The sequence below is a fragment of the Streptomyces sp. LHD-70 genome, assembly GCF_031157275.1.
Lineage (GTDB): Bacteria > Actinomycetota > Actinomycetes > Streptomycetales > Streptomycetaceae > Streptomyces.
Genome location: NZ_JAVIFW010000026.1, coordinates 1 through 56,369, shown reverse-complemented (window position 1 = coordinate 56,369; position 56,369 = coordinate 1). Strand labels below are relative to the sequence as shown.

Genomic DNA, 56,369 nt, shown 5'->3' with positions numbered 1-56,369 from the left:
ACCGCGACAGCCCGAGAGGAATCGACGGCTGGTAGCGCGAGCGGAATCCGCTGGCCGCCGGTGCCAGGCAACTGCGACAGCCAGCTCCCCCGCGCGAAGACAAGCGTCAGAACTTTGCACACATCACTTATTGATTGCGTGGCGGCACATCGGAGCGAAATCGCATCAACCCCGCCAGATGCACGAGAAAGCCCATTTGAGGAGGGATCGCATGCGCGGCAGTGAACCGGCTCCAGCCGTCCCCACCGTCATGCCGACCGACTACGACGAGTACGAGCAGATCCGCCGCGACAACCCGCGGCCCGGCATCTGCTGCGAGACCGCCGGCCCCGTCGACCACTGGCCCATGTGGCACCACTGCGGCGGCGGCAACGCCCCCGGCCGACCGATCAGGGCCCACTGCACCTGCAGTAGCTGCTTCTGACCTGCCCGTCCGAGTCGCCCTCGAACCCGCGCCCGGCATAGACACCGCACCCGCACCACAGCGGAAGCGCACCAGGCACCCCGGGACGAGGACGGCCCGGCCAGACCGGCCAACGCAAAGCCCCCGCCGGTGCGGACACACCGACGGGGGCAGCGCGACCACCAGCTAGCACCTGGAGGAACGCATGCAGCACCGTATCGCGATCACCCCGCCCTCGATCACCGAGGACGTATTGCGCCGCATCGAGCGCATCAAGGAGGCCGGGCGCGGCTTCGAGGACGCCCGGCGCCAGCGCGAGCAGCAGGGAGGCCGCTGACCATGGGCCTCTTCAGCCGCAAGAGCAGCTCGGACAGCAGCTCGGCCTCCCGGCCGCGCGGGTTCACCGCCGAGCAGAAGGCCGGCCAGGCCGCGCTGAACGCGAAGGTCGTCGCCAACCGGCACGCACCGGTCGGGGGCAACGAGGCCCCCAAGAAGGCCCGCCGCAAGGGCTGGACCAACTGATGAGGGGCGAGCAACTCGCCCTCCCCGGCATCGAGGCGTACGAGAAGGCGCTCACCGCTGCCCGCGCCCGGTACACGGCCGGGTGACCTCCACCGCGTACGGCCCGAACCACGGGCGGTGCAGCCCGAGTTCGGGCCGTACGCGGACCAGGCCACCCGGCCGACCCGCCACCCAGCGGGCAACCCCAAATACGAAGGAAGCGCTCGTGAACAAGCGCGTATCCGCCGCGATCACGGCAATCACCGCCACCGCGGCCCTCGCCACCCTCACCACCACCACCACCGAGGCGGCCGCCGCCGAGCAGACTTGCGGCAGCCTCATTCCGGACGGCTGGGAGACCTGCGAGCAGGAGCTCCGCGCCGACGAGAACGGTCAGCTCGTCCCCGTCTACAAGGCGACCTGGGCGAACGGCGACGTGATGGTCCGTCCCGCCAACGCCGAGCCCCGCACGATCACCGGCGAGAGCTACGAGGTCCGGCAGGGCCAGCGAGTCAAGGTCACGGACTACTCGGACGGAAGCCAGAAGGTCCGCCCCGCCTCGCTCCCGGTCAAGCCCGAGGCAAAGCCGGAGTCGCAGGCGCAGCCCGCTGTCCCGGCGCCGAGCACGGGCGAGGGCGGCATGCGCCCCGTCACCGGCGGCCAGGGCCTCTCCCTCCGCGATGCCAACGGCACCCGCACGGGGTCGGGCCTCAGCGACAACGACCGCGCCGAGTTCATCGCCTGCGGCCCCGGCGGTCTCGTCCAGATCCGGCAGACCACCAGCGGCCGCGGAGGCTGGGGCACCCTCCGCGAGGGCTACGCCACCGGCACCGCCATCACCGGCCACAACTGCGGAGGTGCCCGCTGATGGCGATCTTCGGACGCAGCAAGAAGAGCAGTGAGGGTGACGGCCTCCCGCGCGGTGACGGTCCCGGCTGGCACCGCAGCACGGAGGAGGACGGCCCCCGTCGGCCCGAGCCCCAGGCTCCCACCAAGGAACGGCGCCGCCGGGTCACCCCTGACCCGTACAAGGCCGCCGACGCCGCCAAGTACACGCGCAAGAACTGGGGTCGTACCGACAGCTAGCCCCTCGCCGCCCCGGCACTCAGCCGGGGCGGCGCATCCCCTCGCGCCTGCCCGCACAGTCCCCGACCGGAACCAGGAGCCCGCCCTTGCACAGCCCACCGGAGGCACCCACCAACGCCTCGCAGCTCCCCAAACTCACCCGCCCGCTCCGCTGGCTCGTCGGCACCATCTGCGCCGGCGGAATCGTCATCGCCGGTATCGGTTTCGCCGGTTCCTACACAGCCGTGCAGAAACTCGCCGAGAAGAAGGACTTCGGGAACTTCTCCCACGTTCTGCCGGTCGGGATCGACGCCGGGATCGTCGTACTCCTCGCCCTGGACCTCCTCCTGACGTGGATTCGGATCCCGTTCCCGCTCCTTCGGCAGACCGCATGGCTACTCACCGCGGCCACGATCGCGTTCAACGGAGCGTCAGCCTGGCCGGACCCCTTGGGGGTCGGCATGCACGCAGTGATCCCCCTCCTGTTCGTCGTCGCCGTAGAGGCCGCGCGGCACGCCATCGGCCGGATGGCCGACATCACCGCCGACAAACACATGGAAGGAGTCCGCTTCACACGGTGGCTGCTCTCCCCAGGGCCGACATTCCTCCTGTGGCGGCGCATGAAGCTGTGGGAACTGCGCTCCTACGAGCAAGTCATCAGCCTCGAGCAGCAGCGCTTGATGTACCGCGCTCTCCTCCGCAGTCGCTACGGTCGCTGGTGGAGGCGCAAAGCCCCGACCGAGGCCCTGATGCCGCTGCGGCTCGCCAAGTACGGCGTACGACTCGCCGAGACCGCCCCCGCCGGCCTCGCCGCCGCAGGCATCGACACCGCCGCGTGGACGCCCGTCAACGGTGCCCTCGCCGAGACCGCCGAAGCACCAGCGAACGCCCAACAGATCGACCTCGACCAGCACGCCGCCACTGCGATCGACATAGCGTCCACGCCGCCCCCGGCAGCCCTCACCACAGCCGCAGAACACCCTGCGCAGCACACCGCATCCCGCCCCGCGAACCTTCCGCGGCCCGAACTGCGCACCTCCGACGAGCGCGCAACTACGCACCTGGCTACGCAGATCCACACTGCGCAGCAGGGTACGCACGAGGGTGCGCAGGACGACGCGCAGCAGGGCGACCCACACTCTGCGCAATACGCACAGCGCGAGCAGCCAGGCGGCCAGGACACTACGCAGCAGAGTGTGCAGGACGACGCCAATGACGTACCGGAAGCCGCCGCCGACACGTCATCAATGGAGCAGGACAGCCCGCGTATGCCCTCGGCCTCGCGTAAGCAGTCGCGCCCTCCGCAGTCCCGTGGAGCGCGTAGCGCAGCCCGCGAAACTGCGCAGCGCGCAGCGCGTAAGACGCCCGAAGAACAAGCCGCTTGGGATGCGCAGGTCTACGCACTGCGCAACCCCGAAGACGGCGGTGACGAGCCGTCGAACCGCGAGCTCGCTACGCAACTCGGCTGCTCCGAGGGGACCGTGCGCAACGCGCTCCAGCGGCATGCGCAGCGACTCGCAGACGAGCGCCGATCATCCCTCCACTCCGTAGGCGTCTGACGGCGTCCGCCGTCGTCCAGGAGCAGGAACCGCACCTGGAGGCACGGCGGACGTCCGTACCCCCAGGCGTCCGGTCACCCAGCCAGCAACCAACCGATGAGGGAGGCACCCATGACGTACTTCTTCGCGACCGCCGCTCTGCTCGGGCTCGGCGGCCTGATCAACCTCAACCGGCTGTTGCGCGAGAAGCGCCGCGACCTGCAGGGAGTCGACCCGTACGGGATCGACAAGCCCCGCCCATGACTGCGGGGCCCGGCCCGACTTTCCAGGGACCGGCCGGGCCCCGCTACTCCCGACCACCACGTGAGCAGCGAAGGAGCACTAGCAGCATGCCCCAAAGTCAATCGAAAGTCCGCTCCCTTCAGGCGAGGGAAGTGCCCACGGTCAGGCTCCGTGCGCCCGCGAGCGCACCCCTTGGGGACGCCGATCCGACGCCGGGCGTGGTAGTCCGTCCCCGGCGGCCCGAGAACATCCTGCGGACCCACTGTCAGGGCAGCGAGACCGCAGCAGTGCTCACCTCGGCGTGCCTCGCCTACCGCCTTGGCCACACCGCCGCACAGCCGGTAGACGGCACCCGGAAGACGGTAGAAGAGCAGGTCAACGCCTATGTGGCAGCCGCCCTCTCCTCGGGGGAGGGGACCAGCTGATGAGCCTCAACCTCGACTGGTGGCGAGCCAAAGGCACTCAAGACGACCCCCAGCCGGAGCCGGATCACGACCGGCCCGACATGACTCCGGACCCGAACGACCCCGCCGGCGAATGGTGGGCGGATCTGTACGGCTCCGAGCAACGGGACACGTTCAACGAGCCCACCGTGATCGTCGTCGAGAAGAACGACGACCAGGGCCAACTTGAGGAGGAGGAAGAGCCGCCCACACTGCGTGAACGGCTCAACTCCCGGGCCTGGCGCATCTTCTTCTTCAACGGCAGCGCGGCCGCACTCGGCATCGGCCTCGGACTCGGCACCTACCTCGGCGAGTTCCCCGAGCATGCCGTACAGGCCGCTCCCGGACTTCTCGGTACCGCCGGAGCCCTCGGGTGCGGATACGCGGGCTGGAAAGCAGCACGCTCCAAGACCCTCGCCGACGTCCTCCCCGCGAGCTGCCTCGGGGGACTCATCCGGCTCGGCCTGGTCTTCGGCCTCGCAGAACTCGGCCGCCGCGGCGGCGTGAACGCCCTGCCCGCCATCTCCGCGTACATCGCCCAGTACAGCCCGCTCACCGCGCACGACATCGCACTCCTGACCGTCGGTGCAGCGATGTGCGGAGGAACCGGATACCTCGCGTGGCGCTACCGCCACACCCCACTCCACAAGCGATGGCTCGCCCGGATCCCCCTCGCGACCTCCGTCCTCACCCTCACTCTCCACGGCTCCGACCTGCTCATCTGAAAGGAACCCCTGTGAACACCCATCTCCTCGCCGCGCCTGCGGCAGCCGGAGCCAACGGCGCCCAGTTCTTCGGCACGGTCGGCCTGTCCGCGATCGCCCTCTCCCTGGGCGCCGTCGTCATCATGGCCATCCGCGGACGGTCCGGCCCCGTGAAGAGGGTCATCAGCGACAACCGGCGACTGGCCGCTCTCGCCGCCGTGTTCGGCATCGCGTGCATCATCGCCGGCGGAACATGGCAGGTCATCGCCACCGGCGTACACGGCCTGTCCGCCTCCACCCTGGCGGAACCCGAGGTCACGGGAGGCATCCCCCCGGCTGGGGTGGCCCTGGTCCTGACCGTCCTGACCTGGCTCCCTGAGTGGCAGAAGAGGATCCCGCCGACGTTCCTCGGGATCGGTGCGGGCGTCTCCTGGGGCATCGCGGGCGCCTACTGGGGCATCGTCTACAAGCTGATCGCCGCGATGCTGGAGAAACTCGCATGAGGGCCGTACTCCACCACCTCGGCATCCCGTTCCGCGGCACCCGGTTCTTCCGCGACTTCTTCGCCGGGTCCGTCGTGATGCTCCGCTACGTACTGCGCGGACTCCGCAAGGTCACAGCCCTCGGATGGACCGCGATACAAGAGGACGCCGCGAGCAGCCCGGAGAAGAAGCAAGAGGGCGACGGGAAGAAGGAAGAGAGAGCAAAGCAGAAGGGCGCGAAGAAGAGCAAGACCGAAGACGCGCTGGAGTCCTGCGGAGTCGCCCTGATCGCCCTCCTCGTCGGCATCGGAGGAATCAGCCTGCTCGCCTCCATGCTGTGGTACCTCGCCGCCCCGTACCTGAAGGCTGCCGCCCCCGTGATCGCCGGAGTCGTGGGAGCTGGCTGGGTCCTGACGGCCTTGCTCATAGCTCCCCCCGAGAAGAAGACCACCACCCAAAACGATCATAAAAAAGGTGCAGGGGAGGAGGACCAGGAAAGCGCCACCACACACACCACCGACCCCGTCGAAACCGCACGCCGCGCCCTCCTGCGCTTCATCCTCGAAGCCCTCGACGACGCCGCCACCAAGAAGATCCAAGGCGTCCACATCGGCACCCTCCTAGAACGCCTCCGCGAGGAAGCCACCGGCTTCGACACCTGGACCGTGACCCACCTCCGCGAGTGGTGCGAAGCAGCCCAACTCCCCGTCACCAAGACCAAAGTCGGCGCAAAGTCCCCCACCTGGGGAATCCGCGTCGACAAGTTCGCTGAGGCCTTCGGACGGACCCCTGGAGAAGCCCTCACCGACCTCTTCTCCACACCGCCGGAAGGGCCCTCCCAGGCCGAGCAGGAGACCCCCACCTCGCCACCCACAGAGGTCCCCCGTCCAGCCAGCCCCGGGCCCCTCCTAGAAGCCGCCGAGCAGGCCGACGGCGAGCCGCGCCTCAGGCTCGTCCCAGTCCCCTCCCCCGAGAGCGCCGCATGACCCCGACCGGGGCGGTAGATCAGGCGTCTACCAGGCCCTCTACCTGGGCTTCTACGCCCTGGCTACCTGCCAGCTACCACCCCGGTCTACCCGCGATCTACCCGCAACTCGCCCCGCCCGGCAGGGCCAGCAGGAGACCGAAACCGACACCGGACAGCACGGCCGCCGCCTAGAGTCCAGGGATCAACTCCCCTACGGGCCACAGGAAATGAGAGGCCGTGCTCACCCGATACCGCTATCGCTGCTCCCGCTGCGGCACCAGCTCCGCCACCACCCGCAGCCGACAAGAGGCGAAGGACGAGGGGCACAGGCACCGCAAGCGGATGCACGGAGGACACCACCCGGACGGCGAGCTCATCCAGGAAGTTCCCTGGACACCACCGGACCGCGGTTCTGTGATCGCCGCCGTCGTCATCGCCGTCCTGATCGTCTTCGCCATCCTGCGCAACATCCCCTGACCGGCGCGCGGTGAGGTTCGGCGGTCTTATCCGTCAACCCTTGGAGAACCGCATGCCCACGCTCGCCCTCTCCACCGGATCCCAGCGCTTCCTTCATCGCCTCCGTCGCGGCGACCGCCGCCAGGCCGTCCGCGTGCGCGCTACTCTCGAACGACTCCGCGCCGGAGATCAGATCACCGGTACCCGCCGCCTCACCGGCAACCGACGCGGCCAGTACCGCGCCTGCGTCGGAAAGCTCCGCATCCTCTACGAACCCGCCGGCGACACTGTCCACGTCATCACCATCGACTACCGCCGCAGCGCATACGGAGGCGGCGCCGGACACGCCAACTAGCCCACCACACACAGAGGCGGGCCGCCGTACGGAGACCCACATGTCCGTTCGCCGGCCGCCCCGGTCGTCTGTGACGAGCGGTTGCAGATCCGCAGCCAGAGCTCCGCCGACCCGGCCCATGACAACTCTGAGCCCCCGTGGTGACCCGCCGCCGTCACCACGCTCGCTTTCGACCAGCCTCGTAAGTTGCTCACGGGCCTTGCAGCGTCGGGCAGCAACCGCGTCAGCTAACTCGTCGGGTACCTCGAGGGCCTGCTCCTCCGGACCGCGTTCCGGAGGAGCAGGCCCCTTTTGTGTTTCCCGCTGCCAAAGCGCGCGGGCCAACGAACCATCCCCAAGCGCGGGGAGACCCCTTGGGAGAACTGGGCTATCGCCTCGACTCCCCAATTGGGGAGTCCGGCTGTGCCGTTCCTCGTCGTGCCAGCCACGGTGCTAGTCGGCGTCCTATATGGCGTGCCCAAAGTCGGGCATCGGGCTGCCTGCAGCGGTCCGGCGTTCCACAGGAGACCGACTGCTCCAACAGGGCGACTGCGGAGCACGCATCCGCGCGCCACCCGTGTCACGCATCTGATCATTCTTAATGTCTGGCTTCACGAGATGCCTTCAACATGGCGGGAAGTGATGTCCGTGCGTCTGGACGTGAGCCAGCTCAACCTCGTCGACCTAGACGCGGTGAAGGGCGCGCTTCTCCGCCGTCTGAGCCTCGTCCAGGACAACGCGATCGACCGCAAGGTCATCGTCGTCATCAACGGCAAGGGCGGCGTTGGAAAGTCGAGCCTCGCAGCGGCTCTCGCAGCTGCCCTCGCCCAGATCGGGCTGAAGGTCTTGCTGGGCGAGTTGGACGAGCAGGGGAACAACGCTGAGGACCTCGGTCTGTCCGCGCTCGGACTCGCCGACAACGGCGAAGCCCAGGCCGCCGCGATCCTCGACGGGAAGCTGCTCACCCCGACCGGGGAAGCACGCCCGAACCTGCACGTCCTGCCGGGAGGGTTGGCCCTCGAAGAGGTCGTCGAGGAGTTGTACTGCCAGCGCCGCGTCGCCCGACGCTTCGAAGGTCCTTTCGATCGCCAGGTCTGGATGGGGCTCTACGCCGCCGCCATCGAACGCGTCCGGCACCTGTACGACGTCATCATCCTCGACGTCGCCCCCGGCAACGCGCCGCTTCAACTCCAGGCTCTCACCGGCGGCGAACTCGTCCTCATCCCAACGAAGAGCGATCCGTCCAGCCGCAAGGGCCTACGCACAGTGGCCCAGCGCTTCGCGACGGCAGCGGAACTCAACCCGCTCCTGCGGCTGCTCGGTGTCGCTGTGTTCGCCACCAACAGCTCGGCAACGAGGATCCAGAGCGAGATCCGCGAACAGCTGGAGGGCGACCTGCTGGGCGCGGCCCCGGTCTTCGAGCAGACCATCCGCCACGTCGAATCAGCCGCGGTGGCCTGTCGCAAGGCGGGCAAAGTCCCACAGGAGCTCCGCAACTCGAAGGACCTCGACCGGGCCGCTCAGCGTTCCATGAGTCAGCTTGCGGGCGACTACCAGTCCCTGGCCCTCGAAGTCATGCAGGTCATGAGGGCCATGAAGGATCAAGAGGGAAGGGCCGCATGACCAGGACGACCAAGCAGAACAGCACGCCTCATGGTGGGCTCCCTGAGGATGACGGCACCCTCGGAGCCTTCGCGGCCGCCGCAGCCAGCGCCCTCGGCACCCGCGTGCCACAAGCGGAGGCCGTGCTGGTGTCAGTTGCTGAGCCGACCCCGACTCCCGCGGCTCCGAAACCCGCACAAGAACCACGCCGCTCAGCTGGTCCCGGACCGCGCCTCACTTCCACGGAGGCGGGGCAGACGAAACGAGCGGGCGAGCCTCCAGCACCGCAACTGGGCGAGGCGGGCCGGTATACGCAACAGTGCACGATCATGATTCGCGACGGCCTGCAACGGCGCTTCGACCACTACCAGGTGCTCAAGCGCCGGGCGTCGGGCACCACACCGTCGAACGCCGTCGTCGTACGACGCGCCTTCCTGCACGCCCGACGTGAAGAGCTCTTCAGCAAGCTCCTCCGGCAGGTCCAGGAGCGGCAACAGCCGACGATGGACGAGGAAGACCACGACGAGGACGGCCTTTTCGACGTCGTGCCCGCGCGCCGACCGGAACTCGGCCGCACCAAGCACACGCGTCAGCAGAGCTTCCGCCCCTCACGGCAGGAGCTCGCGCTCTACGACTCCTTCTGTACCTGGTACGGGTTCCCGAATCGCAGCGACTTCCTCGACGCGGTGCTGGACGCGTTCCTTCCTCAGCTCCCTAAAGGGAACGGGCGCAGCTGACCGGACGATGCGAGGAGGGCCAGGACGCTTGGCCTGGCCCTCCTTCTGAACTCGCTGCGCAGGAACAGGTCTTGACCCCGCGTACGGCGACCGTCGGATCGATCCTGTTCAGCGGATCGACGATCTCCTCATTGCCCGCTGCACCGTCTCCGGTTCATGTTCGAGGGCGCGCCGCACGCCCGGATTGATGATGTGAGTTCCACCGAGCTCAGCAAGGCGAGTGCTGAGAGCAGCTTCTGGAGGTCCTTCGGAGGGGAAGGCCCCTTGGGAATACTGGGCTGTGGGCCCGACTCCCCAATTGGGGAGTCCACATCTGGCGTAAGGAACTGCACCTCCGAGCCGCGCGGTGGCGTTCTCAAAGGGCGATGCGCCGATCCTGGGAGGCTTCTGAGTCTCGGTGATCCTGCTGCCCGTATCCGTCCCTCCCGCCAGTCGCGATGCCCAGGGTGGGAGCAACTCCGCACATAAGGAAGGGGCCAAGCACAGAGTCCTGGCCCCTCCTTGACGTCCGTGCGGAGTTCAGTCCTTCGCGCCCCGCACGGTCAGCGTCCGTTCGATCCGATTCAGAGAATCGAAGATCTCCTTCAGGACAACCTGAGCTGTCTCTGGATCGTGCTCGAGCGCGCGCCGGACGAGCGGCTTGCTGATCTTCGTTTCTACCGAGCTCAGCACGGCGAGCGCGGCGTTCAGCTGCTGCAGATCCGCTGCCGCGGAGGACGAGCCCTTGGGATTACTGGCCTGCGAGCCCGACTCCCCAATTGGGGAGTCGGAATTGCGACCCAAGGAAGTGATGTCCGGAACGGCTTCGGTGCCCGTTCCGTCAGCTGACGCGCCCGCCGGGGGAGCGGTGGCCGACTGGATCTCGGACTCAGCACGATCAGGAGCAGGCGGCTGCAGTGCCTCACGTACAAGCTTGCCGATCGCTGCGGGAGAGGACTCGGAGGTGAGGGGCGGGAGCTTCTCGACAACCTCGCCCAGGAGCTTCGCGGTCACCCGCTTTCCGGTACGCGCCACGGAGTCGTACACCGCTACTGCGGCATCGTCCCCGGCCTGATTCTTGACGCCCGTGAGCACGCGGACCTGAGCCTCGCGGGGACGGTAGCCCAGCTTGGCCAGGGCGTCACCGACTCTCCACTCGTCCATCAGCCGGTAGGCGACTGTCTCCGAGACCTCCCAGTTTTGGAAGACGTACTCGGCGAAGTTCGCCACGCCCTCGTCGCGGTGCAGTTCGCCGGCCCGCATGGTTTCCAGGCTCTTCCCGGCCACCCAGAAAGCGTTCTGGAGGTTGTCCATGCCTGCTTTGCAGGCGTCGAGCGTCTTCTGCTCCTCAGGAGAGAGGGGCCCGTTGCTTTCGGGAGGGCGGGGGGCTGGGATGGAATCCAGGCTGGTGCCGACCGGTGCTTTTACGACGACCGTTGCCTCCTGGCGCAGTCCGGGCAGCTGCCCGTTCAGCAGGCCCCCACCAGCCGCGGGTGCGGATGTCGGGTCGAAGTCGAATGCCCCCATCAGGCTGCCTTCCTGCAGAACTCGGAAATTTCGTCACTGAGGCTGTTCATCTCGTTGGCCAGAGGACGGATCGAGTCCGGGACCACGTCCGCCTCCTTGGCCCGTCCGGCCGCGACGTCGTAGCTCCGAGCCGAAGTCGGAAGAAGCTCCGCGTACTCGCTGAACGTCAGCCCCTTCTTGCGGGCATTGCGGGCAGGCTTCTCCCGGTAGCCCACGACCGTCGACAGCACAGGAGTGGATTCCCCGAGGACCTCCAGGACGTCCTCACGAACCTCCTGGTGCAGCGAGGTCGCACTCGGGTTGGAGCCGTACAAGAAGGCCCCTGCGACCCGCAGATGTGGGTTGATCTGAGTGCGAACGGACTTGTAGTTTCGCGCGATGCGCTGCATGCCCTTTATCGACGAGTCGTCCGAGCGCGTCGGAACCACCAACGTCCGGGCAGCGGCCAGGGCGAGCTGCTCGAGGCCGTCGTTCTCCGGGGCACTGTCGAAGACGATCTCGTCGTACCAGACGGCGATCGGCTGCAGGGCTCGGGCCAGCGATGTCACCACGCTGATGCCTTCGCTCATCATGCGCATGGTCATCAGCTGCACCAGTTCACCGACGACTTCGCCGCCTGGCACGACGTCGAGGTTCGGCCGAACCTCGCGCACAGGGAGCAGCGGCGTCCGGTCGTGCAGTGCGCGGTACAGCCCTTGTCCATCCAGAACGGAAGGACCGTCAGGCCGAATTCCGTGCCCGAACCGGCTGATGCCGAGGTCGTCGTCGTCCTGACTCGTCACGCAGATGAACAGGGTCCGCAGCCCCAACGCCGCACGGCGAGCGGCGTGGTTCGCCGCGACGGTGGACTTCCCGACACCGCCCTTGCCCGTCGCGATCACCGTGGAATTCGCGGGGGGCTCTACCAGCTCCGCCGCCACTTCGCTCAGCACCGGAACGACTCCTCATGTATGCCTCTCGCGTAGTCCGGATGGACCACGCACCCGCATCCTGGCACACGTCACCCCTTGCAAGAACTGGGCTGTGGGCTCGACTCCCCAATTGGGGAGTCGAGCCCACAGCCCAGAATGCGGCGATGAGGCTCAAGTGCGCTGGACTATCAGCCCGTTGAGGCCAACCGCGCTCGGCACCTTCGACCTGGGGGACGCAGACAACTCGCGCCGGCGTCCAACTGCCTTCTCGGCCCCTCGGCTACACGTGGCCGACCCGCGTACGCACCGCTCCAGCGGCGCGATCGGCCTACGCTCCGCAGATGCCCGGAGCAGCCCGCCCACGTCGCCACCGCCATGTCCAAGCTTCACCCTGGACCTACCTCCTCGTGTTCTCTTCCACCTCACGTGGCAAGGTGTCCTCCTAAAGTGAGACAGGAGAGACAGCAGTGCCGAGCAAGGCGAACAGCCGACAGGGGATAGCCCTGGGCCGCACGCACCGGATACTCATCGGTGTCGTGATCGCCGGGGCGGTGGTCATCGCCGGTATCGGCTTCGCGGGGTCCTACGCGGCCGTGCGTGAACTGGCGTTGAAGAAGGGCTTCGGCGACTTCTCGTACGTCTTCCCCATCGGCATCGACGCGGGCATCTGTGTGCTGCTCGCGCTCGATCTGCTTCTGACCTGGATCCGGATCCCGTTCCCGCTCCTGCGGCAGACGGCATGGCTGCTGACGGCGGCGACCATCGCGTTCAACGGCGCCGCGGCCTGGCCCGATCCGCTCGGTGTCGGCATGCACGCCGTCATCCCGATCCTCTTCGTGGTCGCGGTCGAGGCCGCGCGGCACGCGATCGGCCGGATCGCGGACATCACCGCCGACAAGCACATGGAAGGCGTCCGCCTCACCCGCTGGCTGCTCTCCCCCGGCCCCACCTTCCTGCTCTGGCGCCGCATGAAGCTCTGGGAACTGCGCTCGTACGAGCAGGTCATCAAGCTCGAACAGGAACGCCTCGTCTACCAGGCCCGGCTGCGCTCCCGCTACGGCCGCAACTGGCGCCGCAAGGCCCCCGTCGAATCGCTGATGCCGCTGCGCCTCGCGAAGTACGGCGTACCGCTCGCCGACACCGCGCCCGCAGGCCTCGCCGCCGCCGGGATCGAGCCGACGCTCCTGCCGCCCGCACCCGTCCAGGAGGTTTCGGTACAGCGCCAGTTGGAGCCTGGGCCCGTGGTGGGCCATGGATCGGAGCCCGTCGGGGGAGCAGCGACGGGGGCGGTGTCGGGGGATGGTTCCGCGGACTTCGCCGGCGTCGACGTTGAGCCGGCTACTGACGCGGCGGGAGCGCTCGCCCAGGACGAAGTGCCAGCACAGGAGTCGGCCACGCAGGCCGGTGAGCCTGGCGCCGGAGGAGCCGAGCAGCCTCCGATGTCCGGCGAGGAGTTGGATGCGGCCAGGCTGGCATCGCTCGACGGCATGGAGGCGTGGCCGCTCACGGTCGGAGCCGTGGGGGGTGCTGTGGTGGAGCACGGTACTCCCGACGGGGGAGTGGGTGACCGGGGCTACGCCGCGAGGCCCGCTGTGGCCGCGATGGTGATGGAGGGGCAGCTCGCGCTCGAACCCGACCACGACGAGGTCGCAGAGCACCTGCCGGAGGACGAGGAGCTCCGCGAGGTGGTGGTCCTGCTGCAGGCCGACCCGTCGCTCAGCGGGGCGGCCATCGGCCGGAAGCTGCAGCTGTCGGAGCGTACGGCGCGGCGCCGCGCGACGAGGGCACGGGCCTGGATCGAGGCACAGGATCGGGCGCGATTCGGGCCGCTGCGGTCGGTGCCGGACCCGTCGTAGCCGAGCCGTCCGACGGGCGACGGCCCGTCGGGGGAGGGGCGCCCACCCGTGGCCGATTAGTTGAGAAATCAATTATTCGGCCAATGGTAGAGCGATGGGTCCAACACCGCCGATGGCTCCAACAACCTGCCGTCGACGACCACCGCCCGCCGGCGACCGCCGTCCGCGGCCGCTGTAGAGGCTGCCCTCCCCCCACCCGTTCAACAGGTCTGGGGAGTGGCCTCAGCGGAATGACAACGGCCGCCGAACTCGCTCGATCCCTGCGGTCGCCGCTGAACCCCAACACCCGTACCGGAGGCCTGCAACGGTGAGTGCGAGCCGCTGAGCACAGGTGGGTTAGCCCTTGGGTGAGTCTCAACCCGAAGGTCAGAGCAGGAGGGTTAGCGCCTGGGGGAGTCGCGCCGGACTACCGCACGCACGACAACGACCGGGTGGTGGACGGATGCCGCCGGGAACGAGCGGCCATGGCCGATGGCGGGCCGCGCCAACCGCCGCCCGCGTCACCGCGCTCGTCGTGCTGGCTGCGGTTGGACGGCGGGTGACGATCCGGGCGGCCAACGCAGAGCGATGGGCCGGGGGATCGTGTGCGGCCATGGCCGGTGACCGATGGCCACCGATCGGCCACCGGCCGCCGAGCGATGGCCCCTGACCGATGGGTGATGGCCGAAGGCCGATGGGCGGCAACATCCCGGCACCGGACCGGCCATCGCTCATCGCCACCGACCGATGGGTGGCCGACGGCCGTTGGCCACCCATCGGTCTCAGCGGTGGGCGGCCTGCAGCATCCGGAGCGTCTCCGCGGTCTCCTCGTGCATGCTCGTGCCGAGCTCGATCAGCAAGGTTTCCAGTTCGGCGATCGCGGCGCGGAGTTCCTCGTTCTCGCCCAGCAGGTGGAGGCTGCGGAAGCGAATCCGCCACAGGCTCTCGACTTCCCGGGCGGCGCCGAGCCCTCGGGCCGCGGCCCAGAGGGCACCGCGCGGGTCATGGTCGGCCAGGCATCGCTCGCCGAGTTCCTCGGCGACGTCCACGATCTCCGCGATCATGTCCTGGACGAGGGGCTCGGCCCACGTGTACCGGTGGGGTGGGATCCCGGCGAAGGGCCGGCCCTCCACCAGAGCGAGCGCGTCGTGCAGCAGCCGCTGCCCCTGCTGGCCGGGCTGGGTTAGCCCGTCGGAGACCAGGCACTGGAACTGCAGCCAGTCACACTCGACGCCCATGAGGCGGTACTTGCGGTCGGGCTGTGAGTTGACGTGGGGGAGATGCCGGGTGCCGTCGGCGGAGGCACCGAGCCAGCGGCGCAGCTCGTTCAGCCGGGTGTTGTGAACGTTGCGGCTGAGACGGCCGTTGGGGGCGAGAACCTCGATGATCTGCTGGCTGGTGGCGCCCGGGTGCAGGGCCAGCCAGGCCGCCAACTCAAGGGCGATCGACAGCCGGTTGGACTGGATCGTCCCCCGCGCTCCCTCGACCGTGACCGTGCCCATCACCCGCACCCGAGGCCCTGCCCCTGCTGCACCTTGGGCTGGAGCCGGCAGCTCGGGGAGGCGAGCGGTCACGCGGGGAGTAGGAACGGCGGTGGGCAGCACCACGTCGCCAGGCCCAGCTGCCGCGGCCGGTAGATCCTGAGCTTCACCAGCTGGCGGAGCGCCGCTGGCCTCCGCGCTGTTGGGTTCGTCCTTCCGCAGCGACGGGGTGTCCGCCTCGTCCGCGCCCACCGAATTGTCCGCGGCCGCGAGCTCTTCCTCGGGCTCACTCTCCTCGGGCCCATGCAGCTCGCCGACTTCCTCGAGATCGTCGCCCAGCTCCGCCAGGCCGGCCAGCACAGTACGAGCGCGCACGGGCTCCTCGGCACCTGCCGGTACGTCATCCGACGCAGCGCGTGAGGGAGTCGCTGAAGGAAGGCCGTACGTGTCGCTGGGGGAGTCGTCCTGAGCGGAGACTGGTGCGGGGCCCGCGGCGGCAGGCTCGAGTACCTCGGTGTCCGCGGGGGCGGGAACGTCAGGTGAGGAGGACGTGAGGGCCAACTCGACGACGTCGGCGTACTCCTCCGTTGAGCAGGCGGCCACCACACACCGCACAGGCGTGCCAGGCACCGCGAGTTCCACGTTGTCCGTGTCCACGACCCACACCGGATGCGCCGCTTCCTCCAGCGCGGCCTCGCTGGAGGTGATGACGGCGACCGCGGTACGCGGAGTCTGTTGCAGTACCTCCCACAACTGGCCTTCCGCGTCCGGCTCACCGCAGGCGTCGAGGTCAGCGAGCAACACCATCGGCGCGAGCTCGGCCACCTCCTCGACCGGCCGCGCCGCCGTCAGGTCCTCCACGCCGGCGCCGGCGAGAGCCTGCTGCTGCTCGTCGTGGTGAGCGGCCACCGCCCGGACCGCCTGGTCCAAGTCGTCGTACAGACTCACCCGCTCGCTGTCCAAGAGCGTCAGCCCCGGTGCGGTGTTGTCCCCTGCGACCAGGACCTCCATCTGACCCGCCAGCGGGGACAGTGCGAGCGACACGGCCAGCGCACGGAAGCACCCCTCGCGCAGGCTCCCGGTCAGGTGCAGGGCACCGAATCGCTCCAGGTCGACCAGGACGATGCCCCCGTTCCCGTCCTCGCCGAGCGCGACCAGCCCCGGATACGGAGCATCCACCTCGCCGGTCTCCTCCGGAGCGCGCAGCTCGGTGCTGTCGGCCGGGCACCACCACACCTGGTGGTGCTCCGGTTCGGCGGTGAACGGAGCGACGGGTGGGGCTGGTTCGGACAGGTGCAGCACGGCACCCTCGGCGCCGAGTTGCACGGCGATCAGGTCGGGAAGCGGCCGCTGCTGCTCGGCGAACTCGAGCGCGGCCGTACGCAACGCGACGTCCAGGTGCGCCAGTTCAGTAACGACGTTGACGCTGCGCAGGCGGGCCTCGGTATCGGCGGCCCCGCCCTGGGGCATTGCGATGCGTCGGCCGCGGGCACGCTCGCGCTGCTGGTGCACGCGGCGGCGGGCCAGCATGGTCACCACCCCGGCGGCCAGGACGCCCGCGCCGGACAGGGCGAGGACCTCCGCCACCAGCGACGAGTCCTCCTCGTCGGTGGCCGTGGCGCCGTCCCTGTCCGTCCCCGGGCTGGTCTCCTCACTGCCCGGCCGCGGCGTGGTGGGCGTGGCGTCGTCCGCGCCGCCGGCCGGGATCGTCGTCGGGGGAGCCGAGGGAGTCGCGGCACCGCCCTCCTCGGGCTCCTCCGTCTCCTCTGGCGCCGGAGTTTCCGACGGGGGCGGTGTGCTCGTTTCCTCGTCGTCCTGGCCGTGGCCGCCGGGAGCCTGCGACTCCGGGCTGCCCTCGCCCTCCTGCTCTCCGCCGGGCGTGGCCGACTCCTGCGGCGCCTCCGTCCGGTCAGGCGCGGGCCGGGGGGCCTCCGGCTCGGCGGGCTCGGCGGGCTCGCGCTGGGCCGGGGAGCCCGCTCCGCCCGTCTCGCTGTCGTCGAGCGTGGGCAGCTGTAGCTTCTGGCCGGGGTAGATGAGTGCGGGGTCGTCGATGACGTTCTGGTTCGCAGCGGCGATGTCCTTGTACTTGGTGCCGTCGCCGTAGCGCTCCTCGGAGATGCCCCACAAGCTGTCGTCGTTCTCAACCGTGTATGTGGAGCCCTCGTCGGCGGACACGGCCTCGGCGGCGGCGAGTTGCGAGCGAGGCCCCTCGCCTTCCTCGGTGGTCTGCGCGGCCGCGGAGGTGCCGGGATAGGACACGACCGTGCCGGCGGGCAGAACGCTCGTCGTCGGCAGGTCGGAGTTGAGGCTCTGCAGCTCCCCGTAGCGCAGCCCGTCGCCCAGGAGGCGCTCGGCCAGGTCCCACCAGGTAGCTCCCCCTTCCGGAACGGTGTACTGCGCCACCGCATCCGACTGCGGGCGTACGGGGGCGGGGGAGGCCGCCTGACGGGCGAGGTCGCCCTGAGCGCCATGCTGCCCGGCAGGGGCTGCGGTGTGAGCCGATGAGGACTCGGGTGCCTGCGCGTGTGAGGCGGTGACTGCGACCGCGGGGGTGGCGGCGCTGGCGGCGGCTGCGGGCGAGGCGAGGATGATGCTGCCCAGGAGGAATCCCGCGAGGCGCTGCCCGGTACCCATGCCCGGAAGGCGCGGGGTCGTCTTCCGCGCGGCGACGGCGGCGACTTCGGCGATTACCGGAATGGCCAGCCAGAGCCAGCACAGCCACGCACTCAAGGTCAGGACGGTCATCAACAAGGTGCCGTCGTCGGGGCCGCTCAACGCGTCTTGCGCCTGCTCCATGGAGGGCACGCCGACGGGCAGAGTGCCGAACTCGAGGAGCAGCAGGGGCACTCCGGCCAGCAGACCGGCGAGAGCGGCCAGGGCGAGGAGGCGGCGCAGCCAGGCAAGCGGCCATGGTGTGAGGGGAGCGGGGGAGGGGTGCATGAGTTCAGCCTCCGGGCTGGTGGAGCAGTGTTGCGGAGCCGTGGCCGGTAACCGGGATCTGGCCGATCCCGAGGAGTGACGCGAAGATCGGCTCGTGGTGGTCGTGCACGGTCACGTTCAGGGACTTGCCGTCGGCCGATACGGATACGTCGCCGTCGACGCTCTGGCCGTCGAGGAAGGCGCGGGCTGCGGCCTGGGCGCCGTCCGGGTCGACCACGATCGCGTCGCCGGAGATCGCCTCCCCGGCATCGAGCTGCTGAGCACCGGCTCGCGCCGCTTCCTGAGCTGTGTAGTACGCCTCGGAACGTGTGTTGAGGGCCGTGCCGACATCGATGACCAGCCCGATGATGAGGAACGCGAGCAGGACGGTTCCGGCGTAGAACAGCTCCAGGTGCCCGCGGTCCTCGCCAGCCCGGCGTCGCGCCCACCACCCCGGATTCATGATCGCTCCCGAGTGGCCCAGGCATCCACTGTCGATGTCTTCGTGCTCGACAGAATCTTGGAACCTGGCACGCCCGGAACTGCCAGATCACTGAATGGCGCCTCGCAGCCCACCGATGCGGTGACCGTCGCTGCCTCACCGACCGGCGCTGACAAGCCGCTCGTGTCGACGGCCACAGTGATGCTGGTGCAGCGGATCCCGGAGCGGGTCAAGCTGGCCTCTGCGGCCTTCTGCGCTTCCGCCTCGCCAGAGATCGGGTCTGCGGCCAGCGAGGCGGTGCGCGCCGCATCCCGGGCGGCCGCATCCGCAGCGCCCTGCGCGAGCGCTACGCGGCCGCTCAACACCAGGACGCCCAACAGGATGAGGAACAGAGGCGTGAAGATCGCCGTCGACAGGGACACGCCGCCCGCATCTCCACGCAGAGCCCGCGTTCTGCTGCTCATGGGCGGAACTTCTCGACGGGTGCCTGGACCTGCTGGCTGACCCGTCCGTCCCATCCCGGCACCAGGTTGATGACGGTCCCCTCCACCACGGCCCGCACTTCGTCACCCTCCATATCCACCTCAACTTGGGCGCCGTTCAAGGAGCCGCCCATGCGGCCGAGGAAGCCTTGAGCCGCCTCTGCGCCAGCTCCGGGCGCCGCGTCATGAACGCGCTGGGCGTCCACCGCCTGTTGCGCGGCATGGTGGGCCACGCTGCGCCCGTGGAACCAGAGTCCGAACTGGATGAGTCCGAACACCATCAGGAACGCCAACGGCACCGCGATCGACAAACTCAGGGCACCCCGATCCTCGCGCCACCAAGCGCGGCGCTCCGCGAACAGGCGCAGAACCGGTATGCGGGTACAACGGGGCATCGTCCTTGAACCCTAGAACCCGGCGTACGAAATGATCTTCTGGCCGATCGCCGTATCTGCTGCTTGGTACACCGCCACCATCAACGTGCCGGCGAAGAACAGGCCCAGAGCCCAGCTGAAGGCGCTGCCTTCTCCCGCGTCGGACGCGAGGCGAAGCCGCACCTCTTCCAGATGACGGCGAGCAGCCTTGGCGAATTGCTTCATGATTCCTCCGATGTGATTCCTGTGAGATCGCACCACACGAGACGTGTGGCCACTACAAGGTCATGATTCGAACGAGAGCCGGGACCAGCATGAACGCCGCCATGAGGAAGACGATGACGAGCGAGGGAACGGCCATCGCCTCAGTTGCCTCGTTGGCCTGCCCCTTCCGGTCGGCGAGCAGAGCCCGCCGCACTCCGACGGCCTGGGCACTCAACTGGTCAAAGATCGCGGCACGTTCCTCGCCGGCGAGCGCGAGGGCAGCGGCCGGCCGGGCCAGTTCGGGAACCCCTACCTCGTCGCCTAGGGTCTTCAACGAGCTCCACACGCTCACACCGGCCATGCGGGCATGCTCGACGGTGTCGCGGATTCGGGCCTCCACACGCCCCTCTCCTGGAGACACCGCCCGCACCAGTGCTTCGGCTGCGGAGGCGTCGGAATGGCGGGCCAGGGCGATTCGCTCCAGCAGCGACGCCACGTAGTACTGCCACTCGCGGCGTCGCTTCCTGGCCTTCTTCCGCTCTTCGTCCAGGCACTTGAACACCATGACCCCGGCACAGACCAACCCGCCAAGGAGCGTCGCGAACAGAGGCAACGCCTGTCCGAAGACGGCGGAGATGAACATGAACCACTGCGGGATCAGGAACCCGGACAGTGCGTAGAGCGCGCAGCGTCCCAGCAGAGCGGTAGGGGTGGTCTCCAGGAGCGCGAGGTCACGCGCCGGAAGGCGCGAGACGAACGCGTTGGTCTCCATCATCCGGTTGCCGATGCGGTCCGCCCACACCGCAGGCCCACGCCCTTGGGCGGCAACCTGGGTCGTGGGGGATGAGTCCCCCAAGTCGTGGCTGCGGCGCAGCGCTTCGGCCAGGGAGACTCGGTGTGGCATCAAGGCCCGCACGGCGAGTGTGGCCGACAGTGCGATGATCGCGCCGGCCAGCATGCCGGGCACCGACAGCGTCATGCCGCACCCTCCAACCGTCCAGCGGCCTGTTCCTCGTCAGCGCGCTCCTTCGCGGTGGGCGACGTACGGGGCTCTGGCTCCATGCGAGCCATGCGACGCAGCCACAGCAACGCCAGGACGAACGAGACGCCCAGGGCGATCAGACCGAGCTGGCCCAGCGGTGTTGCGAACGGTGCCGAGTACGAGGGACTGGCCAGAATCCCGGCGACCATCAGCAACGCGAAAATGCTGACCCGGCGGGCCTCACTGCGCGCTTTGCGCCGCTCGGCTTCGATGTCGTGCAGGTCGGAGGCCTGCTTGTCCAGCAGTGCTGCCTGCGCGGACAACGCCTCGGACAGGCCCTGACCGCGGCTGCGGACGTGATCGCGGAACAGGCGGACGATGTCGTCGCCGATCCGGCTGTCGAGGTCGTCTCCCAGGAGCCGGTACGCCCGGGGCGCCGGCATGCCCGACGCGAGCCGCTCGGCCAGGGCGTCGCTCTCCCGCCGCAACAGGGCAGGGACCGTTCCGAGTTCGCGCAGCATCTGCTCGAGCGGCTTACCGCCGCTGCGCACGCTCGACAGCTGGTGCAACCACTCCGCGAGCGCCTCCACCCGGGCCACTTCAGCGTGCTCGCTGCCACCGGGGTAGAGCACAAATGGCATGCCGGCGATGGCTACACCGGTGAGAAGGCCGTGGATGGGCCACCCGCTGAGCGCCCACACCAGCACGGTCGCCACGGCGGCCGTCGCGAGCAGCAGCCGGTAGTTGTCGCGCCAGCCGGCGGGAAGATCCTGGACCGCGCGCCGTCCGCGCCGCCACAGCCGCCCGGAGCCACGGACCCGCGGCCGCCAGCCCCGCAGGACCGCGATTAGGGCCACCACGCCGAGCGACAGCCAGGCGCCGATCACCAGGCCGTACATGCCGAGGTCCGAGCGCGACATCAGCGCATCCCTCCCAGCAATTGCATCGCAGGCCACTGTCCGCCGGACAGGAGCCACCGCGGGTTGAAGCCACTGCGCTCGAGCATGCGCAGACGGCGCGGGTTCATCGGGTTACGCGTGGGCACGGCCCGTTCTTCGATGATCTGCTGCGTGTCCTCGTCCACGACGGGGCCGAACAGCTTCGTCATGGACACCCCGCCGCGCTCGCTCAGCCCGGCGGTCTCCCACACGTGCGAGACGTGGCGGTGGACCTGTCCGCCCAGCTGGGTCTCGTCGATCTTGTCGACGTAGACGACCAGATCGATGGCCGAGGCGATCAGAGTGGAGGCGGCCTCCCAGGTCAGACCTGCCCGCGACAGCGGAACGAAGAGCCTCTCCACCACCACCTCAGGGAACTTGGCGTGGACCGTGCACATGCCACCCACACCGGCGCCGGCCATCGCCTCCAGCATCGCCACGGCCTCCGTGCCACGGACCTCACCGACCATCACCCGGCTCGCTTTGTAGCGCAGGGAGATCCTCACCAGGTCGTTGAGGGTGACCTCGCCGATCGCGTTTCCTGCGCGGTCCCGCTCGCCGTTGCCCTCGCGGGCCTGGAAGCTGAGCACGTGCGCGGCCTCGTGAGGCGTGGAGTGCTGGGTGTCCAGGTTGAGTTCACGGTCGGACTCCAGCGTCGCGATGCGCTCGCCACGCGGCGTCTCACGAGCCAGGGCACGCATGAGGGTGGTCTTGCCCGCCGCCTGGTGCCCTGCGATCAGGATGGTCAGACCAGCCTTCACCGCGGCCGACAGAAACGCTGCCAGCGTCTCGTCGACCATGCCGCGATCCCTCAAGTCCTGCAGCGTCGCGCTCTGCAGGGAGTGCCGGCGGATCGCGATGGTCACGTTGCGCGTCAACAAGGTGGCCGCGACACGGGATCCGTCCGGCAGCTCGAAGTCGACCGCGCCGTTCGCGTAGGACAGGAGCCGCTCGCCATGCCCGGAGGCGGACGCCATCTGGTTGACCCACTCGACAGCCTGGGCCTTGCTGCTGAACGGAGACGGAGTCCACTCCTGAGGGCGGTTGTGCGACTCGATGCACATCCACTCGCCGTCGATGACGATGTCCTCGACCCCGGGCCGGTCCAGGACCTTCTGCAGGACCCCGGCGAGGTGGATCAGGTTGAACACCTCGGTGCGCACCCGGTCCATGTCGCCGTCGCTCAGCGGGAGGGCGCCTTCGTTGACACTTTCCTGGGCCCAGGCCGCGACACGGCGGCGCACCGAGGCCCGGGTGACTTCCTCCACGTCCCGCGGTGCCAGCTCCTGCCCGGCCCGGCGGCGCTGCTTGCGCTCGGCATCCACGTCGTCGGCGACCTGCTGGCGCAGGGTGGTGATCTCCTCCCACGGCACGGGCAACGCGCCGGGAAGCTGCTGCACCGCTTCCACGCCGCCCGGACTCGCCGCCGGGGCGGGTACAGCAGACGGAACGGGAGCCGGAGGACCAGGAGGCGGCGGTGCCGCGGCGGGCATCGGCCCCGGCGCGGGAACGGCCGGGGGAGCCTGCGGCACGGCCGGAGGAGGCGGAGCTGCCGCTGGAGGCTGCTGGGTCTGCGCAGCGTGCTGGGCCATGAGGTCGCCCAGCTTGGTGTGCTGGCCGGTGCCGTTGCTGCCGTTCTTGCGGCCCCAGCGGTCAGCCATGACGTACTCCTTGCTGAAGCTGCTGCATCAGCCGGGCCGCGGCAGGAGAGGTCGCCTGCGTACGCATCTGGCGGTGCAGCTGACGCCGGTCCGCATGCTCGCGTAGGGGCCCCATGAGGTCGTGGGCTGAGCGCATCAACCGCGAACGGGACACACCCCGCGGCATCTTGCCGCCACGCATCACATACGAAGCCCCCGCCTCGTCCCAGGGCAGCTGACCCAACACCGGGATCTCCAAGTAGTGGCCGACCTCATCGCGGTGGAACCGGTCCCCGAGCAGCAGTACGCCCAGGCCGCGCGTGCCCGAACCGTGCTTCTCCAGCTCGGCCTGCAGCACCTTGGCCATCGAGTAGGCGAAGGCCTGCGACTCGGGGGTATCCCGCACCACGAGCAGCACCAGGTCGGCCTGATGAAGAACCGGGGCAGGAGTGAGCACCGGGTGCAGCCCGCCGGCCTCCACGACCATCCGGCCGCCGTCCACCAGCACATCCCACTTCAGGTTCTGGTCCGTCAGCCGCAGCACGTTCAGCAGCGTCGGCCACACCGAGGTCAACGACGCCGCCTGACGCGGATCGGTCAAGCCCGGCAGCACGACCCGGTAATCGCTGTCGTCCATCGGCCACAGGTGCTGCGACACGTACGGCGTGAAGTCGCTCTCCTCACCGGCCCGTTCCCAGTTCGCCTGCGGCAGCTTGTGCAGCCCGATCTCCCGGGTGAGCCGCTCGCCCGGGGCCCGCTCGATGTCGGCGAGCAGACGATGGCGCAACCGGCCCCCGGACATGTCGAGTTCGGCGAGCAGCACCGGACGGCTGCTCTGCAGCGCCAAGGCCGTCGCCGACGTGGTCACCCCGTCCGAGCCGCCCGCGGACACCAACGCGATCATTGCCATCGCCGGTTACTCCGTCCCGCGCGGTTCGCGGACCAGCGCGATCTGCTTCGCGGCCGCTCGCATCGCCAGGCGCGGCCCGTCCGCCGCCGGCACGGCCACGTTCACCACCTGCGCACCGGAGGCATCCGGGCGGCTGACCGACGTCACCGTCGCCGCGATCGCCTCCGGCTCTGCCTGCTCCTGGCCGGCCTTGCCGGAAGCGGTGGGCTGCTCGCCCTGCGCCGGCAGGACGACCGCGGAGACCTTGTCCCCGGGGCGGAGCTCGTTCCGCGGTGCGTACCCTCGCTTGACCTCAATACCGACGACCTGCTCGTCGTCGCCCAGGCCGGCCCCTGTGACGAGCTGCGAGCGGGTGAACAGGGAGCCGCTGCGCAGCTCCACCGCGGCACGCTTACCGACGACCGATGACCGTTCATCGGCCTTGATGGGGGACAGGCCGGGGTCCTCGGCGAACGACACCGTCTTCACGTCCTGCGCGGTGATCGTCTGCCCCAGCGGCACGTCTCGTGCCACCGCGAGCACCTCGATCCGGTCCCCGGCCCGGTTGAGCATGACCGCCCCTGCCAGTGCGCCTAGCAGCGTCACCAGAGCGCACAACGCCGCCAGCGACCACTTGCGCTGCGGACCTCGCTTCTTCGTGCCCGTGCTGGGTGGCAGATCCGGCTGACGGGGCGGGGCCGCCACGCTCGGCGTGAACGATGTCGTGGTGTCCATGAGACTGGCAGGGCCTTTCCGAACAGGGATAGTGCAGTTACGAGTTGACGGCCTGAGATTCGACGATGGTCACCGCGACGTTGGAGGTGCGCAGCTCCGTCAATTGGCCTGACTCTTCGCCGCCTCCGGCGACTTGCCACTCGATCGACCAGGTCGCGGTCGCGTTGACGGGGTACTTACCGCCGGGCTCGTCCGTGGACGGCTGGGTGTAGACATGGCCGCAATCCGGGGACGTCTTCAACCCATAGGACTTCTTGTACGGCGTGCCAGGCCCTTGGCAGGTGACCTTCGTGCCGTCGCCCATGTCCCACACCACCTGCGTCACCTTGGCCGTCGCGGTCGCGGTGAGGCCGCCCGCCGATGCGCTCGCGCTGTTCGGGCCCCAGGTGTTTTGCGACTGGTCCGCCGCCATCCATACCGGCATACCGACCAGACCACGACCGCCCGGCTTCGGGTTGATCGCGATGTCCGGCCCCAGCAGCGTCATCTTGTCCACGGCCTCCTGCGCGAGCTGTGCGGGATCCACCGCAGCCGGCGGATTCGCAGCCCAGAAGGTCTGGGGCAAACCACCCGCAGCACCCCCGACCGCGCTCCCGCCGATCTGCTGCGGGCAGACCCGGGTGTAAATCGCACCGTCCCCCGGCTTATGCCCCTGCCACAGAGAACTCCCAGCCGCAGGCGGCGGATCCATCTTGACCACCGAGCACGGAATGGTCGGACCGCTCTTGCCCTTGCCCTTCTTGGCAGGCTTAGCGCCCGAACCTGAGGGCTTGGAGCCACCAACACTCGCGCCAACACAAAACCGGACCACCTCGCAGCCGCCAGCCGATCCTGAGGGCTTGGGTTCATCGGCGGCTGAGACGGAGGTCGGAAGGGCCAGCATGAACGCAGCAGCCAACCCAGCTCCGATCAGCAGGCGGTGTTCTGCGGCTTGGTCTCCAGTACCACCCACGTCTTCCCCCACTTCTCTGCAGTCACGAGGTTCACATATCGCGTCTTGCGCTCCTTGGGGAGCGGCACTTCCTTCTTGGTCTTGCGGTCGATCAACTTCCACTCAGAAACGTCGACACAGTCCCGGATGCGCGCCAACGGAACCTTCTTGTCGAGGTTGAGCGATGTGACGTCTGGCTCGACGGTCACCTTGCCCGTAGCGATCTGGCCCGCTGAGGCCATCGCCTTCAGGTCCGTCTGCGTCAGGGCGAAAGCAGAGGCCTTCGCGTATGTCTTCAGGTCAGTACCAGCCACGCTCGCCTTGGCGTAGGCCGCCTCCTGTTCGTCCCAGAACCGCCGATAGGAAGCCAACAGCTCTTCCTCGGCAATGTCCTCGCGGCTCTTGGACTCCTGCGGCTTCTTCTCCTGCTGTGAACTGCTGGGAGACGGCGACTTCTTCGCCTCGGAGTCACCCTTTCCTTCGCCGCCACCGCAGGATGCGAGCAGCATCAGGGCGCAGCTCGCCACCGCAACAGCGGAGCCGGTACGGCGAGCGCGCTGGCCTCGTCGTTCGATGGTCATCGATTTGTCCTCCTCGATCCGCCGGCCGTCGGCTGTACCGGTCCACGCTGTGACCGCTCGGTGCACCCGCGATGGTGCGCTGTGGATGTCACCCGACCTCCCCGTGGTCGTTCCATGCTCCGGCCGACTCGGGAACCGCTAACGTCCTTCACGTTGCGGGCGTGATGGTCGGTTCCGCTCGAGTGGCATGAGCCTTACGCTACGTTATCGCCGCTCAATTCCCCACCCTCTTCTCGCAGTTCAGAGGGGCATAGGGGCCAAAACCCGTGATACAGGAAAAGACTCCTGATTCTTCGGCCGAGGGATACCCGGTCGCCTGACCGGGTATTGGGATTGCCGCCAGCAAAACGCACCGCGAAGGTCCGGCATATCCCAACGTCCCTTCTCTTAGCCCACGTTGGCCTGCTGGCAGCGCCAATGCCGACGTACACGGGCGGATGAGCGCGCCGAGCCTCCTGTTCACGCGGCCTCGGCCCTGTCAGGCGCAGTCATCAGCACATCTGTGGAGCTCGAGGGACCGAGGACTGGCGTGACGATGGTCGTGAACGGCCCGCTCGAGCGGAGCTGTTCCAGGGTGGTGACGCCGACCGTCAACTCGCGCGCGTGGGGCAGGTGTACGTCGGCAGCCGCGAGCGCGCGCAGATCGTCGATGCGCCGCTGCGTTGCCCGGCCGGGTGGGAGCGTGAGCACGATCAGCAGTCGGGGGAAGGCGGGGTAGCGCACGCGCCAGGCCTCGCGGCCCGGGGCTGCGCTGCGTGCTCGGCCGGGGCCGGACTGCGGTACGTACTGGGTGTAGCGGGCGTAGGCGGACAGCTTGCGGGCGAGGCGGCTCATCTGCATGGTGCCGCGGTCGACTTCGATGAAGAACGTGTACAGCTCACGCCGGTGATCCAGACCGTCGTCGACGGTGCGGGTGTAGCGCAGTACGGAATCGGGGATCAGCAGCGCGTCCTCTCCGAGGCGGTCACCGTCCCGGATGCGGTGGGCGAGCTCGGGCTCCCAGTCCAGGGGCGTGCAGTCGTCGCCGAAGTGGCGGGCCCACGTGACGAAGGCGGTTCCGGTCTCCACCACGGCGAGGGTGTGCTCCTGCAGCTGGGAGGCGGCGATTTCGGGGCTGATCCGGTAGGCCCGCGCGGTGACCTCGCCAGCGGATTCGACGAGCTCGGCGCCGAGCGAGCTGCAGAACCACAACAGCTGCGGGCGTCCGACGGTGGTGATGCGGCGGGTGGTCGCATCGGCCAGGCCGAGTCGGCGCAGCTCGGAAAGTTGGTTGCGCAGGTACACAGGGCGCCGCGCGTTCGGGGTGAGCAGGCGGTGCAGCTGGCTGGTGGCGACCAGGCGGTGCTGGTACAGGACGGGCAGGATCTGCTGGGCCAGGTGGGAGAGGCTCGAGGGCATCAGCGGACCTCACTGTGGGAATCGGTGCTCGACAAGACGGTGCGCATGCGGCGCTGAGGCGGCGGACCGGGGTCGGTGAGGTGGCGCAGAATGCGGTCGTCGAGCCCCGGGCGGCGGCCCTCCTCGTCGCCGTCGAGGTCGAGGAGGATCTCGCCCACGGTCCTACGGCGCATCGTCCGGTCCACGGTCTTAAGCAGCAGCGGAACCCGCTCGGGATGCCGGTAGTCGGCGTACACCTCCTCCAGTGGCACGCCCAGCACCCGGAACGGGGCGGTGCGCTTGCCGTTGATCGTGGCGGAGGCGACGTAGCTGTACTTGGGCTGCTTCTGGATGGTCTTGGGCGTAATGTCGTCCAGCCGCTTCGTGATGAAGCCGGCCTCGTCGTGGTCGGCGCCAGTTGCCGTGAGCAAGGACTGGTTCTGCATCAGAGCCATGCGCGTGTCCTCGTTGAGACGCATCAGCATCTGCGTCATCGCCATCAGCCGCACCTCGTACTTGCGCAGCTGCTCGAAGATCGCGGCGAGGGTGCCACTAGCGGCACCGTCGACTGCCCTCATCTCATCAACGAAGCCCCACATTGTGGCCAGCTCGCTCTGGTCGATGCCCTCCCGGGACAGACCGGCCAGGAACAGGTCGAAGATCATCAGCGCCGTGATGACGGTTTCGCCGGCACCGGAGCCGGAGCAGCGGATCAGCACGATCTTCTTCTCGTCCATGGCCTGCCGGACCCTGTAGGTGGATCGCGGCTGCCCCAGAAACGCGCGCAGGCTGTCCGAGGTCTCCAGCAGCTGCAGGGTCTGCGTGATGACCGGGACCGCGCCCTTCTCGTAGTCCGGAAACGTGGTCATCCAGAACTTGGAGATGCGTCGCGGCAGTTGAGCGAGGACCGTCTGGCGCCACTCCTCGTCGGTCAACAAGCGGTGGATCGTGAACAGGGTCGGCTGCAGGTCCGGCCGCCCGCGCTCGCACATCCGCAGCGCCAGGTGCGTGAGGACCAGCACGGCCTGGGAGAGGATCGCCCGCGCCCGGTAGGCGCCGCTGCCCCAGCCCTGGGCGAGCGTCAGCCCACCGACCACGGCCCCGACGACATCCTGGATGTCCGACGCGGTTCGACCTTCCATATCGAGGGGATTCCAGGCGGCCACCCGCGCGTCGTGGACCTTGGCGCTCAGGTCGATGAGCCACACCCGCTCGGCGACCGCTGGATGCGTCAGGTAGGGCAAGGCGCGCTTCACCGCCGCGCCGTGTGGGTCAGCAAACCAGGCCCCGAAACCGCCGTAGGCCATCGCGATCGCCTGCAGCAGCGCCAACTCCGACTTGCCGTAACCCGCCTTGCCGAGCGACGCCCCGAACAGGACGTCCTTCTGGGGAACCCCGGCCAAGCGGGTCCTGCCGTCGGCGCCGGTCACCCGCCCCAACGGCACCAGGCCCGCCTGCCCGGTCCACTCCGGCAACTTCGGCGGCGCCGGCGGCACCACGCCACCCGTGCGCATGACGTTCGCCGCCGAGCACTGCACGCTCGGCGGCTTCAACAGCGCCGCCACTTCCTTCGCAGTGACCCACTGCCGCCGCACCGGCGCGAACTCCCCACTCAGATACCTGCGATCGAAACTGCGACGGCGCCACCACACGTTGCTGTACGGCCGCCACCCCGTACGCCGCGGCCCCACCGGCCGCCACCAGTTCTCACCCCGCCAGGCATCCAGCACCGCCATCACCTGATGCAACCGCGCCTGCGCCTGAGCCGGATGCCGCGCACTCACCCGCACCAGCACCTGGACCGCGAAAACCTTCGTGTCCGCGGCCGGCAAGAACTTCCCCACCCCGTCAGCGAGATCCGACTGCCGTGGAAGGCGCCGAGCTGGTCGACTGCCCACCGAAGAACCACCGTTGAGGCCTTCCACGATCGCAGCCAACATCCCTCCGCCTCGGTTCCCGCCCGCCCCGCCGACCTGCTCCCCGTAGGCGGTCGGGCCCCGCCGCCCCGCACTGCGCATGAGCTTGCGCCGCCACCGCTCCACCGCCCGAGTGGGCACCGGCACCAGGTCCACGATCAGCTCGGCCTGCTCGCCATGCTCCCGGTTCACGTGCGCGCACGCTGCCGCCATCACCTCCAGCGGATCCGGCTCGAGGTCGGCAGCCGCCAGGCGCCGCCGGTCCGGCCGGGCGAGCACCAACTCCGCCCGCGCCACATAAAGCTCGCCCTCCTTCACCACAGGGACGGGCTCACCTCCGCGCTCGGCGGCAGCAGACCCCTGCCGCCCGGCGCGCTTGTCCAGCACCACGGTTGCCACTACGGAAATTCCTTCCTGGAAGCCGAGCCGACGACGTCCTCGTCGGCCTCGGACGCCGAACCCGAGCTGACATCGCGGGGGAGCGGGGGCACTCCTTCGAAGTGGATCTGCGGCACGCCCCCGCTGCCGCGGCCGCCGGCATCGACCATGTCGACGCCTGGAAAGGCCGGGAGCCGCAGCAGCGCCCCGGCCCGTGCCGGGCCCTCGAGGCGGTACACCAGCTCACCGTCCTCACACAGCAGGCGGATCCGTACGGCCCGCGCCCGCCGAGGGAGCCAGCCCGCCGCCTCCGGCACGCGCGACAGCCGAGCCGCGTGCCGTTCGATGGACTCAAAGGTCGGGTCGAATTCGGAGGAGGGCACCACGTCGACCTCCACCCGGTCCGCGAGCGCGCGGCGTCCCCGCGCCCACCACCACGTCCCGGCCCCTGCCCACACGACGCCGCAGGCAACGAGGCCACCGGCCAGGAGCCACCGCTCCTGGACCACGAACTGCCAGACCTGCTCCGGTAGATCAGCCAGATCCGCGAACCACGTCACGACGTCCGGCATCAGCGCCGCCCCGTCGCTGTAGTTCCCCGTCGGGCCGGGCGCCCCAGCGCCAGACCCGCCAGGGCACACCAGGCACGCCGCAACAGGAACGCACCGCACAGAGCCGTGAGCACCGGCACCCAGGGCCAGCCGCGCCGCTCAGTCGCGGCCCGCGCCGCCGATTCGCCTATCAACGGCAGGTTGGTGAGATCACCGCCCCACCACCAGCCATGAGCGAACCCGACCACGAACACACCGGCGATCAGCCAGCCGCACCAGCTGACCAGCGCATCCACCGCCGCATCCGTACGGCCGCAGTCGGACTCGGGCACCGAAGAAGACGCACACATAGCCGCCGCTCCCAGGATCCGGGCGGCCGGGCGCCGCCCTCTCAGCCAGCCCAAGGAGCCGATCCACCGAAAACGTGACCGCCGCCAGCCATAATTCTTCGTCGTCCTCGGGCTTTGCCGCCCTTGGCAGGGGGACGAGTAGGGTGCGGCGGGTGACTGCTGACTCTGCGTCTTCGGCTCCGTTCCGCCTGATCGTCTCGGGTGGTGGTACTGGTGGCCACACCTATCCGGCTCTGACCGCGGTCCGCGCGCTGCAGCGCCGACTTGCCGCTGAGGGCAGGGCGGTCGAGGTGTTGTGGATCGGTACGGCGCAAGGGCTCGAGGCGCGGGTGGCTCCGGCCGAGGGCATCGCGTTCACGACGGTCGCGACGGGGAAGATCCGCCGCTCGTCAAACCCATTGAAGATGCTGGGCCCGGCCAACGTGAAGGACATGGCGCGGGTGCCGCTCGGCGTCGCGCAGGCGCGGAAGAAGATCGCCGAGTTCGCCCCGGACGTCGTGCTCGCCACGGGCGGATACGTGGCCGTTCCGGCCGGGCTCGCGGCGCGGATGTGCAAGCGCCCGCTGGTGCTGCACGAGCAGACCGTCCGGCTCGGCCTCGCGAACCGCAAGCTGGCCTCGTCGGCGACGTACGTGGCGGTGTCCTCGGAGTCGACGCTTCCGCTGCTCCCGGAGGCCGTACGGCCTGTGGCCGTCGTGACGGGCAACCCAGTGCGGCCGGAAGTCCTGACCGGGCACGCGGACAAGGCGATCGGCACGCTCGGCCTGACCGGCTTCGACCGGCGGCTGCCGACCCTGTACGTCACCGGCGGCGCGCAGGGCGCGCAGCAGATCAACCACGTGGTCGGGGACGCGCTGGAGTGGCTGTTGGAGCGGGCAAACGTAGTGCACCAGTGCGGGCCGGACAACGTCGCATCCCTGGGCGAGCTCGCTGCGGCGCTCCCGCCAGAACTCGCGGGCCGCTACCACCTCACCGGGTTCGTCGGGCCCGAGCTTCCCGACGTACTCGCGCTCGCCGACGTCGTGATCTCCCGCAGCGGCGCGGGCACCCTCGCGGAGCTCACAGCCTTGGGCAAGCCGGCGGTCTTCGTGCCGCTCGCCTCCGCAGCGGGCAACGAGCAGGCCCACAACGCCCGCCACCTCCAAGCGGCGGGCGCGGCCCTGTCGCTGGAAGGCGAGGTCACCGCCGACCGGTTGCGGGAGGCGGTCGGCCCGCTGCTCTCGGACCCTGCCCGCCGGACTGCGATGGCCGACGCGGCCAGGGCCCATGGGCGGCCGGACGCGGCGGACAGGCTCGTCGACGTGATCCTGTCCGCTGCCTCCGGATGAACAACTTCCGGGCTCAGGCGGGGCGTTCAACGTGCAGGGCGGTGCCGGCCTCGATCAGCACCGCACAGTCATGGAACGCGTCGGGGCCCAGGCCCATCGGGTCGGGCACATCGCGGTCGAACAGGTAGAGGCCGAGCTTCTGCACGTTGTCCGCACCGCAGATGGAGCCGAGAGCCTCGAGGACCGCAGTATCCATCGCCAGAACGGCGTCGGCCCACACCAGCATCTCCACGGTGATCTGCTGCGCGCGGTGAGGCGTGGGGTCGAGGCCGAGCCGCCGAGCAGCCTCAATCATCGACGGGTGGGCGCTCTGGTTCTGCCACTTGCCCGATCAGCCCGCCTGAGCGCACGGCCACCGCTGAGCCGTACCGGCGGGTGAGCGCGATCTGCGCGAGGGGGCTGCGGCAGTAGTTCCCCAGGCACACGGTCAGCAACTTGCGCATGAGGCGGCTCCCACGGTATTGAGGGCCCTGCCGAGCGTGACGGCCACGTGGTCGATGTCCTGTTCGGTCAGGTGCTGGTGGAACGGCAGGCTCAGGATCTCCGCTCCAGCCTGCTCAGACGCCGGCAGAGGGCGACGCCAGGCCGCGAAGGCGGGCTGAAGGTGGTTGGGCGGGTAGTGCACGCCCACTCCGATGCCCTGGTCCCGCAGTTCGGCGAACACCTGGTCGCGGTGGGGTACCCGGACCTGGCACAGGTGCGGCACCGCCTGCTCTATGCCGACGTCGATGAGCGTCACGTCGTCCAGTGGGGCGAGGGCATCTCGGTAGCGGCGCCACAGGCGGCGACGGGTGCGCTTGGTGGTGTCGAAGTGGTCGAGCTGGGCCAGGCCGATGGCCGCGTTGATGCCGGATAGCTGGTAGCGCAGCCCGAAGCCGGCGACCCCGTACGTCGTGGTGTTCGCCCGCGTGGCCTGCGACTGCGTGATGCCGAGGAGCCGGATGCGGCGGATCGTGTCAGCTTCCTCGGCCGTGCGGGGGATGACCATGCCGCCCTGGCCGCAGGTGAGGTTCTTGATCGGCCCGAACGAGAAGCAGGTCAGATTTCCGGTTGCACCGACCGGGCGGGTACCAGTGAGCGATCCGAAGGCGTGCGCGGCGTCCTCGATGACGGCGATACCCCGGTCGGCCAATTCGCCTTGCACAGGACTGAGATCGACCGGGCGGCCGCCGAACAGGACGGGGACGACAGCCCGGGTGGCGCCGGTGACCGCGCGCCGGACGAGTTGGTCGGTGACGCAGAGCGTCGCCGGATCGACATCGACGAACCGGGGGGTGGCGCCCACGACGAGGACTGCCTGGACGGTCGCGCAGAACGTCATGGAGGGCACGATCACCTCGTCGCCGGGCCGGACACCGGCGGCGAGCAGGGCGGTATGCAGGGCAGCAGTGCCGGAGGACACGGCCACGGCTTCGGGGACGCCGAGGTAGGCGGCGACCCGCTGCTCGAAGTCCTCGGTCACCCGGGTGTGTCCGTACTGCCCGGACTCCAGGACCCGGGCGACTGCGGCCGCCTCCGGCCCGTACAAGTACGGGCTGGCATTGCGTGTGAAGTCCGCGCTGCTCGACACGGTCACGACGCTCCTCCCTTCCGCTGTGGGGTGAGGCCGAGTTCGGCGGCGTCGCCGACGGCCAGGGTCTCGATGTACGAGGTGAGGCACATCCCGGTGCGGTAGGTCAGGCGCTCGTGGTCGACGGGCCGGCCGAACAGGCCGTTGACCGTCTGGCCGACGAGGTCCGCGCCCGCGGCTTCGGCCAGGGCGAAGCCTCCCGCGACACGCACGTTCAGTTCGGTGATCGTGACCGCGCCGTCGGCGGCGATGAACCCCTGCACGCAGCACAGCCCAGCCGCTCGCACCGCGTGCAGGGTCTTCAGGACGAGGGCGCGCACGGTGGGGTCGTCGAATGTGGTGGAGACCGCGGCGAGGCCGGCCTTCACCAGATCGCGGCGGCGCAGGATCACTGAGGCCCGTCCGGCGCGGTCCACCAGACAGTCCGCGGTGAACTCGGTCCCCTGAACCCGCTCTTGGACCATCGCGCGGGGGACGATCTCGGTGAGCGCGCGGGCGTGGTCACGCCGGTCAACGAGGTGGACGTGCTGCGCCCCGTGCCCGTCCCGCGGCTTGACCACGAGCTGTCGTCCGTCCGGGATCTCGTCGATCGCCTCGGGTAGCCAGGTGCGCGGAGTCGCGATGCCGTGCTCGGTGAGCACCTGGTGGAAGCGGGCCTTGTCGAGTCCGGCGCGTACCGCATCCGGATCCGGGAGCCACAATCGGACCCCAGCGGCGTCGAGTTGGGGCTGCATGGCCTGCAGCGGAGGGATGTCGTTCTCGATGCCCGCCACGATGGCCTGCACGCCCAGCTGGCGGCAGAGCTCTGCGACGGCCTTGGGGTAGGCGGGGTCGTCGGCGCGGGGGATGAGCTGGGGAATGACCTCCGGCAGCAGGAACCCGGGGGCGAGGCGGTTCGCGTCGGCGGCGACGACCTGATGGCCCAGCCGTAGGAGGCTGCGGGAGAGCCCGAAGCCTGGGTTGGCCCCGACGCCGGTCACGAGGATGCGACATCTCACGGCGTTCACCGCCCGGCCGGAGAGGTGGGCAGCGGACGAGCGGGGCGGGCGGCGTTCGGGTTCCGCATCATGGGCGCCCATCGGTCAGCGTTGCGCCGGTACCAGTCGGCCGTCTCGGCCAGGCCCTCCTCGAAGTTCCGCTCCGGCCGGTAGCCGAGCTGCGCGGCCGCCTTCGACCAGTCCATGGAGTAGCGGATGTCGTTGGCCTGCCGGTCCGGAATGTAGGTGACGGAGTCCCAGTCCGCGCCGCACACGTTCAGGAGGTGGCCGGTCAGGTCGCGGCTGGTCAAGTCCGTGCCACCGCCCAGGTTGTAGACCTCCCCAGGGGTGCCTTCGCGGAGGACCGCCTCGATGCCCGCGCAGTTGTCCTCGACGTGCAGCCAGTTGCGGACGTGCTCGCCGCGACCGTGCAGCGTGGCCTGCTCGCCCTTGAGTAGGCGCGTGATGAACAGCGGGATGATCTTCTCGGGGTGCTGGTACGGGCCGTAGTTGTTCGAGGAGCGCGTCACGCAGACCGGTACGCCGAAGGTCTGGTGGTACGAGAGCGCGACCAGGTCGGAGGCAGCCTTCGACGCGGCGTAGGGGACGGACGGGCGCAGCGGGGATTCCTCCGTCGCACAGCCCTCGGGCATCGGCCCGTAGACCTCGTCCGTCGAGACGTGCACGAACCGCTCGACACCGTGGCGTAAGGCAGCATCCAGCAGGGTCTGCGTGCCGTGCACGTTCGTCGCGATGAACGCGCCGGCCTCGAAGAAGGACCGGTCGACGTGCGACTCTGCGGCGAAGTGCACCACGGCGGTGGCCTCGCGTACGAGGTCGTCCACGAGGCCCGTGTCGAGGATGTTGCCTTGAACGAATGACAGCTTCTCGCTGAGGAAAGCGGTCCCCAGGTTCTCGATGTGTCCGGCGTAGGTCAGAGCGTCGAGGACGGTCACGGTTGCCACGTCGGGAGCGTGGAGGAGCCGCTTTACGAAGTGCGAGCCGATGAAGCCCGCACCCCCGGTGACGAGCACATGTTCCATGGAGGCCTCCTGGGAGGGGAGACGGCCTCCGGCACCGCCGATCTGGCTAGTGCCACGGCCGTCGGGACCGCCCGGCTGCCGCTGGGCGTGAACTCACAATGGAGGCGTCCCTCCCGCTGTGGGACCACGTTCCGATGCCTTGGCACACGGTGTGCGGAACCCGCAAACGGTGTGCGCCCCTACGCCCTCCCCGCGCAGAGGAGTTGGCGCTACCGTCGTGTCTCAACTGCTCCTCAGGAGGAGCCCATGGACGTGCCATCGACGCCGGACATCGGGGCGATCATCCGCGGTGCCCGCTGTGCCGCACGCCTGACACAAACTCAACTCGGCCAGAAATGCGGCTACTCGGCCTCGGCCATCTCCCGCATCGAGAGCAACCAACTGCGCCTCGAACACCAGCGCCTGCTCCAGCTCGCGGTCCTGCTGAACATCCCACCCAACCGGCTGACCTCGACTCCTGTCCCTGCCACGGCGACGATCGATACGGTGGAGCGCCCAGCGGACGAGGAGGATGCGGTGCGTCGTAGGAACCTGCTCACCGGTGCGGTGGCGGCCGGAGCGACAGCCGTCGTCGGCGCGTCCCCCGCCGGTGCCGCGCCCGCATCCGCCGATCCGGCAGCTGCTCTCGAGGAAGCCCTCTTCCGGCTCCCCTCCGCGCCACCGGCACCACTGACCCGCCTCACCCAGCAGACGGCCACCGCACGGGCCGACTACTGCGCGGCCCGCTACACGGCCCTCGCTCGCGCCCTTCCTGATCTCATCGCCACCGCGACTGCCACGCGGGACTCGCTGTCAGGGCGCGAACGGGAGCAGGCAGGTGTGATCGTCGCCCGCGCCTACGTGCTCGCCACCGAACTCGCGCTCAAGCAGCACAACGAGGCGGCCTGGGTCGCGGCCGACCGTGCCCTCGCCGCTGCCCGAGCCGTCGGCCATCCCGTCCCGATCGGCGAATCCTCCCGCGTCCTGGCGATCACTATGCGCCGCTCCGGCCAATGCCCGGCCGCGGTACGGCTGCTCAGACGCGAGGCGACCGACCTCGACCCCGCCCAGACTCAGACCGGAGCCGTACGCACGACCCTGCTTCTCACCGCCGCCTACACCGCGGCGAACGGCACCGACCGCAACACTGCCCTCGACCTGCTCGACGAGGCTGGCGAGCAAACAGAACGCCACCAGGACGCGGTGCCAGGGCTGTTCACCGTCGACGCCACCCGGGCCCAGGTCGACGCCTACCGGATCAGCGTCCTCAACGCGCTCGGCACCCCCGACGAAGGAGTGCGCATCGCCCAGCGCCTCGACATCGACCACATGTCCACAGCTGAGCGACGGGCGCGCGCGTGGACCGACACCGCACGCATGTGGCACGCACTCGGAGACGGACCGCAGACGCTCATCGCCCTCCGGCACGTGGAACAGGAAGCACCGCAAGAAGTACGACGACCCGCCCTACGCGCCCTCACCACCGACCTTCTCTACGCTCCCGCACGTGTACCCGGAGTCCGGGAATTCGCGATCCGCACCGGTGCCGTACCTGCCTGAGTGCAGGACTCGAACCGCTGGCCGAGCGCTAGTTGCGCGCGCTGGCCGACACATCGAGGGCAACGAGCTTCCAGCGGTCGTCGAGAACTTGCTGGTAGGCATAGCTCTCTTCGTTGGCCGGTGCGCGGGCATCGTGCACAACATTCTGCTTGTCAGCCCTGGGCAGGGTAGCTGCGCCACCAGTCGGGATCGGCCGCAGGGTGGTCCTCTTCTCCACCGCCGTCCGAGCGCCGGCTAGCCGCTGGCGGGTGAAGACGGCTGGTGGCGTAGCGGGTTGCGGTCGCGAGATCGTTCAGCTCCTGCGCCTTGTCAGCGACGTCCTCCGGCGCGAGCAAATCCCCATCCGGCAGCGGATCCGGACTGTCGTCGGAAGCTCCGTGCGTGCCCAGAGGTAGGGAGACGACGAACTCCTTCTCCACGTGCGCGGCGGCCGCGGCGAGCGCCTGATCGACAAGCATGGCGTGCGGCTCCTCGTAGGCCTGGAACCGTCGGTCGGTCGCGTGGCCCGGGCACGTCTGCAGAAGCGTGGCGCAGTCCCACAACAGCTGATGGCTGAGCCGAACGGCTTGGCCGAGCTCGGGTATCGGGGCCCGCGCATACGCGTTGGCGATCTGCTGGTGGCGGATGATGATCTCTTGCAGGGTCGTGATGCCCGGGGACGATTCGACCACGTGCACATGGTGCCGGGCTGCGGCATCGAGGAGCGTTGGAGCGAACATCACGCACAGCGGCAACAGGGCGACAGGAACGGTCATGTCGCCCGGCACTCCGGCCTTCAGAAGCTGCCCCATGACGGCGAAGGCGACGGCATAGGCGGCCAGGAGGCTGAGAACCTGTCGCCCGAGCGCGGGCCCTCGGCTTAGCCAGAGCCGGGACAGCCGGGCAGCGCGGGAAGGCTCGGGCGGCAGTATGCCGATGCTGACCACTCGGGCCGGGGCAGTGGGGGAAGGACCAGGATGCCAGGCCAACCATCCGAAGCTTGCGCGCTCGTGGATCTCTGCGGCACTGCCGGTGGCAGCAACCTGCTTGGCATGACGGCGGACCTTGTACTCCCACTGCTCGGGCCGGTCAGTGAACGGCTGTAGCGGACCGTGCTCACGCGTACGCGCCGGCCAGCCGCTCCAGCAGTCCGTACGGCCGAGCTTGGAGTTCGAAAAGGACGCGCACATATGCCGCTGCTCCCAGGGCCCGGGCGGCCGGGTGCCGCCCTCTCAACCAGCCCAAGGAGCCGATCCCGCAAAAACGTGACACTGCGAGGTACACGTCCTTCAGAACTACCCCTGTTGCCGCCGAACTCAAGTGACCGCCACCGAGGTTGACCAGTGAAGCTCTGGTCACGAGGGTGCCAGTTCAGTACGCGTACCAGGTCGGCGGCCGCCTCTTGCGAGCTTCTGCTTTCAGTCGCCCTTGGGCGGCTGGTCCAGGGCCTCGATGGCGGCCGTGATGAGCGTGCGGGCATCGGCTCCGTACACGGCCATGCTTCGCAGTTGCTCGAATGCCTTCAGGTACAGGGAGATCTCCGTCGGCTGGGTGACGTTCACCTGTGCCGACATCAGGTCCATGGAGACGAGGGTGTCGTCGTACATGTGGAACAGCTCCTGCGGACTCAGGATCCGTTCGGGGGTGTCCTTCGGGATGATGCCGAGCGACACCGCGGGCAGCGCGCCGGCCGTCAGCAGGTAGCCGAGCTGTCCGGCGATCGCCTCTTTGTCGCCCAACTGGTAGCGCAGGACGGCCTCTTCCACGACGAACAGGAACCGGTGACCGGCCTGGCGGACGATCCGGGACCGCTTGACGCGGGCCTGCGCCGCGGCGTCTGCGTCGTTCGGCACCTCGAGCAGGTCGGCGTTCCCGCTAAGCAGCGCCCGCGCGTACTCCTCGGTCTGGAGCAGGCCGGGGACGAGCGTCGGCGAGTAGACGCGGAACAGGCGGGTCGCCCGGAACAGGTCGAGGTAGCTGTCCTGCAGTTGCCGCAGCCCCTGCCGGGTGCGCTGTCGCCACTCCCGGTACAGGGACTCGGCGTTGAGCGACGCGGCGATCAGATCGTCTGCCTGGTCCTGCGCCTGGCTGTGCGTGCACCACAGGCGGATGTCGGTGGGCGACGGCGGCGTCTTCGCGTTCTCGATGCGGGACACCTTGGCGTGGTGCCACCCGCACCGACCGGCCAGTCCGACGACGCCGAGCCCCGCCGTCTTCCGTATGGCACGCAGGCGGCCGGCCACGGCCTCGCGGGCTGCCTGTGCGGACGACGACGGGGAATCGGTCATGTGCTGGCCTATCCGGGTTGATGCTTCAGCGGATCTTGTAATCGGCGTGCGGGGTCGCCCGGTCCCATACGGTCTCGAACGCGTCGACGCACCGCTTCACGAGGTCGGGTTCCGTGCGGAGTTCGAGGCCGGGCTCCGCCCAGTCCCCGGCGCCGGTGAAGTGATTGAACAGCACCCGCTGACCGTCGAAGATCCACAGGTCGCCGCCCGGAACGAGCAGGTCGACGGCCTGCCGTCGAGGCAGCCAGCGCACGTCCTCGCCTGCGGTCACGTTGACGTCCGTCCCGGCGTGCTCGTACCGGATGTAGTCGGTGACTGGTTCGGCGACGATTCTGGCCCGCCGCACCCGCACGCCGCGGGCGGTCGCGCGGGAGATCAGGTCGACCCAGGGCGTCCAGTACGTGGATCCGGGGTCGGCGTCCCGTTCCCCGGTGCGCTGCCAGTGATCGAAGTCGTCGGCCTCGTCGCCGACGCCGTAGGTGTCGCGCATTTCCAGGTGGACGGCAGACTTTGTGCTGGCCTCAAGCAGGTCGTTGAAGTTCAGCGCGCCGTTCGGCGGCATCGCATGCCTCCCTCAGCATGGGGACGAGGTGAACCGGTACGCGGATCACCGTTTCGTGGGCGGGGATTTCTTCCGCGTGCCCAGGTGCGGTGTTCTCGATGCACTCGGCGCGCGTCGCCTCGTCGGCGGTGTAGCTCTGCAGAACGATGTCGGCCGTCTCCGTGTCGACCCACGCCGTGGGAGATCCGGACTGCCCCGTGTTCGGGTCAATGCCGATGAACTGTAAGGCCATGGCTGCCCTCGTTTCGTGAGCGGTGCTCAGGTGTGCACCACCGTCTGCCTGTTGAGGATTCAGGTCAAGACCACAAACGCGCCAGTGGTGCAGGCTGACGCGATTCGTGCACATCGGTGCACGGCAGTGGAGACCGTGCACATTCCGGTCTTAGCGTCGATGCACGCGGCAACGACCCCCGCCCTGGTTCGGGGCGGTCCAGCCCTGCGGAGGCGCCATGCTCAGCGTTCCCACACCCACCCCGGCCGAGCCCGTTACGCTGCCGGCCCTGCTCGACGAGGCGTTCAGCTCCACGCGGATCCGGCCGGAACCTGCCCGACAAGCCGAGCTCGAACGCCAGCTTCGCGCCGAAGCCGATCGCCTCGTCCCGCTCGTACAGGCACAAGCCGACCGCATCAACAGGGGTACACGCGCCTGGTATTCGCGGGACAAAGCCCTCGCCGATGCCCGCGAGGCACTCGCCACCACCAGCACGGGCAGCCTCGCCGCGTGCCGTGCCCTCGCCCAGCTCGCCCGCTCGGTTCGGGCCCTCGACGAGTACGCCGGCGGTGAAGCGTGAGCACAGCGACCGCCCCGCCCAGCCCCAAGGGGCTCACCGAAGCCCAGCTGCGAGGCTCGGCCTGCGTCGCTTGCATGCAGCCCCTCGACAACGGGTCAGCGGTCGACCTGGGCCCCAGGCGGTTGCGCCGCCTCGACTCTGTCACCTGGTGGTTTCCGCGGGCCTGCCCGGCGTGTGGCCCTCAAGGGGGTGTGTCGTGAGCGGCAACCCGGAGCGCTCTGGGGCGCCGCTGCCCTGCTGGGCCAAGCACCCCGACGGCAAGGCGTTCTGCACCGAGATCGAGTGGCACAAGGGATCGCACCTCGACGTGTACGCCAAGGTCGAGTGGCCGAGTAGAGGCCCTCAAGCGTCCCGGCTTTCCCGCCAGTAAGCCCTAGCTCCCAGGGAGTTCGAAGTACAAGAGCCCTCCCTGGGCCCGGGGCCCGCCCGTCGGCGAGCAACACAGGGCGCGCCCACCCTGCGCAGTCCCGGCCGCAACACCACACGGCCGGGACTGCGCGTTCCATCCGACGACGCTGACATCCGCGGTCGAGAATGTCAGGGACCGACTGGTAGCTGCGGCGAGTCCACCGTGCTCCTCTTCTCCCCAGCAGATTCCGGCGATCGAGCAGTTCGGGAGCCGGTTGTGGGCATCATCGGCTCACAGGGGTGATTCCCCATGCGGATCCGCCAGTTGAAGGGGAGGCCCGGGTGACACGGCTCGTCCTGTGGGACATCGACCACACACTGATCGCGACCCGCGGCGTGGGTCGCGAACTGTCCGCCGCCGCCTTCGAAGCCACCCTCGGCGTGCCGATGCAGCGTCAGGCGAAGATCGACGGCATCACCGAACCCGTCAACTTCCGCGAGACCGCGAAACTCCACGGCCTCACCACTACCCGCACCGACTTCGAACGCTTCGCCCACGCGCTCACCGAGCAACACCACGCCCATGCCGCCGAGCTCAGCGAACGAGGCCATGCCCTCCCCGGCGCTGCGGCCGCACTCGACCGCTTCCACCGTGACGGAGTGATCCAGAGCGTGGTCACCGGCAACGTCCGGGCTGTCGCTCGGATCAAGCTGGAAGTGTTCGGCCTGGACCAGCACATCGACTGGACCATCGGCGCTTACGGCGACGACCACGACGAGCGAGCAGAACTCGTGCGCCTCGCCCTCCAACGCGCAGCAGCAGCCGCGACCGAAACGGTCCTGATCGGGGACACCCCGGCCGACATCGCCGCCGCGCACGCCGCGGGTACCCGGATCGTGGCCGTCGCCTCGGGCCGCTTCACCCCAGACGACTTCCGCAACGCCGGCACGGACACGGTGCTTCCCGACCTTCAGGACACCGCCCTTCTGGCCAAGTACGTACGTACAGAGACGGGTTGACGAACCCGCGCGTCAGCCCGGATCGGCAGCGACTCGGAACAGCCAGCGGGTAGGAGGTGCCCTCATGGACGACGCGACACGGCAAGCAGTCCAAGCGGCCTACCGACTGCTCCGTCTCATCGAGGCTTCCGCCACCGACCCCATCGCCAGACACGGCCTCGACGCCCTCGCGTTCCACGCGATCGCTGCGCTCGAGACATCCACCGAACCCTCGCCCGACCAGCTTCCGCCCGCTGCAACCGCACTACGTGGAGCCCTTGTTGAGCTCGGCGAGGCCTGCCACACGGCGAACCTCTCCATCTCCCAGGCCTTGGAACTGCTCCAACAGGAACACCCCGACTTGACGCTGGCTGCTGGCGGCAGCGGAGTTCGCTGCAGAGCAGCGGGCGAAAACCGTGAACTCTGCGAAGGTCCGGAGGAAGCTGTCCTCCTTAAACCACTGACCGGCCCACCCGTTACCGGATGCGTCCTTCACGGCGCCCGATTCCTCGCCAGCCACCACGGCTGCACCATCAAACCCGGCCCGGGCCACCGGCCCGAACACCACCCAGTTCTCGACACCATCCGCCGATCACTGCGGCTCCGAGATCGCCTCTGAGGCGACCATGCGCCCTACAGGACGCGTCGTATGTCCCATGCATGGCGGGCCCATTCGCTGCCTTCGGCTACGGACACGGTCTCGACCGAGCGGCGCGGGTTGGGGGCGTGCACCATTTTGCCGCCGCCGATGTAGAGGCCGACGTGTCCCCAGTTGCCGTCGTTGTTGATGACGATGAGGTCGCCGGGCTGCATCTCGCTGCGGGGCACCGGGGTGCCGATGTTGCGCTGGGTCTGGGAGGTGCGGGGGAGGGTGATGCCGGCGCCTTGGTAGTAGGCGTAGACCATGAGGCCGGAGCAGTCGTACCCGCCCTTGGTGGGGCCCTGGGTGTTGCCTCCGCCCCATACGTACCGTTCGCCGAGTTGGTCGAGCGCGGCCTGGATGACCTTCCCGGCCCGTCCCGTGGCTGAAGTGGTTGTGTTCTGGGCGGGGTTGGTGCCGAGTTGGTCGTAGGCGCGGATGCGGGCGAGGACCTTGTCGGCGTACCAGCCTGCGCCGTTGTAGCGCAGGATCGCCTGCCGCAGCTGCTTCTCGTCGCCGAGGTTCGTCTTGCCGCTGCCGCACAGGTAGGCGGCGGTGCCGAGGGCGGCGTCGTACGCGTTGTGCGGGTTCTTGGCGCCGTCGCCGTTGCCGTCCGCGCCCGAGGGCCCGGCCCAGGTGCCGGGCAGGAACTGCATGGGCCCGACGGCCCGCTCGTAGGCGGTGTCGCCGTCGAGGCGTCCGTCGTCGGTGTCTTTGATGGCGGTGGTGTTGCCGCCGGCGCCGCTGCCGTCGAGGCGCAGCCCGATGATGCGCGGCGTGATGTCCCCGTTGGCGGCGATGTTCCGGCCGCTGGCGTGGTTCGACTCGACGGCTCCGATGCCGGCGACCAGGCTCCAGCGCATGCCGGTGCACTGCGGCCGCAGGGTGCGGATCTGGGTGGCGGCGCGCGTGTAGGCAGACAGCATCACGGAGTTGATGCCCTTGACCTGTGACGGCGCCGAGCCCGGGCCAGAAGCTGGGGCGTCGTTCTCGTGCTCGGCGGCGCCGCCGGCAACCGCGGCGACGAACAGGATCAGGATCCCGAGCACCCCGGCCAGCGCGGCGAAACAACCTGTAGCAACACCGGCCGCGCCCTTGCCACTCACGGCCGACCTCCAGGCAGACGCCGGGCCGGCCGCCCGCCGCCGGTCGGCTGCGGGGCGTTGCGGATGCGGTGCAGGCGCCGATGAAGGCCTGCCTGTGCGGCCGTGGCCGGGGGCTGCTGCTGGTGCGGGGGCACCGGGCGGCGCCGCACCACGACCCGCGCCGGCGCGGGGGCAGGGGCGGTCGGGCGAGGACGAGGCGAAGAACTGGCCGGAGGGCGAACTACGGCCCGGGCCACCGGAGTAGTCGGCGGCGCGGTCCGGGGGCGGGGCACGTAGGGTCCGCTGCGGCCGCGGCCGGTCACGAAGCGGCCGAGCGAGCGCACGTTGTGCACGTACTCGCCGGTGAAGTCCTGCACGGCGGGGGCGTATTGCTGGTGGATGGTCTGCAGCCGCTGCCCGAGTCCGGCGGCGCCGCTCGCCGTCCGCCCGGGCATGGCGGTGAGTGCGGCGCTGGTGCGGCGGGCCGCGCGCGGCCCGTACACCGGCAGTCCGAGCGTGGACCGGAGGCCGAGCTTGCCGAGCGCGACACTGCCCTTGGCCGCGCCGGTGACAGCTGAGCCGGTGGCCCGAGCGCCGCTGCTGATGAGGCGGCCACCGCCGCGTACGAGGCGCCGTGCCAGGTAGGTGGAGCCGCGCCCGGAGCCGAGCCCGCCCGCGCCGAGCGAGGCGGCCCCAGCGGTGCCGCCGCTGGCGGCCAAGGCGCCGAGCATGAGCCCGCCGATGAGCAGCCGGCGGCCCATCGAGCCCCTCCGCCCGCTGCCGGACGATCCCAAGTCGGTGGGGGAGGAGGCGCCGCCGAAGACGCTGGAGCCGAGCCGGCCGCGGGCCCGGGCGGCGAGATGCTGGGTGGAACGGGCCAGCCGCTTGCGGAAGATGAACGCGCAGATGCACAGGATGTCGATGACGATGAACCGGACCGTCACGCCGCCCGGCAGGTCCTTCTCGGGGGCGTTGAGGATCGCTGTGAGCACCACAATGAGCACGGCCAGGCTCACCACGGCCAGCACCATCAGCCCGAGGTAGCGCAACACGGCCAGTCCCCGGGCCCACAGCCAGGCCCGGCCCGGGCCGGGCAGCACGCCGACGACGAGTGCGACCTTGGCGAGCATCGCCTCCTTGGCCAGGCACACCTGCGCATAAAGAAAAGCCCCGTCGAGGACGACGATGAACACACAGGCCAGCAGGGCGGCGAAGAACATGAACGCGGCACCGCCGACCTTGTCCATGGACGCCTTCTTCAGGGAGCCGGCCTCGCCTTTGACGCACTCCTTCTCGAACTTCGCCATCGGCCCGAGGTCGGCGGCCTGCTCCTGGACCATCTCCATAGTCAGGTCCTGGATGGGCTCGTTGAGGCCACCGCTGATGACCACACCGAGAACGGGAATGTCGCGCAGGCTCTTGCCCTTGGCGATCGCGTTGTCAATGGACTGGTCGAACACCGCCTGCTGGATCCGGGAGTCGCGGAACTTCTTCGCACACGCCCCGTCGAAGGTCTGCCCGTACGACAGGAGCATCGAGGGGCGCACCACGAACGCGTCGACCAGCTCGTCGGTGATCGGCCGGGCCAGGGCGGCGGCGCTGCCGCGCACCTGCTCACCGGCGCTCGACCCGGCGGGCACGGTGTCGTCGACGTCGCCGTTGACGGTGGTCTTGGGCGTGGTGATGGCGTCCTCGTTGTCCAGGACGAGCGCGGCGACCTCGACGGCGAAGGCCCGCACACTGCCGACCGCGCCGTGCTCCTCGCTCAGCAGCATCTGCGGGGGCGCCGCGAGCGCGCCGAGCGCGAGCGCGGAGATGACCATCGCGGCCAGAGCCTCGCCCCACCCGCGGGCCCGGTTCCCGAACAGCAGATGCCAGGAGGCCACCATCGTGGCGAAGGTGAGGAACAGCCCCGGCAGGCCCATCTGCACCATCACGGACCCATACAGGCTGTCGGAGACGGCGAGCGCCGGCTTGAGCAGCAGCCCGGCGAGCTTGAACGAGAGACTCCAGGCGAGCAGGAAGGACGCGAAGGACACGCACCATTTGGTGCCGAGGAAGAAGCCGTCGACGAGGAACGCGGCGACCTTGAGGTCCCAGTCCTTCCAGCTGCCGGTGTCGTCGAAGATCCGGTAGGAGGAGACAGGGTTGCCGTCGCGGTCGGTCACCTCGAAAGCCGACAACACCCCACCGTTGCGGCGGTCTTTCTTGTAGGTTTCGATGCGCCGGTCCCAGTCGGACAGCAGCTTCTTCTTCTTGGCCTTGTCGATCGCCTTCTGCGCCGGGCCGGGCTCCTGGGTGGGCCCGGGGGCCGGGGTGGGCTCAAGCGGGTTGGGCTCGGAGGGCAACCGGTCGGGGATCGTCTGGCTCGGCTCGGGGCGCGGTGTCGGTTCGGGCGCCGCGGCGGCAACGCCGGCGGCCAGCAGCGACAGCACCCCGGCGAGCAGCAGCAGCCCGATCCCGGCCCGCAAAGAGCGCCTCGGCCCGCCTATGAGGCCGCGCCCGAGCGCCCAGCGGTGCCAACCGGCTGCCCGTTGCGGAGTGTTGGGGGTCATGCGGCGGCCGCCATCGGCTGCGAGTGCATGTGCTCGGCCACGAGCTCGTCGAAGGGGATGAGGACCTGCATGGCGCCGATCCGCCCCGACAGATCTCGGTGCAGGCATTCACCAGCCCGTTCCGCCGCCGGCTCGGTGTCGTCGTCGTCCGGGAGAGGGGAGAGCTCGGTGGTGACGACGGTGAGCAGGTCCTCGTCCTTCGGGTCCAGGCCGAGGAAGGCCAGGCCACGGCGGGCAAGGTGCAGGTCGGTGTGGCGGAAGAGGTACCGGCGCGGGATCAGCCCGAGGATGACCTTGCCGATCTCGTTGTCCTCGGGGCCGATGTCGCGCGGATCGTGGGAGCCCACGAACGCAAAAGCGCGGTGCTTGCGGCCGTCGCGGATGACCTCCAGGAGCAGTTCGCAGCCCTCGGGGGAGGAGGTCAGCCACCAGCACTCGTCCCACACGACCGCGCACGACTCCGCGTCGCTCTCGAAGGCCACCTTCCGGCACAGCGCCGCGATCAAGTACATGACCGAGCGGCCGAAGACCTTCTCCCACTCCATCTGGTCGAGCCGGCCGCCCTGGAGCTCCCGCCGCGTGGGCAGGGCGAGTTGAGACACCGCGAACACGACCGAGTCGGCGGCCGAAGTCTGAACGATCGGCAGGCTCTCGTCGAAAAGAGTCTTGGCTAGGTCCTTGCGCGCGGCCGCCTTGAGCCGGCGGGCCACGAGCTTGGCCGCCGCATCCTCCGCACCGCGGGTGGCCAGCTCCTCGGCCAAGACCCGCAGCGACGGACGGTCTTCGCTAAGCACGGTGGCGATCGCTTCGGACAGGGCCAGGCCCTCGTCCGACATCGGCGTGATCCCGAGCAGCAGCGTCAGGAAGCTCTCGGTGTACCGCTGCGCCTGATCCGTCGAGCCGAAGATCCGCAGCGGATCCAGCGACACCGAGGCGGTGTTGTCGATATTGATGACCTGCGTCTGTCCCGGGCAGGCCTGCGCGAAGCGCACCCACTCCTGCTTGTGCGTTCGGTCCACGATCACCGCCCGCCCGCGGCTGCCCCGCTGCCCACGGCGCCGCCCGGCCGCCAGGGTCTGGAACACGGCGGTCTTCATGGCGGTGGTCTTGCCGGAGCCGAGCTCACCGATGAACGCCGCCGAGGCGGACCGGTGCCTGCTCGTTGCCTGCGCGAAGTCGGTGTACACCGGGCGGATCCCTCCGCCGGCCAGCTGCAGCCCGAACAGCGGACCGGCCTCGTCGCCCAACGCCCCGGTGGAGAACGGCCCGGACATCGCGAAGTCCTTCGCCAGCAGGAACTGCGCGTACTGCACCATCACCCGCGGCGTCCGCGCGCCAGGCAGCATCCCGTACCAGAGGTTCTCCTGCTCGCCGCGTGGCCGCGCGAAGGTGTACTCGTTGCCGCTGAAGTAGGCGATCAGTTCCTTCACGCGCCGCTCGGCCTCGGCCGGGGTGTTCCCCCACACGCAGAACGCGCCCATGGCCTGCACCTCAACCTCGGTCTTCGAGGCCGTCAGCCGCTCGCGGTACTCGTCCAGCCCTTCGGCAGCCTTGTCCACCGATGCCGGCACCCCCGCGCTCTCAGCGCCGTACTCGCTGTACTGGTTCGCCAACTCCCGCGCCTGGCGACGCGACTTGGCCTCCGCCTCCGCCCCGCCGGCCACCGACAGCCGGACCACCCAGTCCACGGGGAACGCGAACTGGTCCAGGTGCGCGAGGAACTCCGAGCCGGGGAACCGGAAGCTCTCCGGCATCTCCGCCAGCGCGCACAGCGCCTGATACGACTCGCCCCACTCGGTGGACACCTGCAGCCACCGCCGCCCGAACACGCCACCCGGCCCCGACGTTCCGCGTTCACGGGGCTCGTCCTGCTGGGGCAGGGCGCCCTCGGCGAGCACGACCTGGCCGAGTGCGGCCGCATTACGACCCCGCCCCCGAACCGTGTCCGTGCCCTGCTCGGGCAGCAGCGGCTCGACGACCCCGCGCCGCGCGCTGTGCCCGTAGATCCACAGAATCTCGGCCTCGCTGGCCGGGCGCAGGTTCAGCGCTGACGGCCAGCTCGAGGCCATCTCCGCCGCCCGCGTCAGGCAGTCGAGCTCCTCACGCGCGCTCACCCGCGCGGGCATCAGGCCCAGCTGTAGGGCGAGTTCGGCCTGCGCCGCCCGCGCCGCGGCCTTCAGGGCCTGGCGGCGCGACTGCGGCAGCGGCACCGCCACCCAGTCGGTGCGCCCGGTCAGCTCCAGCGTCTCCAGCTGGTCCAGCACCCGGTGCGCGAGCTCCGTATAGCGCGGCGAGGAGTCGAGGTCGACACCCAACGTCATCTTCTCCACCACGGACGCGGGGTTGATCTGCGGGCACAGCGACAACAACATCGCCTCGCCCTGTAGCTGCTTGACCAGCGACTCGATGACGCCGAGGCGCTGCACCTTCGCCCGGCGCGACACCCTCGCCTGACCGTCCCCGGCCACCCGCCAGATCGCCCACGCGGTGCCGTGCACCGTCCACACCACGTTCCCGCGCACATGGCGCACCGGAAGACGCATCGCTCAAATCCCTTCAAACTGACGGAAGTTCTAGCCGCGCTCGGCGGCGAGGGCAGCGCCCACCCAGGACCGCGCCCGCGGCCCGGCAGCGGCCGAGGTACCGGCCGGTGAACCCGAGCGCGGGCCCTCGTTCGCGTCCTCGGCGGCGGCTGCGGCCGGCCGTAGGAGAGCAACAGGGGCGGCGCCGGGCTCAGATGCGGGGGTGTGCCAGGTCACCGTGCACACGCCCTGAGCCAGGTGGGACCGCAGGGCCTTCATGGGGCGCCCGCCGATCCGGCCATCGGACGGCGCGGCCAGAAGACCGACCAAACTCCCGGCCGCCGCGAGCGGACCGCGCCCGTCGACGTGGACGTGCCGCACCACCAGCCCCAGCCCGTACGCCACACCCGGCGCGATCAGTACGTTGAGCAGCCCGAAGTGCGCCCACACGTCCCGCAGGAGGATCAGCAGCGTGAACGACACGGCGATGACGATGGCCTGGGGCACCGTGTACGGGCCGCCCAACAGCTGACCGCCGCCCGGCAGCTTCCCGATCACCAGCGGATGACGGCGCGCCTTCGTGTAACAGCGGCCCACCAGCACATCCGCCTCGGCCTGCTCCGCCGGCGCCGCCGCGCTCACCGCCGCACTTCGCTCTCGTCACCCGAAGCCGGGCCGGGCACTTGGTCGAGGACGAGGACCTGGCCGTGCGCGGGCCGAGCCGCCTTGGGGGCGAGGTCTTCACCGACCTTGTCCCTGAATACCGTCGCGTTGGCCACCCCGTACCAGCACGCCACCCCCGCGACGAATGCGGTCGCGGCCGCCACCCAGGACTTGGTCTGCCACCGCGTGGTAATCGTCGCGGCGGTCACCAGAAGCCCCATCACCCCGTGCACCATGAGCGCGTTGAGGTCTTTCGTGATCTGGGTGGCGTCGTCGATGGTTCCTGCCATCACGAGCAGTTCATTCACTGGTTCGTTCCTTTCGTGCCTTCGCCCGACGCACGGTTCAGGGCTGGTGCGGCATCGAGCGCCGCCACTTCCCACCGCCCGTCGCGGCCTTGAAGCGTGAGTGCGTAGGTCAGCGGCCGCGAACGGCCGAGAGAATCGGTTGCGTCGACGTCGACGAGCAGCTCTCGCCGCGCCCCGTCCTTCGCCGCTACGCCGGTCTGGAAGTCACCGCCGGCCTCGGCGAGTTGCCGCACCGCGACCTCCTCGTACGGAGGCGGCGACACCGCCTGCATCCGCGTACGGGGGGAGAGGTAGCGGTCCAGACCCCCGGCACCGGTCAGGTAAGCAGTCAGGAACTCCCGCACCGCGGACACCGCCGCGTCCCCACGCGCTCCCGGTACCGCAGGCCCGTAGGCGAGCTCGGACTCGTCGGGTGCACCGCCGCCGGGGGAGGAGACCTCCGCCGGGAGCGCCACGGCTGCGAAGCCGCCGCCAGCGACCGAAGCGACCGGTACCTGGAAGTACCGCAAGGCCTCCACCGCATCGGCCTGTTCGCCAGCCGCATCAGCCTTCGCATCCTTGCCCTTGGCTCCGGACTCGGTGACGCGGGCGGCGACGGTCACCGACCAGTAGCCGCCGCGGACCTCCTTGACTCGGACTGCGGCGAGCCGCTCGGCCCGCTGCAGGTTGGGATCGGCGTCCAGGGACACGTCCCGCGCTCCCGGGAAGAACGGCTGAAGCTGGGCCTCCTCGCCGCGTCCCGCAGCCACGTATGCGGAGACGTACATCTCGGCGAACCCGGCCGGACCCGCCGTATCCCGCGCGGGCGCCGCCGAGGTGGCACGGGCCTGCGGCACGCCGACCGAAGGCGACGGCTTCAGGAGCGCCACAGCACCGAAGATGGGCCCGGCCAGCAGCAGCCCCCACGCCAAGCCGCGCATCAGCTTGGTGATCAGCGCCGTCCCACTGGTCTGCCGCATCACCCAGCCGCCGGCCTCCACAACCTCATCGGGCACTTGATCCTCAGAGGCCTTACGGGAACGTCGGCTCATGACCGTGCCTCCCGCATCCGCCCGGCCTCCTGCCGGCGGACCCCGCCCGGCAGCTCCCGCCACCGGGCGAACGCCGCCGCAGCCGACTCCGCCTCGTCCTCCAGATACGTGCGCAACGCCTGAGTGGTCTGCGGCGCGAACGGCGCGATCTCCAGCTGCACCGCCAGCTCCCGCAACCTGCGCCGCGCCCGCATGAGCAGCACCGCATCCGCCTCCACGGCCGCCGCATCCGTCGTTTGCTGAGTCACCTGGCCGCTCCCTCCCCGAGAGGTGCGCAGCGGACTGTCCGCCGCACACCCCGCCCAAGGAGCCGAACCGCCGAAAACGTGACCGCAGATCTCACGGAAATTTCGAAGCAACGCGATCACGCCGCCACCGCCCAGTCGCTGGCGACCGCACGCAGCTCCCGAACCGCCCTTGAGCGGCGCTGACGCCACGCCATCGCCGAGACTCCGGCCTGCTGCGACTCCTCACGCCCTCCTTGGCGGATGTCTTGCGCGATCGCCCGTGCCCGGTCCTCGGTCACTGCACCCGTCGCGAGCCCCTGCAGCAGCAGCTCGACCAACTCGCCCCGCGCGCCCTCGAGGTCCTCCGCCGCGACGTCGACCAGTCGGCACTCGGCGGCCTTCGCGGCCAGCAGCCGCGGCCACACCGACTCCTCCGGCCCCGCCGACATCGAGGCTGACGGCGATGCCGACGTCGACGTCGAGACGACCTCGGGCAGCCCCAGACCGTCCGGCTCCGCCTCTGCCTCCAGCTCGCGGCTCGCCAGGTGCAGCGTCTCCATCTGCACATTCGCTGCGACCTTCCGGACGCGCGACGCCGGATAGGTGCGCACCACCTGGTACAGGCACGCGACGACCGTCTGCCCGACCTCATCGAAGTCCCGCCCCGAACGCAGCAGCCGCCGCGTCATCACGACCGCCATCGGCAGCATCGACTGCACCACCACCCGCGCAGCCAGCTGCGCTTGCGCCCCCTGCCCGGCGGCGACCCGCAGCAGCGCCATCAGCCACCGGTCACTGAACTGCTTCCCCTGGGCGCGGGTCTGCCGGCGCATCAGCTCCAGCACTTCGTCCAGCGATGCCGGCACCTGACCGGCCTGCAGCGCCCCCGCCGCAAACAGCCACTCACACACCCACGCGGTGTGCTCCGGCTCTGCACACACCAACGCCCACTCGGCATCCAGCGAGTCAAAAATGCGCTCGGTCCCCGTGATCACGACACGCTCCTCTCAGCGACGTGTCGTGAACTCTCCTCAGCACCCCCCACCCAACTGCTCACCCAGAACCACGAATGCGCAGGTCACAAGGTTGCCCAACTCCTAACCCACGCCCACCACCCCCACTGGGTGAGCGCAGGCAGGTCTCACCCGACCTCACCCAGCGCGGCTTACGATCACTGCCGTGCCGATACTCGTGACCGCCCTCGCCGCCCTCTACGGAGCCGCCGCAGGCCTGCTCCTCCCACGCGCGGTCCACCAGCTCGCCACCACACCCGGCACCCCGCCCCGCACGACCTGCCCCCACGGCCACCCCCTGCGCGGACCGCTCGGACTCGCCCGCTGCACGACCTGCCACGCCGACGGCGACCGCGCACCATACGGGCCCAACACCCCGCTCCTCATGGCTGTCACGAGCTTGCTCGGCGCCGTACTCGCCCACGCCATCGGACCGCAGCCCGAGCTCGCCGTCTGGCTCCTCATCACCCCACCCGCGATCGCCCTGGCCGCCATCGACCTCGCCGTTCACCGCCTCCCTGACGCCGTCACGCTGCCCCTCGCCGTCACCACCGCGGCCCTCCTGGGCATCACCGCGCTGCTCCCTACCGCCCAGGGCTCCTGGACCCGCGCGCTCCTCGGCGCCGTCGCCTTCGCCGGCGGCTACTTCGCTCTGTTCCTGATCAGCCCGAACGGCATCGGCTTCGGCGACGTCAAACTCGCCCTCACCATCGGCCTCGTGCTCGGCTGGCACGGGTGGGACGCCGTCCTCGCCGGCGCCTTCGCCGGCCAACTCCTCGCTGTACTCCACGGCCTGGTCCTCGCCGCCGCCCACAAGACCGGACGCAAGACGCAGATCCCGTTCGGCCCCGGCATGCTCGGCGGCGCGTACACGACCGTGCTCCTCGCTGGCATCAGCTAGGGCCGCGAAGGGCTTAGTCGCGCCCCGTCGCAGTGGCGGGTTGCTTTACTGGCTGCCTAACGGACTGCTTTACGGGCTGCCTAACAGGCTGCTTTACGGGCTGCTCAATGGGAGCCATTGCCTGACCGAGCCCGCGGAGTCTGCGCAGGTCAGGGCGCCCAGGGTTAGGGCCCTTCCCCGCCGACACCTCTCCTCCCTGTAAGGGAGGAGAGTCTCCCTTCTCTACCCGGGAGCCCAGCAGACCTCGGCTTCGATGCTCACGGTGCCCGCCCGCTATGACCGAGCGTCTGGTCAACCGACAGCAGCCCTCGTACTGCGCGCGCCGGGCACCTCGCCGGAACGAATGCGGGGGCCTCTGGGATCCGCACACTCCAGCCGTACTTCGCGCAGTAGCCACCTGGTCGTGCCCGGCGCCGGGGCCGGGGCGCAGCAGGACGCAGGGACAGCCTCGAGGGCTCGTTCACAGCCGGGTGTGCCCGCGGCCGGGGAGGGGCGGCGTCGGGTCGGGCGGCGTGCCGGGGTCCGCTCCGCGGCCCCCGGCGCGAGCGCTCCGCGCTCTTACGCCCTGCGGTGTCCGGCAGGCGGGGCCAGGCGCTCCGCGCCCTTGTGAGGCGCTCCGCGCCTCGTACCCCGCGGCGCTCCGCGCTGCCGGACACCTTGCTCCTGACGCACCGCGCCAGGAGGCCCGACACGACCCCGCCCCTCCCCGGCCGCGGGCACCCGCGTGGGCCGCTAAATCCCGTTTGGCCTGCAGAAACTCCGTCCGAGCATCTTCCCAAAGGTTACTAAATGCTGTACAGTTTTCTTGTTGGTCGGTAGTGGCAGCCGACCACAAATCCCAGAACACACCCAAGGAGACCCCTATGACCCAGGTCATCCCTGAGCAGAACGCGAACCCCAACACCGCACAGCTCAACGCCCAGTTCACGACCAACCACACCGAACTGACGGCTGCGCTCAAGGCCATGGAGATGGCCGTTCCCGCACGCCCGCCCCACCCCCTCCTTGGCTGCGTACTGCTCCGCAGCCACGAACAGGGCGCCACGCTCAGCGGGTTCGACTACGAAGTCGCTGTCACCGTCGAGCTCCCGGCCCAGAGCACCGCCCCCGGCGCTTCGCTGCTCCACTACAGCGAGCTCGCCAAGTCCCTGAAGGCAGTGGCAACGGGGGAGACCAAGGCGACCGCAGCACGCATGCCGGTCACCCTGACCGGAGACATGCTCTCCACCCCGGAACTCGCACTCCCCATGGCTTCCGAAGACGTAACCGAATACCCCACTCCGTTCCCGCCGGTCCCCGCCACGATGAACGTCGACGCCGCCGCGCTCCTCGCGCAGCTGACCCGCGTCCTCCCCGCGGCCGGCACCGATGACACCCTGCCCACGCTCACGGGCGTCCAGTTCACCATCACACAGCACCTGGAGCTCGCCTCCACGGACCGCTACCGCTTCGCCGTCGCCCAACTCCCCGTCACACACCACGGATCCCACCCGGACAACCCCGTTACCGCCAACATCCATGGCGGCACGCTGAAGGCGCTCTGCAGCCATCTGAAGACCACCTCCGGCCCCGTGCGTATCGGCGTCGCCAACGACGCACACGACCACCGCGTCACGTTCATCCTCGACACCATCACGATCACCACCCGGACCCTGGAAGGCGAACTCCCCAAGTACGCCAAGCTCTTCCCCGACACATACGCCGCGACGCTCGGCGTCGACCGCGCAGCACTGCTCAGGGCCGTGCGCAAGGTGAAGGCCCTCATGGGCGCCAAGAACCAGCGCAACAGCCCCGCCGTGCTCCGCCTCGACGACACCGGAGACGCGACTCTCTGCCCGAGCCTTTACGAGGGCCATGACCAAGACCGGGTCAAGGGCATGCAGGTCACCATCAAGCCGGCCGCCGGAAGCACTGAACCCGGCACGGTCGCGCTCAACCCCGACTTCCTCACCGACGGCCTGAACACGCTCACCACGGACACCGTGTACCTACACCTCCCCCACATGACCGACGGACGCGTCGTAAAGCCCCTGCTGCTCACGGAGGGCCCCGACGCGACCGACACCGACTACCGCTACCTGCTGATGCCCGTACGGCTTTAGGACCCCCCACCGCGGCCGCGGAGGAACCCCTCCGCGGCCGCCACCCGAGACAGACCAGAGGCTAGAAACAGCGGGAGCAGACATGGACCCCCAAGAGACAGCCCAAGCCAAACGAAACGAAGCCGAACGCCTGCAGCAGCGCGCAGACCAACTCGCCACCCGAGCAAAGCAGTTGAGCGACCACGCATCCGGCGCGTACGGACGGTTCGCCGGCGGACAGCCACTGCTCGTCGGCCACCACTCGTACCGATCCGCGCTCCGAGACCGCGACCGGGCCGACAACGCCACACGCCGCGCCATCGAAGCCCGCAAGGAGGCCGAGCACGCACAGTCAGCAGCGAACCGAGCGCGCATCGACGCAGACCTCGCCGAAATTAAAGCATCACGCACACGCCCGTGGAATCGGACCGACTTTATGCCCGGAGACATCGTCGAAGTGCGCACGCATCTGCGGAACAAGGACGTCTACCGCGTCAAGCGCGTGAATGCAAAAACGCTCACCCTTGAAGGCCCCGGCGGAGGAATGGACGACCCGAAAAGCGAATACGACCGAGTGCTCTCACGCACCCGCGATGGTGTAACGACCACCAGCCCCACCAACTAGAGGCTGCTCGAGGGGCTATGGCACCTTGTCAGGGCTGTAGTGCCGTGGCATAGTGGGGGTTACAAAATTCGATAGTGGGCTGTGGGGTTGAGGGGCTTTCAATTCAACCCGGTGGGACCGTCTGTGACGGCCTATCAGTAAAATGCGGGAAGACGAAAAGTAAGCGATCCTCAACCCCACAGCCAGCCCCAGTAATTCGCGGAGCGAATTACTGCAGGCCGAATTGCGGAGCAATTCGAGCCCCGGACAACGGAGTTGGCCGGTAATTCCGACGAAGTCGGAATTCAGCCGCGCGGAGCGCGGCAATCCTCCCGCCGCGTAGCGGCGGCGCGGCGACCTGCTCCAGGTCGATGAGGTCGACGACGTAGAACTCGGCGTCGTCGTCCGCGTCGCGCTG

Annotated in this window: 58 protein-coding genes and 1 pseudogene; 24 read left to right on the top strand and 35 right to left on the bottom strand. The window is 69.5% G+C overall.

The features are described from left to right. The first annotated feature begins 211 nt into the window (after positions 1-211). From RCO28_RS34480 to RCO28_RS34415, 14 genes are all read left to right on the top strand, one after another. A complete protein-coding gene (locus RCO28_RS34480) occupies positions 212-424 on the top strand; it encodes a hypothetical protein (protein ID WP_308945302.1) in 213 nt (70 codons plus the stop codon). 184 nt (positions 425-608) lie between these two features. After that, the gene (locus tag RCO28_RS34475; protein WP_308945301.1) at positions 609-740 is read left to right on the top strand and encodes a hypothetical protein; all 132 of its coding nucleotides are present in this window, start codon (positions 609-611) and stop codon (positions 738-740) included. A 2-nt stretch (positions 741-742) separates the two neighbouring features. Next, a complete protein-coding gene (locus RCO28_RS34470) occupies positions 743-925 on the top strand; it encodes a hypothetical protein (protein WP_308945300.1) in 183 nt (60 codons plus the stop codon). Positions 926-1,130: 205 nt separating this feature from the next. Continuing rightward, positions 1,131-1,772, top strand: a complete 642-nt coding sequence (locus RCO28_RS34465; RefSeq protein WP_308945299.1) for a hypothetical protein — start codon at positions 1,131-1,133, stop codon at positions 1,770-1,772. Then, positions 1,772-1,990, top strand: coding sequence for a hypothetical protein (locus tag RCO28_RS34460; protein ID WP_308945298.1), 219 nt, complete (start codon positions 1,772-1,774; stop codon positions 1,988-1,990). Before RCO28_RS34465 ends, RCO28_RS34460 begins: the two co-directional genes overlap by 1 nt. 167 nt (positions 1,991-2,157) lie before the next feature. After that, on the top strand, positions 2,158-3,528 hold the full coding sequence (locus RCO28_RS34455; RefSeq protein ID WP_374991304.1) for a DUF2637 domain-containing protein: 1,371 nt from the start codon (positions 2,158-2,160) through the stop codon (positions 3,526-3,528). Positions 3,529-3,639: 111 nt separating this feature from the next. Next, positions 3,640-3,771: a hypothetical protein gene (locus RCO28_RS34450; RefSeq protein WP_308945296.1), complete on the top strand. Its 132-nt coding sequence runs from the start codon at positions 3,640-3,642 to the stop codon at positions 3,769-3,771. A gap of 403 nt (positions 3,772-4,174) precedes the next feature. Next, complete coding sequence (locus tag RCO28_RS34445) at positions 4,175-4,918, top strand: hypothetical protein (protein WP_308945295.1); 744 nt, start codon at positions 4,175-4,177, stop codon at positions 4,916-4,918. An 11-nt stretch (positions 4,919-4,929) separates the two neighbouring features. Further along, entirely contained in the window at positions 4,930-5,400 is a 471-nt protein-coding gene (locus RCO28_RS34440) for a hypothetical protein (protein WP_308945294.1), read from the top strand. Beyond that, complete coding sequence (locus tag RCO28_RS34435) at positions 5,397-6,365, top strand: hypothetical protein (protein WP_308945293.1); 969 nt, start codon at positions 5,397-5,399, stop codon at positions 6,363-6,365. The genes RCO28_RS34440 and RCO28_RS34435 overlap by 4 nt, the downstream gene beginning before the upstream one ends. Positions 6,366-6,583: 218 nt before the next feature. Beyond that, a complete protein-coding gene (locus RCO28_RS34430) occupies positions 6,584-6,823 on the top strand; it encodes a hypothetical protein (RefSeq protein ID WP_308945292.1) in 240 nt (79 codons plus the stop codon). Between the two features lie 52 nt (positions 6,824-6,875). After that, entirely contained in the window at positions 6,876-7,157 is a 282-nt protein-coding gene (locus RCO28_RS34425) for a hypothetical protein (RefSeq protein ID WP_308945291.1), read from the top strand. A 402-nt stretch (positions 7,158-7,559) separates the two neighbouring features. Then, positions 7,560-8,759 carry a ParA family protein gene (locus tag RCO28_RS34420; RefSeq protein ID WP_308945290.1) on the top strand — a complete coding sequence of 400 codons (1,200 nt, stop codon included), beginning with the start codon at positions 7,560-7,562 and terminating at the stop codon, positions 8,757-8,759. A 308-nt stretch (positions 8,760-9,067) separates the two neighbouring features. Beyond that, on the top strand, positions 9,068-9,475 hold the full coding sequence (locus RCO28_RS34415; protein ID WP_308945289.1) for a hypothetical protein: 408 nt from the start codon (positions 9,068-9,070) through the stop codon (positions 9,473-9,475). Between the two features lie 519 nt (positions 9,476-9,994). Here RCO28_RS34415 and RCO28_RS34410 read toward each other — a convergent pair. Beyond that, a complete protein-coding gene (locus RCO28_RS34410; RefSeq protein WP_308945288.1) occupies positions 9,995-10,981 on the bottom strand; it encodes a hypothetical protein in 987 nt (328 codons plus the stop codon). Next, positions 10,981-11,913 carry a ParA family protein gene (locus tag RCO28_RS34405; RefSeq protein ID WP_308945287.1) on the bottom strand — a complete coding sequence of 311 codons (933 nt, stop codon included), beginning with the start codon at positions 11,911-11,913 and terminating at the stop codon, positions 10,981-10,983. The genes RCO28_RS34410 and RCO28_RS34405 overlap by 1 nt, the downstream gene beginning before the upstream one ends. A gap of 446 nt (positions 11,914-12,359) precedes the next feature. Between RCO28_RS34405 and RCO28_RS34400 the strand changes: the two genes are divergently transcribed. Then, positions 12,360-13,748 (top strand): DUF2637 domain-containing protein, encoded by a 1,389-nt coding sequence (locus RCO28_RS34400; protein WP_308945286.1) that lies wholly within the window; start codon positions 12,360-12,362, stop codon positions 13,746-13,748. 761 nt (positions 13,749-14,509) lie between these two features. Here the strand turns inward: RCO28_RS34400 and RCO28_RS34395 are convergent. The 16 genes from RCO28_RS34395 to RCO28_RS34320 all read right to left on the bottom strand — a co-directional run bounded on the left by RCO28_RS34395 (position 14,510) and on the right by RCO28_RS34320 (position 30,897). Beyond that, the gene (locus RCO28_RS34395) at positions 14,510-18,148 is read right to left on the bottom strand and encodes a LysM peptidoglycan-binding domain-containing protein (RefSeq protein ID WP_308945285.1); all 3,639 of its coding nucleotides are present in this window, start codon (positions 18,146-18,148) and stop codon (positions 14,510-14,512) included. A 4-nt stretch (positions 18,149-18,152) separates the two neighbouring features. After that, complete coding sequence (locus RCO28_RS34390; RefSeq protein WP_308945284.1) at positions 18,153-18,590, bottom strand: pilus assembly protein TadG-related protein; 438 nt, start codon at positions 18,588-18,590, stop codon at positions 18,153-18,155. Next, positions 18,587-19,033 carry a TadE/TadG family type IV pilus assembly protein gene (locus tag RCO28_RS34385; RefSeq protein WP_308945283.1) on the bottom strand — a complete coding sequence of 149 codons (447 nt, stop codon included), beginning with the start codon at positions 19,031-19,033 and terminating at the stop codon, positions 18,587-18,589. Before RCO28_RS34385 ends, RCO28_RS34390 begins: the two co-directional genes overlap by 4 nt. Beyond that, on the bottom strand, positions 19,030-19,362 hold the full coding sequence (locus RCO28_RS34380; protein WP_308945282.1) for a pilus assembly protein: 333 nt from the start codon (positions 19,360-19,362) through the stop codon (positions 19,030-19,032). The genes RCO28_RS34385 and RCO28_RS34380 overlap by 4 nt, the downstream gene beginning before the upstream one ends. Before the next feature lie 96 nt (positions 19,363-19,458). Next, positions 19,459-19,650 (bottom strand): hypothetical protein, encoded by a 192-nt coding sequence (locus RCO28_RS34375; RefSeq protein WP_308945281.1) that lies wholly within the window; start codon positions 19,648-19,650, stop codon positions 19,459-19,461. Positions 19,651-19,702: 52 nt separating this feature from the next. Beyond that, positions 19,703-20,608 carry a hypothetical protein gene (locus tag RCO28_RS34370; protein ID WP_308945280.1) on the bottom strand — a complete coding sequence of 302 codons (906 nt, stop codon included), beginning with the start codon at positions 20,606-20,608 and terminating at the stop codon, positions 19,703-19,705. Continuing rightward, entirely contained in the window at positions 20,605-21,531 is a 927-nt protein-coding gene (locus tag RCO28_RS34365) for a type II secretion system F family protein (protein WP_308945279.1), read from the bottom strand. Before RCO28_RS34365 ends, RCO28_RS34370 begins: the two co-directional genes overlap by 4 nt. Next, positions 21,531-23,210, bottom strand: a complete 1,680-nt coding sequence (locus tag RCO28_RS34360) for a CpaF/VirB11 family protein (protein ID WP_308945278.1) — start codon at positions 23,208-23,210, stop codon at positions 21,531-21,533. Before RCO28_RS34360 ends, RCO28_RS34365 begins: the two co-directional genes overlap by 1 nt. Further along, positions 23,203-24,099 carry a hypothetical protein gene (locus RCO28_RS34355; protein WP_308945277.1) on the bottom strand — a complete coding sequence of 299 codons (897 nt, stop codon included), beginning with the start codon at positions 24,097-24,099 and terminating at the stop codon, positions 23,203-23,205. Before RCO28_RS34355 ends, RCO28_RS34360 begins: the two co-directional genes overlap by 8 nt. A gap of 6 nt (positions 24,100-24,105) precedes the next feature. Continuing rightward, positions 24,106-24,813: an SAF domain-containing protein gene (locus tag RCO28_RS34350; RefSeq protein WP_308945276.1), complete on the bottom strand. Its 708-nt coding sequence runs from the start codon at positions 24,811-24,813 to the stop codon at positions 24,106-24,108. 37 nt (positions 24,814-24,850) lie between these two features. Beyond that, a complete protein-coding gene (locus RCO28_RS34345; RefSeq protein WP_308945275.1) occupies positions 24,851-25,711 on the bottom strand; it encodes an ATP/GTP-binding protein in 861 nt (286 codons plus the stop codon). A gap of 11 nt (positions 25,712-25,722) precedes the next feature. Then, positions 25,723-26,325, bottom strand: a complete 603-nt coding sequence (locus RCO28_RS34340) for a hypothetical protein (RefSeq protein ID WP_308945274.1) — start codon at positions 26,323-26,325, stop codon at positions 25,723-25,725. Between the two features lie 459 nt (positions 26,326-26,784). Next, entirely contained in the window at positions 26,785-27,723 is a 939-nt protein-coding gene (locus tag RCO28_RS34335) for a replication-relaxation family protein (protein ID WP_308945273.1), read from the bottom strand. Next, positions 27,723-30,017, bottom strand: coding sequence for a hypothetical protein (locus RCO28_RS34330; protein ID WP_308945272.1), 2,295 nt, complete (start codon positions 30,015-30,017; stop codon positions 27,723-27,725). The genes RCO28_RS34335 and RCO28_RS34330 overlap by 1 nt, the downstream gene beginning before the upstream one ends. Next, positions 30,017-30,568, bottom strand: coding sequence for a hypothetical protein (locus RCO28_RS34325; RefSeq protein WP_308945271.1), 552 nt, complete (start codon positions 30,566-30,568; stop codon positions 30,017-30,019). The genes RCO28_RS34330 and RCO28_RS34325 overlap by 1 nt, the downstream gene beginning before the upstream one ends. Further along, positions 30,568-30,897: a hypothetical protein gene (locus tag RCO28_RS34320; protein ID WP_308945270.1), complete on the bottom strand. Its 330-nt coding sequence runs from the start codon at positions 30,895-30,897 to the stop codon at positions 30,568-30,570. The genes RCO28_RS34325 and RCO28_RS34320 overlap by 1 nt, the downstream gene beginning before the upstream one ends. A 152-nt stretch (positions 30,898-31,049) precedes the next feature. Between RCO28_RS34320 and RCO28_RS34315 the strand changes: the two genes are divergently transcribed. Further along, a complete protein-coding gene (locus RCO28_RS34315) occupies positions 31,050-32,225 on the top strand; it encodes a UDP-N-acetylglucosamine--N-acetylmuramyl-(pentapeptide) pyrophosphoryl-undecaprenol N-acetylglucosamine transferase (protein WP_308945269.1) in 1,176 nt (391 codons plus the stop codon). Between the two features lie 13 nt (positions 32,226-32,238). On the opposite strand, the pseudogene RCO28_RS34310 reads toward RCO28_RS34315, so the two are convergent. The 4 genes and pseudogenes from RCO28_RS34310 to rfbB form a co-directional block, all read right to left on the bottom strand. After that, positions 32,239-32,538: pseudogene (locus RCO28_RS34310) on the bottom strand (hypothetical protein); the annotation flags it as partial. Positions 32,539-32,652: 114 nt separating this feature from the next. Beyond that, a complete protein-coding gene (locus tag RCO28_RS34305; RefSeq protein WP_308945268.1) occupies positions 32,653-33,801 on the bottom strand; it encodes a DegT/DnrJ/EryC1/StrS family aminotransferase in 1,149 nt (382 codons plus the stop codon). Continuing rightward, positions 33,798-34,775, bottom strand: coding sequence for an ATP-grasp domain-containing protein (locus RCO28_RS34300; protein ID WP_308945267.1), 978 nt, complete (start codon positions 34,773-34,775; stop codon positions 33,798-33,800). The genes RCO28_RS34305 and RCO28_RS34300 overlap by 4 nt, the downstream gene beginning before the upstream one ends. A gap of 23 nt (positions 34,776-34,798) precedes the next feature. Continuing rightward, positions 34,799-35,815 carry a dTDP-glucose 4,6-dehydratase gene (rfbB, locus tag RCO28_RS34295; RefSeq protein WP_308945266.1) on the bottom strand — a complete coding sequence of 339 codons (1,017 nt, stop codon included), beginning with the start codon at positions 35,813-35,815 and terminating at the stop codon, positions 34,799-34,801. A gap of 246 nt (positions 35,816-36,061) precedes the next feature. On the opposite strand from rfbB, the gene RCO28_RS34290 reads away from it, so the two are divergent. Continuing rightward, entirely contained in the window at positions 36,062-37,354 is a 1,293-nt protein-coding gene (locus RCO28_RS34290; protein WP_308945265.1) for a helix-turn-helix transcriptional regulator, read from the top strand. 152 nt (positions 37,355-37,506) lie between these two features. Here the strand turns inward: RCO28_RS34290 and RCO28_RS34285 are convergent, their stop codons facing one another. The 4 genes from RCO28_RS34285 to RCO28_RS34270 form a co-directional block, all read right to left on the bottom strand. Further along, entirely contained in the window at positions 37,507-38,280 is a 774-nt protein-coding gene (locus RCO28_RS34285; RefSeq protein WP_308945264.1) for a hypothetical protein, read from the bottom strand. Between the two features lie 471 nt (positions 38,281-38,751). After that, positions 38,752-39,621: a helix-turn-helix transcriptional regulator gene (locus RCO28_RS34280; RefSeq protein WP_308945263.1), complete on the bottom strand. Its 870-nt coding sequence runs from the start codon at positions 39,619-39,621 to the stop codon at positions 38,752-38,754. A gap of 25 nt (positions 39,622-39,646) precedes the next feature. Next, entirely contained in the window at positions 39,647-40,183 is a 537-nt protein-coding gene (locus RCO28_RS34275) for a DUF6879 family protein (RefSeq protein ID WP_308945262.1), read from the bottom strand. Next, positions 40,143-40,415 carry a hypothetical protein gene (locus RCO28_RS34270; RefSeq protein ID WP_308945261.1) on the bottom strand — a complete coding sequence of 91 codons (273 nt, stop codon included), beginning with the start codon at positions 40,413-40,415 and terminating at the stop codon, positions 40,143-40,145. The genes RCO28_RS34275 and RCO28_RS34270 overlap by 41 nt, the downstream gene beginning before the upstream one ends. Before the next feature lie 217 nt (positions 40,416-40,632). Here RCO28_RS34270 and RCO28_RS34265 point away from each other — a divergent pair, with 217 nt between their 5' ends. The 4 genes from RCO28_RS34265 (at position 40,633) to RCO28_RS34250 (ending at position 42,940) form a co-directional block, all read left to right on the top strand. After that, positions 40,633-40,974, top strand: a complete 342-nt coding sequence (locus RCO28_RS34265; RefSeq protein WP_308945260.1) for a DUF6415 family natural product biosynthesis protein — start codon at positions 40,633-40,635, stop codon at positions 40,972-40,974. Between the two features lie 196 nt (positions 40,975-41,170). Next, positions 41,171-41,344, top strand: coding sequence for a hypothetical protein (locus RCO28_RS34260; RefSeq protein ID WP_308945259.1), 174 nt, complete (start codon positions 41,171-41,173; stop codon positions 41,342-41,344). Between the two features lie 320 nt (positions 41,345-41,664). After that, a complete protein-coding gene (locus tag RCO28_RS34255) occupies positions 41,665-42,342 on the top strand; it encodes an HAD hydrolase-like protein (RefSeq protein WP_308945258.1) in 678 nt (225 codons plus the stop codon). A 64-nt stretch (positions 42,343-42,406) separates the two neighbouring features. Further along, complete coding sequence (locus RCO28_RS34250; protein ID WP_308945257.1) at positions 42,407-42,940, top strand: hypothetical protein; 534 nt, start codon at positions 42,407-42,409, stop codon at positions 42,938-42,940. A 14-nt stretch (positions 42,941-42,954) separates the two neighbouring features. Here RCO28_RS34250 and RCO28_RS34245 read toward each other — a convergent pair whose 3' ends face one another. From RCO28_RS34245 to RCO28_RS34210, 8 genes are all read right to left on the bottom strand, one after another. Further along, positions 42,955-44,067 (bottom strand): NlpC/P60 family protein, encoded by a 1,113-nt coding sequence (locus tag RCO28_RS34245; RefSeq protein ID WP_308945256.1) that lies wholly within the window; start codon positions 44,065-44,067, stop codon positions 42,955-42,957. Further along, on the bottom strand, positions 44,064-46,601 hold the full coding sequence (locus tag RCO28_RS34240; RefSeq protein ID WP_308945255.1) for a hypothetical protein: 2,538 nt from the start codon (positions 46,599-46,601) through the stop codon (positions 44,064-44,066). The genes RCO28_RS34245 and RCO28_RS34240 overlap by 4 nt, the downstream gene beginning before the upstream one ends. Next, entirely contained in the window at positions 46,598-49,144 is a 2,547-nt protein-coding gene (locus RCO28_RS34235; protein ID WP_308945254.1) for an ATP-binding protein, read from the bottom strand. Before RCO28_RS34235 ends, RCO28_RS34240 begins: the two co-directional genes overlap by 4 nt. 30 nt (positions 49,145-49,174) lie before the next feature. After that, on the bottom strand, positions 49,175-49,765 hold the full coding sequence (locus RCO28_RS34230) for a hypothetical protein (RefSeq protein ID WP_308945253.1): 591 nt from the start codon (positions 49,763-49,765) through the stop codon (positions 49,175-49,177). Continuing rightward, entirely contained in the window at positions 49,762-50,094 is a 333-nt protein-coding gene (locus RCO28_RS34225) for a hypothetical protein (protein ID WP_308945252.1), read from the bottom strand. The genes RCO28_RS34230 and RCO28_RS34225 overlap by 4 nt, the downstream gene beginning before the upstream one ends. Then, positions 50,091-51,089, bottom strand: coding sequence for a conjugal transfer protein (locus RCO28_RS34220; protein ID WP_308945251.1), 999 nt, complete (start codon positions 51,087-51,089; stop codon positions 50,091-50,093). Before RCO28_RS34220 ends, RCO28_RS34225 begins: the two co-directional genes overlap by 4 nt. Before the next feature lie 32 nt (positions 51,090-51,121). Then, positions 51,122-51,373 (bottom strand): hypothetical protein, encoded by a 252-nt coding sequence (locus RCO28_RS34215; protein ID WP_308945250.1) that lies wholly within the window; start codon positions 51,371-51,373, stop codon positions 51,122-51,124. 116 nt (positions 51,374-51,489) lie between these two features. After that, positions 51,490-52,347 (bottom strand): hypothetical protein, encoded by an 858-nt coding sequence (locus RCO28_RS34210; protein WP_308945249.1) that lies wholly within the window; start codon positions 52,345-52,347, stop codon positions 51,490-51,492. A gap of 403 nt (positions 52,348-52,750) precedes the next feature. Between RCO28_RS34210 and RCO28_RS34205 the strand changes: the two genes are divergently transcribed. The 3 genes from RCO28_RS34205 (at position 52,751) to RCO28_RS34195 (ending at position 55,972) form a co-directional block, all read left to right on the top strand. Next, entirely contained in the window at positions 52,751-53,266 is a 516-nt protein-coding gene (locus tag RCO28_RS34205; protein ID WP_308945248.1) for an A24 family peptidase, read from the top strand. A gap of 863 nt (positions 53,267-54,129) precedes the next feature. Beyond that, positions 54,130-55,368, top strand: a complete 1,239-nt coding sequence (locus tag RCO28_RS34200) for a DNA polymerase III subunit beta (protein ID WP_308945247.1) — start codon at positions 54,130-54,132, stop codon at positions 55,366-55,368. An 82-nt stretch (positions 55,369-55,450) separates the two neighbouring features. After that, a complete protein-coding gene (locus tag RCO28_RS34195) occupies positions 55,451-55,972 on the top strand; it encodes a DUF3560 domain-containing protein (protein ID WP_308945246.1) in 522 nt (173 codons plus the stop codon). A gap of 208 nt (positions 55,973-56,180) precedes the next feature. Here RCO28_RS34195 and RCO28_RS34190 read toward each other — a convergent pair. Beyond that, positions 56,181-56,369, bottom strand: a 189-nt coding sequence (locus RCO28_RS34190) for a hypothetical protein (RefSeq protein WP_308945245.1), incomplete at its 5' end; no start/stop codon positions are given.

Bases quoted from the DNA above. Each gene is read 5' to 3' on its own strand.
- RCO28_RS34250 (WP_308945257.1), top strand. From the start codon at position 42,407: ATGGACGACGCGACACGGCAAGCAGTCCAAGCGGCCTACCGACTGCTC.
- RCO28_RS34390 (WP_308945284.1), bottom strand. From the start codon at position 18,590: ATGAATCCGGGGTGGTGGGCGCGACGCCGGGCTGGCGAGGACCGCGGG.
- RCO28_RS34350 (WP_308945276.1), bottom strand. From the start codon at position 24,813: ATGGACACCACGACATCGTTCACGCCGAGCGTGGCGGCCCCGCCCCGT.
- RCO28_RS34360 (WP_308945278.1), bottom strand. From the start codon at position 23,210: ATGGCTGACCGCTGGGGCCGCAAGAACGGCAGCAACGGCACCGGCCAG.
- RCO28_RS34445 (WP_308945295.1), top strand. From the start codon at position 4,175: ATGAGCCTCAACCTCGACTGGTGGCGAGCCAAAGGCACTCAAGACGAC.
- RCO28_RS34340 (WP_308945274.1), bottom strand. From the start codon at position 26,325: ATGACCATCGAACGACGAGGCCAGCGCGCTCGCCGTACCGGCTCCGCT.
- RCO28_RS34435 (WP_308945293.1), top strand. From the start codon at position 5,397: ATGAGGGCCGTACTCCACCACCTCGGCATCCCGTTCCGCGGCACCCGG.
- RCO28_RS34335 (WP_308945273.1), bottom strand. From the start codon at position 27,723: ATGCCCTCGAGCCTCTCCCACCTGGCCCAGCAGATCCTGCCCGTCCTG.
- RCO28_RS34370 (WP_308945280.1), bottom strand. From the start codon at position 20,608: ATGACGCTGTCGGTGCCCGGCATGCTGGCCGGCGCGATCATCGCACTG.
- RCO28_RS34410 (WP_308945288.1), bottom strand. From the start codon at position 10,981: ATGGGGGCATTCGACTTCGACCCGACATCCGCACCCGCGGCTGGTGGG.
- RCO28_RS34205 (WP_308945248.1), top strand. From the start codon at position 52,751: ATGGCTGTCACGAGCTTGCTCGGCGCCGTACTCGCCCACGCCATCGGA.
- RCO28_RS34425 (WP_308945291.1), top strand. From the start codon at position 6,876: ATGCCCACGCTCGCCCTCTCCACCGGATCCCAGCGCTTCCTTCATCGC.
- RCO28_RS34355 (WP_308945277.1), bottom strand. From the start codon at position 24,099: ATGGCAATGATCGCGTTGGTGTCCGCGGGCGGCTCGGACGGGGTGACC.
- RCO28_RS34415 (WP_308945289.1), top strand. From the start codon at position 9,068: ATGATTCGCGACGGCCTGCAACGGCGCTTCGACCACTACCAGGTGCTC.
- RCO28_RS34275 (WP_308945262.1), bottom strand. From the start codon at position 40,183: ATGCCGCCGAACGGCGCGCTGAACTTCAACGACCTGCTTGAGGCCAGC.
- RCO28_RS34475 (WP_308945301.1), top strand. From the start codon at position 609: ATGCAGCACCGTATCGCGATCACCCCGCCCTCGATCACCGAGGACGTA.
- RCO28_RS34270 (WP_308945261.1), bottom strand. From the start codon at position 40,415: ATGGCCTTACAGTTCATCGGCATTGACCCGAACACGGGGCAGTCCGGA.
- RCO28_RS34325 (WP_308945271.1), bottom strand. From the start codon at position 30,568: ATGCCGGACGTCGTGACGTGGTTCGCGGATCTGGCTGATCTACCGGAG.
- RCO28_RS34290 (WP_308945265.1), top strand. From the start codon at position 36,062: ATGGACGTGCCATCGACGCCGGACATCGGGGCGATCATCCGCGGTGCC.
- RCO28_RS34280 (WP_308945263.1), bottom strand. From the start codon at position 39,621: ATGACCGATTCCCCGTCGTCGTCCGCACAGGCAGCCCGCGAGGCCGTG.
- RCO28_RS34200 (WP_308945247.1), top strand. From the start codon at position 54,130: ATGACCCAGGTCATCCCTGAGCAGAACGCGAACCCCAACACCGCACAG.
- RCO28_RS34450 (WP_308945296.1), top strand. From the start codon at position 3,640: ATGACGTACTTCTTCGCGACCGCCGCTCTGCTCGGGCTCGGCGGCCTG.
- RCO28_RS34460 (WP_308945298.1), top strand. From the start codon at position 1,772: ATGGCGATCTTCGGACGCAGCAAGAAGAGCAGTGAGGGTGACGGCCTC.
- rfbB (WP_308945266.1), bottom strand. From the start codon at position 35,815: ATGGAACATGTGCTCGTCACCGGGGGTGCGGGCTTCATCGGCTCGCAC.
- RCO28_RS34480 (WP_308945302.1), top strand. From the start codon at position 212: ATGCGCGGCAGTGAACCGGCTCCAGCCGTCCCCACCGTCATGCCGACC.
- RCO28_RS34385 (WP_308945283.1), bottom strand. From the start codon at position 19,033: ATGAGCAGCAGAACGCGGGCTCTGCGTGGAGATGCGGGCGGCGTGTCC.
- RCO28_RS34365 (WP_308945279.1), bottom strand. From the start codon at position 21,531: ATGTCGCGCTCGGACCTCGGCATGTACGGCCTGGTGATCGGCGCCTGG.
- RCO28_RS34240 (WP_308945255.1), bottom strand. From the start codon at position 46,601: ATGACCCCCAACACTCCGCAACGGGCAGCCGGTTGGCACCGCTGGGCG.
- RCO28_RS34375 (WP_308945281.1), bottom strand. From the start codon at position 19,650: ATGAAGCAATTCGCCAAGGCTGCTCGCCGTCATCTGGAAGAGGTGCGG.
- RCO28_RS34470 (WP_308945300.1), top strand. From the start codon at position 743: ATGGGCCTCTTCAGCCGCAAGAGCAGCTCGGACAGCAGCTCGGCCTCC.
- RCO28_RS34320 (WP_308945270.1), bottom strand. From the start codon at position 30,897: ATGTGTGCGTCTTCTTCGGTGCCCGAGTCCGACTGCGGCCGTACGGAT.
- RCO28_RS34195 (WP_308945246.1), top strand. From the start codon at position 55,451: ATGGACCCCCAAGAGACAGCCCAAGCCAAACGAAACGAAGCCGAACGC.
- RCO28_RS34235 (WP_308945254.1), bottom strand. From the start codon at position 49,144: ATGCGTCTTCCGGTGCGCCATGTGCGCGGGAACGTGGTGTGGACGGTG.
- RCO28_RS34395 (WP_308945285.1), bottom strand. From the start codon at position 18,148: ATGCACCCCTCCCCCGCTCCCCTCACACCATGGCCGCTTGCCTGGCTG.
- RCO28_RS34265 (WP_308945260.1), top strand. From the start codon at position 40,633: ATGCTCAGCGTTCCCACACCCACCCCGGCCGAGCCCGTTACGCTGCCG.